At 34.7% G+C, this 57,671-nt stretch carries 38 protein-coding genes (1 of these 38 running past the window's edge); 32 read left to right on the forward strand and 6 right to left on the reverse strand.

The window, feature by feature from the left end; genetic code table 11:
* Positions 1 to 207: 207 nt before the first annotated feature.
* Complete coding sequence (locus ACFS3A_RS25500) at positions 208 to 1,224, reverse strand: proline-specific peptidase family protein (RefSeq protein ID WP_379828379.1); 1,017 nt, start codon at positions 1,222 to 1,224, stop codon at positions 208 to 210.
* Positions 1,225 to 1,414: 190 nt separating this feature from the next.
* Here ACFS3A_RS25500 and ACFS3A_RS25505 point away from each other — a divergent pair, with 190 nt between their 5' ends.
* From ACFS3A_RS25505 to ACFS3A_RS25610, 22 genes are all read left to right on the forward strand, one after another.
* Entirely contained in the window at positions 1,415 to 1,861 is a 447-nt protein-coding gene (locus ACFS3A_RS25505; RefSeq protein ID WP_379828380.1) for a PepSY-like domain-containing protein, read from the forward strand.
* A 144-nt stretch (positions 1,862 to 2,005) separates the two neighbouring features.
* The gene (locus ACFS3A_RS25510) at positions 2,006 to 3,034 is read left to right on the forward strand and encodes a LacI family DNA-binding transcriptional regulator (protein ID WP_379828381.1); all 1,029 of its coding nucleotides are present in this window, start codon (positions 2,006 to 2,008) and stop codon (positions 3,032 to 3,034) included.
* Between the two features lie 58 nt (positions 3,035 to 3,092).
* Complete coding sequence (locus tag ACFS3A_RS25515) at positions 3,093 to 3,929, forward strand: helix-turn-helix domain-containing protein (protein ID WP_379828382.1); 837 nt, start codon at positions 3,093 to 3,095, stop codon at positions 3,927 to 3,929.
* An 86-nt stretch (positions 3,930 to 4,015) separates the two neighbouring features.
* Positions 4,016 to 4,558: a YbhB/YbcL family Raf kinase inhibitor-like protein gene (locus ACFS3A_RS25520; protein ID WP_379828383.1), complete on the forward strand. Its 543-nt coding sequence runs from the start codon at positions 4,016 to 4,018 to the stop codon at positions 4,556 to 4,558.
* 274 nt (positions 4,559 to 4,832) lie between these two features.
* On the forward strand, positions 4,833 to 6,980 hold the full coding sequence (locus ACFS3A_RS25525; protein WP_379828385.1) for an alpha-glucuronidase family glycosyl hydrolase: 2,148 nt from the start codon (positions 4,833 to 4,835) through the stop codon (positions 6,978 to 6,980).
* Between the two features lie 159 nt (positions 6,981 to 7,139).
* Positions 7,140 to 7,877 (forward strand): SDR family NAD(P)-dependent oxidoreductase, encoded by a 738-nt coding sequence (locus ACFS3A_RS25530; RefSeq protein ID WP_379828387.1) that lies wholly within the window; start codon positions 7,140 to 7,142, stop codon positions 7,875 to 7,877.
* Between the two features lie 259 nt (positions 7,878 to 8,136).
* Positions 8,137 to 9,300 (forward strand): mannonate dehydratase, encoded by a 1,164-nt coding sequence (gene uxuA, locus ACFS3A_RS25535; protein WP_379828449.1) that lies wholly within the window; start codon positions 8,137 to 8,139, stop codon positions 9,298 to 9,300.
* Between the two features lie 208 nt (positions 9,301 to 9,508).
* Complete coding sequence (locus ACFS3A_RS25540) at positions 9,509 to 12,142, forward strand: glycosyl hydrolase 115 family protein (RefSeq protein WP_379828388.1); 2,634 nt, start codon at positions 9,509 to 9,511, stop codon at positions 12,140 to 12,142.
* Positions 12,143 to 12,297: 155 nt separating this feature from the next.
* Complete coding sequence (locus tag ACFS3A_RS25545) at positions 12,298 to 13,407, forward strand: endo-1,4-beta-xylanase (RefSeq protein ID WP_379828390.1); 1,110 nt, start codon at positions 12,298 to 12,300, stop codon at positions 13,405 to 13,407.
* 271 nt (positions 13,408 to 13,678) lie between these two features.
* Positions 13,679 to 15,112, forward strand: coding sequence for an MFS transporter (locus tag ACFS3A_RS25550; RefSeq protein ID WP_379828451.1), 1,434 nt, complete (start codon positions 13,679 to 13,681; stop codon positions 15,110 to 15,112).
* Positions 15,113 to 15,133: 21 nt separating this feature from the next.
* Positions 15,134 to 16,168, forward strand: coding sequence for a glycoside hydrolase family 43 protein (locus tag ACFS3A_RS25555; protein WP_379828392.1), 1,035 nt, complete (start codon positions 15,134 to 15,136; stop codon positions 16,166 to 16,168).
* A 3-nt stretch (positions 16,169 to 16,171) separates the two neighbouring features.
* Entirely contained in the window at positions 16,172 to 17,911 is a 1,740-nt protein-coding gene (locus ACFS3A_RS25560; protein ID WP_379828393.1) for a glycoside hydrolase family 43 protein, read from the forward strand.
* Positions 17,912 to 18,513: 602 nt separating this feature from the next.
* Complete coding sequence (locus ACFS3A_RS25565; protein ID WP_379828395.1) at positions 18,514 to 19,521, forward strand: GntR family transcriptional regulator; 1,008 nt, start codon at positions 18,514 to 18,516, stop codon at positions 19,519 to 19,521.
* A 2-nt stretch (positions 19,522 to 19,523) separates the two neighbouring features.
* Positions 19,524 to 21,005: a xylulokinase gene (locus ACFS3A_RS25570; RefSeq protein ID WP_379828397.1), complete on the forward strand. Its 1,482-nt coding sequence runs from the start codon at positions 19,524 to 19,526 to the stop codon at positions 21,003 to 21,005.
* A gap of 9 nt (positions 21,006 to 21,014) precedes the next feature.
* Positions 21,015 to 22,340, forward strand: a complete 1,326-nt coding sequence (gene xylA / locus ACFS3A_RS25575; RefSeq protein WP_129024207.1) for a xylose isomerase — start codon at positions 21,015 to 21,017, stop codon at positions 22,338 to 22,340.
* A 432-nt stretch (positions 22,341 to 22,772) separates the two neighbouring features.
* A complete protein-coding gene (gene fsa / locus ACFS3A_RS25580; protein WP_379828399.1) occupies positions 22,773 to 23,429 on the forward strand; it encodes a fructose-6-phosphate aldolase in 657 nt (218 codons plus the stop codon).
* Between the two features lie 576 nt (positions 23,430 to 24,005).
* Complete coding sequence (locus ACFS3A_RS25585; RefSeq protein ID WP_379828400.1) at positions 24,006 to 27,176, forward strand: SusC/RagA family TonB-linked outer membrane protein; 3,171 nt, start codon at positions 24,006 to 24,008, stop codon at positions 27,174 to 27,176.
* 13 nt (positions 27,177 to 27,189) lie between these two features.
* Positions 27,190 to 28,821 carry a RagB/SusD family nutrient uptake outer membrane protein gene (locus tag ACFS3A_RS25590; protein ID WP_379828402.1) on the forward strand — a complete coding sequence of 544 codons (1,632 nt, stop codon included), beginning with the start codon at positions 27,190 to 27,192 and terminating at the stop codon, positions 28,819 to 28,821.
* Positions 28,822 to 28,854: 33 nt separating this feature from the next.
* Complete coding sequence (locus tag ACFS3A_RS25595) at positions 28,855 to 30,219, forward strand: glycan-binding surface protein (RefSeq protein WP_379828404.1); 1,365 nt, start codon at positions 28,855 to 28,857, stop codon at positions 30,217 to 30,219.
* A gap of 13 nt (positions 30,220 to 30,232) precedes the next feature.
* Positions 30,233 to 32,443 carry an endo-1,4-beta-xylanase gene (locus tag ACFS3A_RS25600; RefSeq protein ID WP_379828405.1) on the forward strand — a complete coding sequence of 737 codons (2,211 nt, stop codon included), beginning with the start codon at positions 30,233 to 30,235 and terminating at the stop codon, positions 32,441 to 32,443.
* A gap of 114 nt (positions 32,444 to 32,557) precedes the next feature.
* Entirely contained in the window at positions 32,558 to 34,207 is a 1,650-nt protein-coding gene (locus ACFS3A_RS25605; protein WP_379828407.1) for a GH35 family beta-galactosidase, read from the forward strand.
* A gap of 228 nt (positions 34,208 to 34,435) precedes the next feature.
* Positions 34,436 to 36,346: a sialate O-acetylesterase gene (locus tag ACFS3A_RS25610; RefSeq protein WP_379828409.1), complete on the forward strand. Its 1,911-nt coding sequence runs from the start codon at positions 34,436 to 34,438 to the stop codon at positions 36,344 to 36,346.
* Positions 36,347 to 36,638: 292 nt separating this feature from the next.
* Here the strand turns inward: ACFS3A_RS25610 and ACFS3A_RS25615 are convergent, their stop codons facing one another.
* Positions 36,639 to 37,511: a LysR substrate-binding domain-containing protein gene (locus ACFS3A_RS25615; protein WP_379828411.1), complete on the reverse strand. Its 873-nt coding sequence runs from the start codon at positions 37,509 to 37,511 to the stop codon at positions 36,639 to 36,641.
* A gap of 103 nt (positions 37,512 to 37,614) precedes the next feature.
* Here ACFS3A_RS25615 and ACFS3A_RS25620 point away from each other — a divergent pair, with 103 nt between their 5' ends.
* Positions 37,615 to 38,364 carry an MBL fold metallo-hydrolase gene (locus ACFS3A_RS25620; protein WP_379828413.1) on the forward strand — a complete coding sequence of 250 codons (750 nt, stop codon included), beginning with the start codon at positions 37,615 to 37,617 and terminating at the stop codon, positions 38,362 to 38,364.
* Positions 38,365 to 38,715, forward strand: coding sequence for a gamma-glutamylcyclotransferase family protein (locus tag ACFS3A_RS25625; protein ID WP_379828414.1), 351 nt, complete (start codon positions 38,365 to 38,367; stop codon positions 38,713 to 38,715).
* 10 nt (positions 38,716 to 38,725) lie between these two features.
* On the opposite strand, the gene ACFS3A_RS25630 is transcribed toward ACFS3A_RS25625, so the two are convergent.
* Positions 38,726 to 39,337, reverse strand: coding sequence for an RNA polymerase sigma factor (locus ACFS3A_RS25630; RefSeq protein WP_379828415.1), 612 nt, complete (start codon positions 39,335 to 39,337; stop codon positions 38,726 to 38,728).
* A 279-nt stretch (positions 39,338 to 39,616) separates the two neighbouring features.
* Here ACFS3A_RS25630 and ACFS3A_RS25635 point away from each other — a divergent pair, with 279 nt between their 5' ends.
* The 8 genes from ACFS3A_RS25635 (at position 39,617) to ACFS3A_RS25670 (ending at position 55,056) form a co-directional block, all read left to right on the forward strand.
* Positions 39,617 to 40,768 (forward strand): FecR family protein, encoded by a 1,152-nt coding sequence (locus tag ACFS3A_RS25635; RefSeq protein ID WP_379828416.1) that lies wholly within the window; start codon positions 39,617 to 39,619, stop codon positions 40,766 to 40,768.
* Positions 40,769 to 40,967: 199 nt separating this feature from the next.
* Positions 40,968 to 44,534 (forward strand): SusC/RagA family TonB-linked outer membrane protein, encoded by a 3,567-nt coding sequence (locus tag ACFS3A_RS25640; RefSeq protein WP_379828418.1) that lies wholly within the window; start codon positions 40,968 to 40,970, stop codon positions 44,532 to 44,534.
* A 17-nt stretch (positions 44,535 to 44,551) separates the two neighbouring features.
* Entirely contained in the window at positions 44,552 to 45,955 is a 1,404-nt protein-coding gene (locus ACFS3A_RS25645) for a RagB/SusD family nutrient uptake outer membrane protein (protein WP_379828420.1), read from the forward strand.
* A 65-nt stretch (positions 45,956 to 46,020) separates the two neighbouring features.
* Positions 46,021 to 47,223 (forward strand): redoxin domain-containing protein, encoded by a 1,203-nt coding sequence (locus tag ACFS3A_RS25650; RefSeq protein WP_379828421.1) that lies wholly within the window; start codon positions 46,021 to 46,023, stop codon positions 47,221 to 47,223.
* Between the two features lie 93 nt (positions 47,224 to 47,316).
* The gene (locus tag ACFS3A_RS25655; RefSeq protein ID WP_379828423.1) at positions 47,317 to 48,456 is read left to right on the forward strand and encodes a redoxin domain-containing protein; all 1,140 of its coding nucleotides are present in this window, start codon (positions 47,317 to 47,319) and stop codon (positions 48,454 to 48,456) included.
* Positions 48,457 to 48,581: 125 nt separating this feature from the next.
* Complete coding sequence (locus ACFS3A_RS25660; RefSeq protein WP_379828424.1) at positions 48,582 to 51,374, forward strand: M16 family metallopeptidase; 2,793 nt, start codon at positions 48,582 to 48,584, stop codon at positions 51,372 to 51,374.
* Positions 51,375 to 51,527: 153 nt separating this feature from the next.
* On the forward strand, positions 51,528 to 53,537 hold the full coding sequence (locus ACFS3A_RS25665; RefSeq protein ID WP_379828426.1) for a protein-disulfide reductase DsbD family protein: 2,010 nt from the start codon (positions 51,528 to 51,530) through the stop codon (positions 53,535 to 53,537).
* 13 nt (positions 53,538 to 53,550) lie between these two features.
* The gene (locus tag ACFS3A_RS25670; protein ID WP_379828428.1) at positions 53,551 to 55,056 is read left to right on the forward strand and encodes an aminotransferase class V-fold PLP-dependent enzyme; all 1,506 of its coding nucleotides are present in this window, start codon (positions 53,551 to 53,553) and stop codon (positions 55,054 to 55,056) included.
* Between the two features lie 49 nt (positions 55,057 to 55,105).
* On the opposite strand, the gene ACFS3A_RS25675 is transcribed toward ACFS3A_RS25670, so the two are convergent.
* From ACFS3A_RS25675 to ACFS3A_RS25685, 3 genes are all read right to left on the reverse strand, one after another.
* A complete protein-coding gene (locus ACFS3A_RS25675; RefSeq protein ID WP_379828430.1) occupies positions 55,106 to 56,026 on the reverse strand; it encodes a bifunctional helix-turn-helix transcriptional regulator/GNAT family N-acetyltransferase in 921 nt (306 codons plus the stop codon).
* 160 nt (positions 56,027 to 56,186) lie between these two features.
* Positions 56,187 to 57,515 (reverse strand): BspA family leucine-rich repeat surface protein, encoded by a 1,329-nt coding sequence (locus ACFS3A_RS25680; protein ID WP_379828432.1) that lies wholly within the window; start codon positions 57,513 to 57,515, stop codon positions 56,187 to 56,189.
* 2 nt (positions 57,516 to 57,517) lie between these two features.
* Positions 57,518 to 57,671: the end of a Vgb family protein gene (locus tag ACFS3A_RS25685; RefSeq protein ID WP_379828434.1), read on the reverse strand. It continues 1,382 nt past the right edge of the window; 154 of the gene's 1,536 nt are visible here — the last part of the coding sequence; its start codon lies off the right edge, out of view; the stop codon is at positions 57,518 to 57,520.

The following is a 57,671-nucleotide window of genomic DNA, read 5'->3' on the forward strand; positions in this document are numbered from 1 at the left end:
TGTTTTAGAATTGTTTCTATTATTTTCTTTAAGCCCGAAAAACTGCTTTTAATCCCAATGCGTTAGCGATGGAAGCGGCATCCTTTTGTTTTTTTCTTTAAAAAACAAAAGATACAGCACACAGCCCGACCCGGAGGGAAACGCCCAAATTATTGTTATTTTGAAGTTTATTGCTTTGTAATCTAATGATTTGCGTTTTGTGTGTCTTTAGATTTTTTTGCTGTCAACATCATTAATAAATTCAATTACACCACTCATAAAGACTTTTTGATCGTCCCACATCGCTAAGTGGCTTCCGTTTGGGCAATATAAATAACGACCTTTTTTGACTAATTTACTTTGCTCTTCCATTGCTTTTGGATCCATCGTGTCATATTTTGCTCCGATCATTAAGGTTGGAACATTAATTTCATGAAGCCTGTTTTTGATATCCCATTTGGCTAAACGACCACTGATACCAAATTCACTCGGACCTTGCATTAGAGTGTATATTTCTCCATTTACATGTTTACTGGCGCGATTTAAACCATCTGGCCATTCCTCTAATCTGCATAAGTATTTTTTATAGAAATTTGGAATTAAAAGTTCCATATATCTTGGATTGTCAAAATCTTTTTTAGATTCTAAATCTCGTATTTCCTTGAGAATTTCTGGTTTCATTTGTTTAGCTAAAACCTCATCGGCGTATTTGCCATATTCTGGAGCACTTGCCATCATGTTTGAAACTAGTAACCCTTTTAGGTTTTGTTGATATTTTAAAGCATATTCCATGGCTAATATTCCTCCCCAAGAATTTCCTAAAACATAAAAATTTTCTTTATCAGCATTTATCGCTTTGCGTACTTGTTCGACTTCGTCAACAAATCTGTCTGTTGTCCATAAACTGCTGTCTTTGGGCTGATCGCTGTAATACGAGCCTAATTGATCATATTCATAGAATTCAAAACCTTCTCGCTGAAAAAACGTTTTAAAGCATTCCATATATTCATGAGTCATTGCTGGTCCTCCGTGTAATAATAGAATTTTTATTTTTGGATTGTTTCCAAATCGTTTTGTCCAAACTTTAAATTCGCCAATTGGTGTTTTTATTGGGATCATTCGTACTCCGGCCGTTTCAACTTTATCTTGATTATAAGTGAAATAATCAAATAATGTTTGACCTGATTTTTCGTTCTTGCATGATACGGTTACTAGAAGGATTAAGAAAAGAGAAATGTATCGCATGTTTTTATTATTTAATGGTTTCTACTAAATTACGAATTAAAGTAGTTGTTAATCGGGAACTAGTATAATGTTTTAAGTATTGATAATTAGTTTGTTATTATAGATTAAAAAACTAAAACTTTCTTAAAATCATTTGAATGCATTTCTTGAAGTGGTAAATTAGTAATAATAGACTTTAAAGAAATGAATTATGATAATGAGGATATTTTTAGCCATAGCATTGTTAATTGTAGCAATCTCGGCCAGTGCGCAAAAGAAAATTGAAGTAACCGAATTGCCAAAACCGGCACAAGAATTTTTAAAGAAGCATTTTAGCCATACTTCGGTAGAAAAAGCTCAAAAGGATCCCGAACATGGAGAAAAGGGATATGAAGTCAAACTCAAAGACGGGACAGAAGTAGAGTTCTGGAAAGACGGCTCATATCGAGAAGTGGATGGCGGAGACAATCCAATTCCAACTGCTTATATTCCAGATAATATAAAAACTTATGTAGCCAAAAATCACCCAAACGAAAAAATAACACACATCGACTATGGACACAAAGATCTTGATGTCGATTTGACCAATAAAATTGATTTAGAATTTACGAAAGATGGTAAAATTTTAAAAGACAAAAAAAACGATGTCAAAAAATAATAATGTATAACACAGATAAATTCCGATTTATAGCCTATTATTTAAATGCCAGGTGATAAAACGGAATTTTATTTTAACTCCAATTTTTATCGAAGAACATCTTGAGAGAAAATAGTTTATATTTACATTTCTATTTTTTATTTCATGGAAGAAAATAAACACGTAACGATTTATGATATTGCTGAGCGCTTAAATTTGGCAACATCAACCATTTCACGAGCTTTAAAAGACCATCATACCATCAGTGATAAGACAATTAAGAAAGTGAAAAAAACCGCTGAAGAAATGGGGTTTGTTCCTAATACTTTGGCAGCTGGTTTACGCGGAAACAAAACCCGAACTATTGGTGTTTTAATCCCAACCGTTACACAGCCCTTTTTATCTTCATTAATAAGTGGAATTGAAATTACTGCTCAAAAATCGGATTATACCGTAATCATTATGCAGTCGCATGACTCGTATGATGAGGAAGTAAATATGGCGAAATCTTTATACAGCAATCGTGTTAGTGGCGTAATTTGCTCTTTGGCAATGGAAACCAGAGATACCGCTCATTTTCATCAGTTTTCGAACAATAATATTCCGTTAGTTTTTGTTGACAGGGTTCCGAAAGATTATAATACTTTTAGAGTTGTTATTGATAATTATACAGCAGGTTACAAAGCGACCAAACATCTTATTGAGCAGGGCTGTATTCGTATTGCACATTTAACAGCCGGTTCAGAATTAGGTAATTTGTACAATGAAAGAAAAAGAGGTTATATTGAAGCCTTGAAAGATCATAATATTGAAGTAGAAGAAGAATTGATTATCAATTTAAATTCTGTTACTTACGAAGATGGCGTAAAAGCTAGTAACGCTCTATTTGATTTAAAACCAATTCCTGATGGATTGTTTGCTCCGGGAGATATTTTGGCTGTAAGTGCTGTGCAAACCGCAAAAAAACGTGGCATCAAAGTACCAGAAGAATTCAAAGTAATTGGTTTTAACAACGATCCGATTTCGCAGATTATCGATCCTAATTTATCGACTATTACACATCCAGCCGAAAAAATGGGAAAAGCAGCTGCTGAAATTATCATCAAGAATTTGAAATCGACTAAAAATGATGATGCTAAAGAAATTACCTTTTTAAATACAGAAGTACTCGCTAGAGAATCTACTCAGAAATAAAATCAAGAACATTCTAAATAGTAAGATTTATCATTTGTTTGATAAGTCATGAACTTTTATGAAAACAATTACACTTCCCGACGAAATGAATTTAGAAAAATCACAACACGTACATGTTGTCGATTACAGCAGTTCTAAAGACGTTTCGAAACAGCAAATTATTTTAAATCACAATATAATTAGTTTTTTGATTGAGGGAACGAAAGAAGTTATTTTTGATACTAAAGAATTGTCTATAACGCCTTCTAAGTTTCTTATAATGCGTTCTGGGAATTGTTTAATGACAGAAAAAAGAGTTTCTGAAACTTCCGGTTACAAAAGCATTCTTTTGTTCTTTTCTAATGAAATGGTTCATAATTTCATCAGAAAAATGGAATTGGAGAAATCGGAATCAATCGAACCAAAATCAGTTTATGCTTTTGATTATGATGATTTCCTGAAACGTTTTGTAGACAGTTTAACCGATATTTCTAAACTTTCAAAAGCTGTTCAGATAAAACTGTTAGAAGTAAAGTTTGAAGAGATAATGCTTTATTTAACGGCTCAGTGTGGAACCGATTTTCTGTATTCGCTAACGACAAACAGCAATGATATTTCTCAAAAATTTATTCGAACTATCGAAAATAGTCATTTAAGTAAACTGACTTTAAAAGAATTGGCTTTCTTGTGTAATATGAGTGTTTCGACTTTCAAAAGAGAATTCGAAAAATACTATTCAGAATCACCAATAAAGTGGTTTCAGAACAAAAGACTCGAACATGCACATTACTTGCTGAGTCAGGAAAAAAGCCCTTCCGAAGTTTACTTTGAGGCAGGTTATGAAAACCTTTCCAGTTTTAGTCAGGCGTATAAAACCAAATACGGCGTTACGCCCAAATACCATAAAACGATTTGAGCTTTTAGCAACAGTTTTTGACTTTTTAGCTAAAATTATTCAGCCGTTCCAAATCTAACTTTGCTTAAAATTTTAAAACAGATAAAATGAAAAAGCTAGGTTTAATTTTGGCGATGTCAGCCATTTTTTCAACATCGATTTTTGCACAAAAAACATTTACCTTGAGCAGTAAAGATTTAGGAGGAGAAACTACTAAAGTTCAGGAATTTAACGGATTTGGCTGTTCTGGAGAAAATCAGTCTCCACAGCTATCCTGGAAAAATGCTCCCGAAGGAACCAAAAGTTTTGCTGTAACCATGTACGATCCAAATGCCCCAACCGGAAGCGGATTCTGGCACTGGGTTGTTGTTGATATTCCGGCAAATGTAAGCGAATTAGTAACTAATGCCGGAACTAAAAATCTTGTTCCAAAAGGCGCTATCCAAAGTGTAACCGATTACGGAATCAAAGGATTTGGAGGTCCATGTCCGCCAGTTGGTCACGGATTTCATCAATACATTATTACCGTTTATGCTTTAAAAATCGATAAACTGGGAACAGACGATAATACAAATCCGGCTGTAGTGGGATTTAATCTTTGGAATCAGACTTTAGCGAAAGCCAGTATTGTAGCGTATTACAAGCGATAATAATTAAGGATTTAAACTCTAAATCCAACCCCGTTATAGCAGGATAGTTTTTATAATTATCCTGCTTTTATTTGTTATAGAAATTATTTTTTCGAAAAAAAGAGAGCTAAAATTTTTTTCTTAAACAACAATCCTATATTTTTACGCAACCGATTGCAATTGTTGTTTTATTTAGGATAATGTATTTTTTAAATTAAAATTTTGTCAAATACTTTTAAAAGGAAATAAAATAGTGATGCTGTAAAAATGAGATTGTAAAGAATAAATTATAACCATGACTTCATTAAGATTTGTTTTCCTGTTTCTTCTGATTTCTTTTTCGGCTTCGGCACAAAGGGATTATAAATTGTGGCTTCAGTATAATGTTGTCAGTAATTCAGCAATTGCTTCAGAATACAAAAACAATCTTAAAGGAATTGTTGTTTTAGGAAATTCTGAAACTCTTAAAATCGCTGAGAAAGAACTTAAAACAGGATTTTCGGATATGTTAAGAAATATTCCAGAAATCAAATCTGATATAAAAGGAGAGAACAATTTAATAATTGGTTCACAATCGAATTTGAATGCTGAAATCAAAAACGAATTGAAATCTGACTTTGACAAAATAAATAACGAAGGGTTTATCATTAAATCCATTAAAAACAAAAAACAAATTGTTATTACAGGAAAAAATGATGTGGCTGTTTTATACGGAGTTTTTAGTTTTCTGAGAATACTGCAGACTAATAAATCGGTTAAAAATTTAAGTATTTCTGATTCTCCGAAAACTAATATCAGAATCCTAAACCATTGGGATAATCTCGATAGAACTGTAGAACGTGGTTACGCGGGATTTTCACTTTGGAACTGGCAGAAATTGCCTGATTTTATTGATCAGCGTTACATTGATTATGCCAGAGCGAATGCTTCAATCGGAATTAACGGAACAGTTTTGACCAACGTAAATGCAAATGCTTTGATTTTGACACCACAATATTTAGAAAAAGTAGAAGCTCTAGCGAATGTTTTCAGATCTTACGGAATAAAAGTATATTTAACAGCAAGATTTTCGGCACCAATCGAAATAGGAAACTTAAAAACTGCCGATCCGAAAGATCCAGAAGTGATTAATTGGTGGAAAAATAAATCAGCTGAAATTTATAAACGAATCCCAGATTTTGGAGGATTCTTGGTGAAAGCCAATTCAGAAGGTCAGCCAGGGCCTCAAAATTATGGAAGAGATCATGTCGATGGTGCGAATATGTTGGCAGATGCCGTTGCTCCGTTTGGAGGCGTAATTATGTGGAGAGCTTTTGTATATTCAGAACATGATGCAAATGATCGTGCGAAACAAGCTTACGCTGAATTTCAGCCCTATGATGGAAAATTCAAAGAAAATGTAATCGTTCAGGTCAAAAACGGTGCAATTGATTTTCAGCCGAGAGAGCTATTTCATCCTTTGTTTGGAGCAATGCCGAAAACGCCTTTAATGATGGAGTTTCAAATCACGCAGGAATATTTAGGTTTCAGTACACATTTGGTTTTTCTTCCTAAATTATTTCAGGAAGTTTTGGAATCAGATACATATCAAAAAGGAAAAGGCTCAACCGTTGCTAAAGTGGTTGATGGCACTTTGTATCAAAATAAACTAACCGGAATTGCCGGAGTTGCGAATATCGGTAATGATTTAAACTGGACAGGACATCCTTTTGCACAGGCGAATTGGTATGGTTTCGGACGATTGGCTTGGAATCCATATTTAGACTCTGAAACGATTGCCGATGAATGGTTGAGAAGTACTTTTTCAAATGATGAGAATTTCATTAAGCCTGTAAAAAATATGATGATCGAATCGCGTGAAGCCGTTGTTAATTATATGACTCCACTTGGGCTTCATCATATTATGGACACAGGACATCATTACGGGCCAGGGCCTTGGGTTTCGAATTTGTCAAGACCGGAATGGAATCCGACTTATTATCATAAAGCAGATAAAAACGGAATTGGTTTTGATAGATCAAAATCGGGTACGAATGCTGTTTCGCAATATGCACCAGAAGTTGCCAATATTTTTGATAATTTAGAAACTTGTCCTGAAAAAGATCTTTTATGGTTTCATCATGTTTCATGGGATTATAAACTAAAAAACGGACAAACTCTTTGGAATGGACTTTCGCTTAAATATCAGGAAGGTGTAGATCAAGTAAAAGAAATGCAGAACGTCTGGGATCAAGCAGAAAAATATGTTGATAATGAACGTTTCAACGAAGTAAAAATGCTATTGGAAATTCAGTACAAAGAAGCAAAATGGTGGCGTGATGCCTGTTTGCTGTATTTTCAACAGTTTTCGGGTAAAGAACTTCCAAATGGAGTTGAAAAACCAACACAAACTTTAGAGTATTTTAAATCATTAAAATTCCCATTTGCACCGGGAAATGGATAAATAATTGTAACACGGATAAAACGGATTCGCTATCGCGAAGACACAGAAAAAAAAGTATTTTTTCAATAAAAATTAGAATGAAAAATCTGTGTAAATCAGCGTTTTCGCGATAGCGAATCCGTCTAATCAGTGTACTATAAATATATTTTATAAAAAATTATGAGCAAGAAAACGGCAATTGTAACCGGAGGAAATTCGGGTTTAGGATTTGCAACAGCAAAGAAATTATGTGACAACGGAATCACAACTTACATCATTGGTAGATCAAAAGAAAAAACAGAAGATGCCTGCAAAGAAATTGGAGAAAATGCCATTCCGGTAATCTTCGATTTAAATGATCTAAAAGGAATTCCTGCGATGATTGAAAGCATTACAAAAAATGGCTCAATTGATATTTTGGTAAACAACGCCGGAATCAATATGAAAAAGGAATTTGCAGATGTGACCGATGAAGAATTTTTATCAATCATTCACACCAATCTTTTGAGTGTTTTTGCTGTAAGCCGAGAAGTCGTAAAGAATATGAAAGAAAACGGAGGCGGAAGCATTATCAATATAAGTTCAATGGCATCCCAATACGGAATTCCAAAAGTAATTGCGTATTCGTCCAGCAAAGGCGCAATCGAAGCCATGACTCGTGCTATGGCGGTTGAATTGGCTCAGTTTGGTATTCGTGCGAACTGTATTGCACCAGGATTTATTAAAACCAAAATGTCATCGACAGCTTTGGATAACGATCCTGAAAGAAAAAACAAAGTGTTAGGAAGAACGCCAATGGGCTATTTGGGCGAACCATCAGATATTGCAGACGCCGTTTATTATTTCGCGTTAAGCGAGTCAAAATATACTACTGGTACAGTGTTGCCAGTTGATGGTGGAAACAGTATTGGGTTTTAATTGTGAAGATGCCACAAAGTCGCTAAGACGCAAAGTTTTTCTTTAAAGTTTTTCTACTATAAAGGTATTAAGAAAATTAAGGAAAACTTTGAACTCAATCTTTATAATAAAAAGGAAATTAAGGCGTGACTTTATGGACTTAAACCTAAAGAAAAAAGGATAATTAAAGAATTAGCTTTATGAACTTAATATCTTAATGATAGAAAAAAAACTTTGTGACTTAGCGCCTTCGTGGCATAAAAAAAGAAGTATGATAAAAATGCAACAAACCATGAGATGGTTCGGACCAACCGACAATGTCAAGCTAATTGACATTCGACAAGCTGGCGCAACTGGAATTGTAACTGCGTTGCATCAAATTCCGGTTGGAGATATCTGGACTATTGAAGCGATAAAAGAAAGACAGGAAATCATTCGCAATTATGGTTTAGAGTGGACTGTGGTTGAAAGTCTTCCTGTTCATGAAGAAATCAAAAGAGCTTCAGGAAATTATTTGCAATACATAGAAAATTATAAAATTAGTCTGCAAAATCTGGCGGAGTGTAGCATCAAAATTATAACCTATAATTTCATGCCGATTCTGGATTGGGTAAGAACTAATCATAATTTTATAAACGAAGACGGGAGTAAAGCTCTTTTATACAATCAGGATGCTTTTACTTATTTTGATGTTTATCTTTTAAAAAGACCAAATTCAGAAAATGAGTATTCAGATGTCGAAAAAGAAAGAGCTTTGCAATTTGGAAATCAATTATCTGAAGAAGAAAAAGCATTGTTGTTTAAAAACGTTTTGCTAGGACTTCCAGGAAGTACAGTTCATTTTACGGCAGAGCAGATTTTGTCTCTTTTAGAAAACTATGCTGAAATTGACAATCAAAAACTAAGAGAAAACCTGATTTATTTTCTATCAGAAGTAGCGCCAATTGCGGAGAAAAACGGGCAAAAATTAGCAATTCATCCGGATGATCCGCCGTTTTCGGTTTTAGGACTTCCAAGAATTGTTTCAACTGAAGCCGATTTAAAAGCTATTTTCAAAGCTGTTCCATCAAAAGCAAACGGATTGTGTTATTGCACAGGTTCTTTAAGCGCTGATCCCAATAACAATCTCGAAAAAATAATAGACGATTACGGAGACCGAATTCATTTTTTGCATCTTCGAAATACCATCCGCGAAAGCGAAACCACTTTTAGGGAATCAGAACATTTAAATGGCGATGTTAAAATGGAAGTTATCATTGAGAAATTATTGTTATTAATGAATAAAACCAAAGTAAGTCTGCCGATGCGTCCCGATCACGGTTTCCTGCATAGAGTGGATGAGGAAACAGAAACTTATCCAGGTTATTCTTTGACAGGAAGACTGAAAGGTTTGGCTGAATTAAGAGGTTTGGAAATGGGAATTGGGTATAAATTGAATTTGTAATATTCTTTCGCATTAGACCTGACAGGTTTTAAAAACCTGTCAGGTCTGCAATGAGGAAAGAAAAACGTACTGTTTGTCATTTCGAGGAACGAGAAATCACATTTGGGATTCGACAAAGATTGGCGAAATTCTATGTGGAATTTCTAGTGTGATTTGCTTCGCCAGTTCACTATCGCTCAGGTCTCCTTGCGTCGAAATGACAAAACTAATGCAAACAAAGAAAATCTATGATTCTATGTTTTTAAAAATTAAAACTTCATATCTAATTCTACTACTTTTTCTAATCGGATTAAGCACAAATTCGTATGCGATAAATCCAGAAAAATATGTAGTCAATCGGGCTTCTAATGAAAACTTCCCTTTGGTTTCAAAAGGGAAAATAGCTTCGATTTTTGTAGACGATAAAGATTATGCAGGAGTTTTAAAAGTAGCAGGGCATTTAGAAAACGATCTTTTTAAAGTTTCAGATTTGCATCCGAAAAGAATAAAAAAGATTTCAGAAGCAGAAGATTTTATTGTCATTATTGGGACATTAGGAAAAAGCAAATTTATCGATCAATTAGCAAAACAAGGAAAAATTGATGCCAAAGCACTTCAAGGAAAATGGGAAAAATTTACCACACAAATTGTCGAAAATCCGTTTAAAGGAATTAAAAAAGCATTGGTAATTGCAGGTTCAGATAAACGAGGAACGATTTACGGAATCTACGATTTATCGAATCAAATTGGCGTTTCTCCTTGGTATTATTGGGCAGATGTTCCCGTGAAAAAGCAATCAGAATTACATGTTTTACCCGGAATTCATTCTCAGGGAGAACCAAAAGTAAAATATAGAGGAATTTTTATAAACGACGAAGCTCCGGCTTTGTCTGGCTGGGCATTTGAGAAATTTGGCGGATTCAATTCGAAATTCTACGATAAAGTTTTTGAATTGATTCTGCGAATGAAAGGCAATTATTTATGGCCGGCGATGTGGGGCAGAATGTTTTATGTCGAAGATCCGCAGAATGCTGTTTTGGCCGATAAATACGGAATTGTCATGGGAACTTCGCATCACGAACCGTTAACAAGAGCCCATGCCGAATGGGGAAAAGCAAACGGGAAATGGGATTTTAACACCAATTCTGAAGCTTTGATTAATTTCTGGAAAGACGGAATTAAGCGAATGGGAAATAAAGAAACTATCGTTACAATCGGAATGCGTGGCGACGGCGATGAACCCATGACGGAAGGAACTGCAATTGAATTATTAGAAAATATTGTAAAAACCCAAAGAAATATTATTGCAGAAGTTACTAAAAAGCCTGCGCAAGAAACTCCGCAAATGTGGGCACTTTACAAAGAAGTTCAGGATTATTATGACAAAGGAATGACCGTTCCTGATGATGTTACGCTTTTGCTTTGCGATGACAATTGGGGAAATATCCGCAAACTTCCAGAACTGGATTCGAAACCCAGAAAAGGAGGTTATGGCATTTATTATCATTACGATTATGTGGGTGGCCCGAGAAATTACAAATGGATCAACACGAACCAAATTGAAAGGGTTTGGGAACAAATGGATTTAGCGTATCAATACGGTGTCGATAAAATCTGGATTGTAAATGTAGGAGACATCAAGCCAATGGAATTTCCGATTGAGTTTTTTTTGGACATGGCGTGGAATCCTGAAAAGTTTAATGCTGAAAATTTAGAGCAATATTATGTTAATTGGGCAAAAGAAAATTTTGACAATCAATTTACAGAAGAAATTGCCGAGATTTTAAAATTATATACGAAATACAATTCACGAAGAAAACCTGAATTATTGGATGCTAAAACTTATAGCATTGTAAATTTTAATGAAGCAGATCGAGTTGTATCACATTATCAAAAATTGGTTGAAAAAGCCAATTCGATAAACGAAAAGTTGAAACCAGAATACAAAGATGCTTTTTATCAGCTCGTTTTGTTTCCGGTTTTGGCAAGTGCCAATTTAAATGAAATGTATGTCGCAACGGCTAAAAATCATTTGTATGCAGAACAAGGAAATGTCATTGCAAATGAATATGCTGAAAAAGTAAAAAAGTTATTTGAAAAAGATGCTGAGCTCACAAATTACTATCACACTCAATTAGCAAATGGTAAGTGGAATCATATGATGTCACAAACACATATTGGTTATGATAATTGGCAACAGCCTGAAAAAAATGTGATGCCCAAAACAAAAACAATTGAAATTTCAAACAAAGTTCAAGCGGGAGTTTCTATAGAAGATTCATCAAAGGCTAGAACTTCGATTAATAAAAATAGGGATTTAGATCATTTTAGAGGTTTTGTTGAGGACAATGGATTTATTTCGATAGAAAGTAAAAATTATTCTAAAGCAATAAATTCAGATGCCGTAAAATGGACCATAATTCCAAATCTTGGTAAAACAGATTCAGGAATAACAATAAAACCTTCGAATATCAAATCAATTGAAATTTCAGAAAGATCTCCAAGATTAGAATACAATGTTCATTTTTTCAGTAAAGGAAAGATAAAAGTAAATGTCTATTTTTCGCCAACAATCAATTTTAAAATTGGTGACGGCTTAAAATACGGAATTGGTTTTGATGATGAAAAACCGCAAATCATGAACCTTAATGCAGATTCTTCAGAAAAAGCCTGGGCTGAATCGGTTGCCAATAATATTAAAATTATTACCTCAACGCATGAAATCGAAAATTCGGGAAATCATATTTTGAAAATTTATGCGATTGATTCGGCTTTGGTGCTTCAGAAAATTGCAATTGAAACTGAAGAGGGGAAAGTTTTGGAGTCGTATTTGGGGCCTCCGGAGAGTTTTATGAAGGAATAATACGCAAAGTTTGTCATTCCGAGGAACGAGGAATCACACTAGAAACTCCACACAGAATATCGCCAATCTTTATCGATTTCCGAGTGTGATTCCTCGTTCCTCGGAATGACAAAACGAAACGAATAAAAAACTATTAACTATTTAAACCAAAAGATATGAAATTTATTAAACCTTATCTAGTTGTCGTCACAACTTTGTTGGCTGTAAGCTGTACGTCACAGAAAGAAACCGCTTCATTAAAAGATGCTTATAAAAATGATTTCTACATCGGAACCGCTTTAAGTGCGGATCAAATTGAAGTCAAAAACGCTAAAGAAGATTCTCTGATTCGAAAAGAATTTAATGCGATTACAGCAGAAAATATCATGAAATCGATGTACACGCATCCGCAAAAAGACAAATATGATTTTGCTTTATCGGATAAATTTGTAGCGTATGGAGAGAAAAACAAAATGTTTATTCACGGTCATACTTTAATTTGGCACAGCCAATTAGCACCTTGGATGGAAAAGATTGCCGACAGTACAGAAATGAAAGCTTTTATGAAAGATCATATTACCACAATCGTTTCCAAATACAAAGGCAGAATCAATTCGTGGGACGTTGTTAACGAAGCGTTGAACGAAGATGGAACTTTAAGACAATCTGTTTTTTTGAAAACGCTAGGCGAAAAATATCTGATTGACGCTTTCAAACTGGCCGAAAAAGCCGATCCAAAAGCCGAGTTATATTACAACGATTATAATATCGAAGAATCAGCAAAAAGAGCCGGAGCAATTGCCTTAATCAAAAAAATAAAAGTAGAAGGCGGAAAAGTGGACGGAGTAGGAATTCAAGGGCATTGGAGATTAAATAGTCCGTCATTAGAAGAAATTGAAAAAAGTATTTTAGAGTATTCGGCATTAGGAATTAAAGTCGCTTTTACAGAATTGGATATTACCGTTTTACCAAATCCGTGGGATTTAAAAGGAGCAGAAATCAGTCAGAAATTTGAAGGAAGCGAGAAAATGAATCCATATCCAAAAGCATTGCCAGATTCTATCCAAAACAAACTCGCAGAACGTTACGAATCGATTTTTAAACTATTTTTAAAGCATAAAGATAAAATCAGCCGAGTGACTTTTTGGGGTGTTCATGATGGGCAATCTTGGCTGAACGACTGGCCGATAAAAGGAAGAACGAATTATCCTTTGCCATTTGATGCCACTTTAAGACATAAAAAAGCTTACGAAAGTATTTTAAAGCTGAAAGAAACTAAAGAATAAGCATCGAAAAAGAGTATGTTTTGAGAAATAATCAACAATCGGTTGTGAAATGAAAAATAACTTAAATAAAGTAAACTAAATTTGCATAATATGTTTTTTTGTCTAATTTTACACAACCGATTGTTTTAATTGTAATTCGCTTTCCTGCAAGGTTTCCAAAACCTTGTAGGTCTGATTTTAGGAGCTGTAAAAAACAATTGAAACCTACAAGGTTTGAAAAACCTTGCAGAAATAGAACTAACTAATCAAAAAAATGACCACAAACCCACGAATGACTAACATTTCACAAAAACTATCCATCAAAGAAAAAATTGGATACAGTTTAGGAGATCTTGCTGCAAATCTTGTTTTTCAGACTTTGATGACCTATCTGGCGTATTTTTACACCGATATTTACGGATTATCGCCAACCGATTCTTCGATCATCATGCTGATTGTTGGATTAATTGCCGCTTTTATTTTTAATCCGATCATTGGGGTTTTGGCAGACAGAACGAGTACCAAATGGGGAAAATTCAGACCCTGGATTTTAATAACCGCAATTCCGCTTGGAGTGGTGGCTTTATTAGCATTTTCAACTCCTGATTTTTCATACAAAGGAAAAGTAATTTATGCCGTTGTCACCTATAGTTTATTGCTGCTTTTTTACGCAGGAAACAATCTGCCATATTCTGCTTTAAGTGGCGTTATTACAGGCGATATGAAAGAAAGAAACAGCATGTCGTCCTATCGTTTTGTGGCGGTGATGTTTGCCCAGTTTTTTGTTCAGGTTTTTATGCTTGGCATTATCAAAAGTGCTGGAAACGGTGATAAAGCCATCGGAATCGAAAAAGTAATGACTGCTTTGGCGATTATTGGAACAATCATGCTTTTAATTACGTTCTTAACTACGAAAGAAAGAATCATTCCGAAACCAGAACAAAAGTCAAGTGTAAAAGAAGATTTAAGCGATTTAATCAAAAACAGACCTTGGATAATTATGCTTACGCTTACCACTTTGGTTTTTGTGACTTTGGCAATGAAGGGCGGTTCGTATGTGTATTATTTTGAAAATTATGTTGATAAAGATCAATTAGCGGTTTTTATTCAGCCTATTTTAGATACTTTGTCTACTATCGGATTGAATCATTTTGGGAATGATCCCGTTTCAGCAGGTTTTGGTTTATTCAATGCGGGTGGTATTATTTTTATGATTGTCGGCATTACTTTGTCAAAAAATCTGGCAGATAAATACGGAAAACGAAATGTATTCGGCGTGTTTTTATTCATCTCGACTTTGTTCATTATCGCTTTTTACTTTTTTCCGCCAGCGTCAATCGGATTGATGTTTTTCTCTCAGATTTTACACGGATTTTTCTACGGAATCACAATCCCGATCCTTTGGGCGATGATTGCCGATGTTGCCGATTATTCCGAATGGTTGAATAACCGTCGTGCAACAGCAATTATATTTTCGGCAATGATGGTTGGACTAAAAACAGGATTGAGCGTTGGAGGCGCTTTAACCACTTTATTTTTAGGCCATTTTCATTACGTACCAAATGCGCCAGAACAGTCTCAAACAGCCATAAACGGAATCAAATTACTAGTGAGTATTTTCCCTGCAATCCCTTTTTTAATTGGAGCCGGATTGCTTTTTTTCTATAAAATCAATAAAGAAATGGAAGTGCAGATCGAAACAGAATTAAAAGAAAGAAGAGCTTAATTATTTAAACAAAATATTACTATGCCTGAAGATAGCATTGAAAACATTAATTTTGAGGAAATTAATGACCTGGCGATTTCAAAGCCTTTAGTATCCCATATGTACACAGCCGATCCTTCGGCACATGTATTCAACGGAAAAATTTACATTTACCCTTCGCACGATATTGATGCCGGAATTCCGTTTAACGACAACGGCGATCATTTCGGGATGGAAGATTATCATGTTTTTTCTATGGAAGATATTTCATCAGAAGTAGTTGATAATGGTGTTGCATTGCATGTAGATGATGTGGCTTGGGCCGAAAAGCAAATGTGGGCGCCTGACGCCGCAAATAAAAAAGGAAAGTATTATTTGTATTTCCCTGCCAAACGTGCTAACGGAATTTTCCAAATTGGTGTTGCTGTTTCAGATTCGCCAGTTGGCCCTTTTGTTCCTGAAAAAGACGCCATAAAAGGAAGTTACAGTATCGATCCCGCTGTTTTTGAAGATCAAGACGGTAAACATTATATTTATTTTGGAGGCATCTGGGGCGGTCAGCTTCAGAAATACCGCAACAATATCTATGATGATAACAACGAAGAACCTTTAGCCAAAGAAAAAGCTTTAGGGCCAATTGTAGCTTTGTTAAGAGACGATATGCTTGAATTTGCCGAAGAACCAAAAGAGATTAAAATTTTGGATGAAAACGGAAATGAAATTCTGGCAGGCGATAACGACCGTCGTTTTTTTGAAGCTTCTTGGGTTCATAAATACAAGGAAAAATATTATTTCTCTTATTCAACAGGCGATACGCATTTTATTTGTTATGCGATTGGTGACAACCCATATGGGCCGTTTACGTATCAGGGCAGGATTTTGAATCCAGTTGTAGGCTGGACATCGCATCATTCAATTTGTGAAGTAGAAGGCGAGTGGTATTTGTTTTATCACGATTCGAGCTTATCGAAAGGGGTAACGCATTTGCGAAGCATGAAAGTAACCAAAATCGATTATTTAGAAGACGGTTCGATTATCACTATTGATCCGTACGGAATAAGAAGATTATTAGATTAAGAAATGAAGAGAAGAAAAACAGGTTTAAAAATTGTTACAGCAGTCATTTTGATGAGTGCGTTTTCTTCGTGTAAAAAAATTTCGCAAAAATCACAATCGGTTGTGTATTCTGATTATGCTTCTTTTGACTGGTTTGATTACCGAGGAAATGACGATGCTTATCAAAATCTAACAAAATCTGATGGCGATTATTTAAATCCTGTTTTGGCTGGTTTTTATCCAGATCCTACGATTTGTAGAGTTGAAGATAAGTTTTACCTCGTCAATTCTTCTTTCTGCTATTTTCCGGGATTGCCCATTTTTGAAAGTACCGATCTGGTACATTGGAAACAAATCGGTAATATCATCGATCGTCCTGAACAAGCCGATTTTGGAAATTCTCGTTTGTCGGGTGGTATGTACGCACCGACGATTCGCTATAACAAAGGAACATTTTATTTGATTTGTACCAATGTAAGCGGAGTCGGTAATTTTATTGTTACGGCTAAAAATCCAGCTGGGCCTTGGTCAAATCCTATTGCGCTTCCTGATGTTAACGGAATCGATCCAGATCTCTTTTTTGACGAAGACGGAAAAGTGTACATCACACATAACGGGCCTCCGCCTAATAATGTTTCGCTTCATGATGGCCATCGCGCCATTTATATGCTGGAATATGATTTGGAAAAACAAAAAACCACGACAAGTCCCAAATTGGTTATTAATGGCGGAACCGATATGTCTAAAAAGCCCGTTTGGATCGAAGGCCCACATGTGATTAAAAAGAACGGATTTTATTATCTGCTTTGTGCTCAAGGCGGAACAGGTTTCAATCATTCCGAAGTAGTTTTTAGAAGTAAAAACATTTATGGCCCTTATGAAAGTTATGCCAAAAATCCGATTTTAACGCAGTCCCATTTAGATCCGAATCGTAAAAATTTGGTTTCGACAACTGGCCATGCCGATTTTGTGGAATTGTCAAACGGCGATTGGTGGTCTGTATTTTTAGGATGCCGACCTTATGAAGGCGATTTATACAATACCGGAAGGGAAACTTTTATGATGCCTGTGGAATGGAAAAACGACTGGCCAGAAATTGTGGGAGGAAATGAACCAATTCCGATGATTCATAAACGACCAAATCTTCCACTTTCTAAAGAAAAAACAGAACCATTAAATGGAAATTTTGTTTCAAAAGATGATTTTGATTCGAATAAATTAGATTTTAAATGGAGTTTTATTAGAACGCCAAAAGAAAAATGGTATGAGCTGATTAACGGAAAATTGTTAATTAAACCAAGATCAGAATCAATTCACACCGAAACTAATTTTTCTTTTATTGGAAGAAGACAACAGCATTTAAAATTTGAAGCTTCGGCAAAGTTTGAATTCAATCCAAAAGATAATTTACAGGCGGCAGGTTTAACGGCTTTTCAAAACGAAAAGCATTATTTTTTAATTGGAAAACGCCTGAACGCCGATCATAAATTGGAAGTTTTTGTTGAAAGAACTGCAGATAAAATTAATAACGGGAAATCGGAAATTATTGCAAAGAAAGAACTTTTCGATTCTGATAAGTCATTGTTTGTGAAGATTGAAGGAAATGGAAGAATGTATAGTTTTTATTATAAATCGACAGAAAAACAAGATTGGGTTTTATTGATAAAAGATGTAGATGGTTCTATTTTGAGTACAAAAGAAGCGGGAGGATTTGTGGGAACGTATATTGGGATGTATACTTCGAGTGAGCATTTTGAGAAATAGTTTTTTCCGTCTAGTTTGTCATCCTGACGAAGGAAGGATCACACTCGGGAATCGACAAAGTGATTTAACCGCAAAGTTCGCAAGGGATTACGCAAAGAACGCAAAGAAATCCACAGAATCTTGTCATTTCGACGAAGGAGAAATCTCCACGAGTAGCTCGACAAAGATTGGCGATATGCATTGCGGGGTTACTTGCGAAGTCCCAAAGGGACGAAATATTTATAGAATTTTTATAACGTCTGATTGTAAAAGCCCCAGCGGGGCGATATATTATTTGCGGTAAATATGTCGCTCCGCTGGAGCTCATAAACTGTGAGCTATATATTTTTCTATAAATATTACGCTCTTCCAGAGCTAAGTAGAAATGACAAAGATCACGGAAATGTTCTTTTGAAACCGTATGCGTGAGGGATAGAAGTGGAAAGCCCACAGCCGTGAGGAACGAACAGGCGAGGACTTGCAACGGATAGCCCGACCCGGAGGGACACGCCCAAGTTATTAGAATAAAAAGTGCTTAAAAAAAATAACATAATTCATGTAAAAAATAATTTTTTATAAAAGTTTTTTAGTTACTTTAGCATAACAGAACGGAACAGAACGGTATGCTAAAAGAAGAAGAAAAATTTGAGTTTATAATGAATCACGAAAGTGATATTCCGAAGTACCAGCAGTTGGTTGACGGAATCACAAATTCGATTGCAGAGAATATTTTGCAAAAGGGAGATTTGCTTCCGTCTGTGAATGTGATCTGCAAAACGTATCAGCTTTCGAGAGATACGGTTTTTAAGGCGTATTCGATTTTAAAAGAACAGAAAGTGATTGATTCTGTACCGAATAAAGGCTATTATGTGGCGGGCGAAACCAGAAAAGTACTTTTAGTTTTAGATACGTTTAAGGCTTATAAAGAGGTTTTGTACCATTCGGTTGTGAATAATCTGCCGGATAATGTGATTATTGATGTACAGTTTCACCATTATAATATTGATGTTTTTAAAACGATCATTAATAACGGAATTGGGAAGTATTATAAATACGTGGTAATGAATTTTGATCATAAAGACATTGCTCTGGCATTGTCGGCAATTTCGAGTGATAAATTGCTTTTGATTGACTGGAATATTCAGGCAAAAAAAACGAACAATTATGTTTTTCAGGATTTTGGAAAAGCATTTTATGAGTCTTTGACAGAGGCGGTTGATTTGTTTAAAAAGTATAAAAAGATACAATTTGTATATCCCGATTTTACGAATCACCCGTGGGAAACAGTGGAGTTTTTCAAGAAATTCTGTGCTGATTTTGGTTTTGAATATGAGGTTATTACCGATCCAAAAAAGTTCAATATCGAAAAAGGAATTGCTTATATCAGCGTAAGCGACAGGATTTTAGGGCACTTTTTGGAACAATGCAAAGAGAAAGATTTTGAACCTGGGAAAGACGTTGGATTTTTATCGTACAACGAAACCCCGATGAAGAAATTTATATATAAAGGAATTTCGGTTGTATCAACTGATTTTAAAGAAATAGGAACCAAAGCAGCGGCATTTATTACGCATGACGAAGATACTCAGTGTTATGTGCCGACAAAATTAATAATAAGAGAATCATTGTAAGTATGTATTATATCGGATATGATATTGGAAGTTCTTCTGTCAAGGCAGCCTTGGTAGAAGCAGAAACGGGTAAAAAAGTTATCGTTTTGAATGAACCGCAAAACGAAATGGAAATCCTTTCAATTCACTCGGACTGGGCAGAACAGGATCCTGAAATGTGGTGGCAGTACATTTGTACAGCAACGAAAAGAGCCATTAAAGAAGCGAATATTGATGCGTCTAAAATTCAGGGAATTGGTATTTCGTACCAAATGCATGGATTAGTAATTGTTGACAAAGATAACGCTCCGTTACGAAATTCTATTATTTGGTGTGACAGCCGTGCGGTTGAAATTGGGAATACCGCTTTCGCCGAAAATGGAGAACAAAAATGTATGGAGCATTTATTGAATTCTCCAGGGAATTTCACGGCTTCAAAACTGAAATGGGTTAAAGAAAACGAACCAGCAGTTTACAATAAAATTGCGAAATACATGCTTCCGGGAGATTACATCGCTTTGAAATTGACAGGCGAAGTAACGACTACCAAAAATGGTTTGTCTGAAGGAATGCTTTGGGATTATAAAGAAAATAAAGTAGCCGACTGGCTTTTAGAATATTATGGAATTGATACAGCATTAACTCCAAAAATTGTAGAAAATTTTACGAATCAAGGTGTTGTTACTGAAAAAGCTGCTGCAGAATCAGGACTTCCAGCCGGAATTCCGATTGTGTATAGAGCAGGAGATCAGCCTAATAATGCTCTGTCATTAAATGTGCTTCGTCCGGGAGAAGTTGCAGCAACAGGTGGTACATCGGGCGTTTTCTATGCTGTGACAGAAACAAATTCAGGAAAAAGTACTCGTGTAAACAACTTCGTTCATGTAAATTATGCGGAGTCAAATCCGAGAGTTGGAAAATTGCTGAATATAAACGGAGCAGGAATCCAATACCGATGGATGCGAAACAATATCGGAAATGAATCCTACGAAGAAATGAATGAAAAAGCATCTCAGATAAATGTAGGTTCACAAGGATTGGTTGTCATTCCGTTTGGAAATGGCGCTGAAAGAATGTTCAATAATAAAAATATTGGATCTCATATTTTAAACCTGAATTTTAATATTCATACCAACGCACATTTATTCAGAGCATCTTTGGAAGCAATTGCATTTTCTTTTGTTTACGGAATGGAATGCTTGAAGGATGATAATGCAACGATTAATGTAATTAGAGCTGGAAATGATAATTTATTCCGTTCCGAAATTTTCTCTAATACAGTTGCAACATTAATTGGACATGAAATAGAAATTTACAATACAACCGGAGCAGTAGGAGCAGCAAGAGCAGTTGGCTTGACAGATGGCGATTTTGAAAAATTTGGTTCAGGAATTACAACGAACGATCACGTAATGACCTTTTTGCCTCTAAAAAATAAAGAGGAATACGAAACGGCATATAAAAAATGGAAACAAGAATTAGAATTAATATTAACAAATAAATAAAAAAATCAAATGATAGTTTTAGGAGATAAAGAATACTACAAAGGTATTGGCCAAATTAAATTTGAAGGAAAAGAATCAGACAATCCGTTGGCATTTAAATATTACAATCCAGACCAGGTTGTAGCTGGAAAAACAATGCGTGAGCACTTTAAATTTGCTATTGCTTACTGGCATACTTTCTGTGGACAAGGTAGCGATCCATTCGGACCGGGAACACAGCAATTTGCTTGGGATGCTTCATCAGATCCATATCAAGCTGCAAAAGATAAGGCAGACGCTGCTTTTGAATTCATAAGCAAAATGGGATTCGATTATTTCTGTTTCCACGATTACGATTTGATTGCTGAAGGAGCCACTTTCGCAGAATCAGAAAAACGTTTGGCTTTTATTACAGATTACTTAAAACAGAAAAAAGCAGACTCTGGAATTAAATTACTTTGGGGAACTTCTAACTGTTTCTCAAACCCAAGATTCATGAACGGAGCCGCTACAAATCCAGATTTTAATGTAGTAGCAAGAGCTGGAGGTCAAGTAAAATTGGCTTTGGACGCTACAATCGCTTTAGGTGGAGAAAACTATGTATTCTGGGGAGGTAGAGAAGGTTATATGTCTTTACTAAACACAGATATGGGAAGAGAATTAGATCACATGGCGCAATTCCTTGCAATGTCTAGAGACTACGCAAGAGCACAAGGTTTTAAAGGAACTTTCTTTATCGAGCCAAAACCAATGGAACCATCAAAACACCAATACGATTTTGACTCAGCTACAGCAATCGGATTCTTGAAAAATTATGGTTTAGACAAAGATTTCAAAATCAATATTGAGGTAAACCACGCTACATTGGCACAGCACACTTTCCAACACGAATTAGAAGTAGCTGCAAAAGCGGGAATGTTAGGAAGCATTGATGCCAACAGAGGAGATTACCAAAACGGATGGGATACAGACCAGTTCCCAAATAATATTCAAGAAACTACTGAAGCGATGTTGGTTTTCTTAAAAGCTGGCGGATTACAAGGCGGAGGAGTTAACTTTGATGCTAAAATCAGAAGAAATTCTACAGACTTAGAAGATGTTTTCTTAGCGCACATTGGCGGAGCTGATACTTTTGCAAGAGCTTTATTGACTGCAGATAAAATCATCACTTCTTCTCCTTACGAAAAATTAAGAACAGAAAGATACAGTTCATTCGATTCTGGAAAAGGAAAAGATTTTGCTGATGGAAAATTAAACCTTAAAGATCTTTACACTATCGCTCACGAAAATGGAGAACTAAATCTTCAAAGCGGTAAACAAGAATTGTTTGAAAACATCATCAATCAATATATTTAATTGATTTAGATTTTCATATCAAACCTAGCAGGTTTTGAAAACCTGTTAGGTTTCTACAAAATATTTAGTGAGACAGAAAATCTAAAAAGACTTTTAATTTTTAATACGATAGCTATAAAACGTTATTTTTTTTAAAACTATTCTTTTAGATAAATACTTCGAAAATGTGTATTAAGATTATGGCTTTTGAATTAAGATTTGAGAAAAACAGATTGAAGGTTTAGTTACTGTTTTTTGAAAATTAAAATGAATAAAAAGTCAGTTTGATAAAATAATAAGTGAGTATTTTTTATTAAAGGTTTTTTGAAGAGCAGAATCAATCGAAATGCACATTTTTCACTCACTACAAGATGCTGAGAACTTTGTCAAAGTTTAAAACTTTGACAAAGTTTTTTTTACGCAAAACCACTTTTAACTTAAACCAAAAAACTTATGAAATTTTTTATTGACACTGCTAATCTTCAAGATATTGAAGAAGCGCAGGCTTTAGGCGTTTTAGATGGCGTAACCACCAATCCCTCTTTAATGGCAAAAGAAGGCATTACAGGAAAATCAAACATCCTGAAACATTATTTAGCTATTTGTAATATCGTTGATGGCGATGTTTCGGCTGAGGTAATCTCAACCGACTTTGAAGGAATGGTAAGAGAAGGCGAGGAATTGGCAGTTTTACATCCTCAAATCGTAGTAAAACTACCAATGATTGGTGATGGAGTAAAAGCTTGTAAATATTTTTCTTCAAAAGGAATCAAAACCAATGTAACTCTAGTGTTTTCTGTTGGTCAGGCTTTGCTTGCTGCTAAAGCTGGAGCGACTTACGTTTCTCCATTTTTAGGACGTTTAGATGATGTTTCGACAGACGGAATGCATCTTATTGAAGAAATTAGAGAAATCTACGATAATTACAATTATCAAACCCAAATCCTTTCAGCTTCAGTGCGACATACGATGCATATTGTAAATTGTGCCAAAGTAGGATCAGATGTTATGACCGGGCCTCTTTCGGCAATAAAAGGTCTTTTAAAACATCCTTTAACTGATATCGGATTAAAGCAATTTGTTGAAGATGCTAAAAAGATGAATTTATAATGTTTAGATAATTCATTTTACCTCTCATTTTAGAATCCCCTCCATGTCACTTGGAGGGGATTTTTTTGGATTAAAAGCAACCGATTGTCTCTTTATTGGGTTTTGTAAGAAATATATTGTTTAGTGCTTAACTTCGTGATTGGTAGTTTGTAAACTGTCAAAAGCCTTATTTTATAAGGGATTGGTAAAGATTCTTTCTACAGCTCATTTTGGTATTAATACTACAACGTTTTAGTGATTTTTGAAAAAACTTGAAAATTTAACTTTTTATGTTTTTTTTAAGATTTTGAACTAAACAATTTATTATCTCTAACGTTTTCGCTGTATTGAAACCTGATTTTAAAGATTGTTTAATATTTTAATAGTATAAACAAAAAATATGCTTTTTTATAAAGGTATTTTTTTTAAAATGACAAAAAAAATTAACGCAACCGATTGTGTGTTGTTGTTTTTTGCATATATTTGTTTTGACTATAAGTTATTATTTGTTTCATTTTTTTAACAGAAAAGCAAATTATAGGTCAATAAAAAATAAACTAACTAAACCATACTATTAACTCATTAAACCAATTATTTATGACTAACTTTTTAATTACTAAAAGCAGATCTAAATACTTTAAGAATTTAGGATTCTTAATCCTGATGCTGGTATTTTCTGCTGCAGTAAATGCGCAAATTACTGTTTCGGGTACTGTATCTGATGGTAGTGGACCAATACCAGGTGTGAATATTATTGTGAAAGGAACCAAAACGACTACTGTGTCCAATTTTGATGGAACTTACTCCATAACCGGAGTTCCAGCTAATGCTACTTTATCTTTCAGTTTTATAGGTTATAAAACCAAAGAGATCGCTGTTGCCAATAAAAATAAAATTGATATTACACTGGAAGAAGATTTGAACAGCTTACAAGAAGTTGTGGTTATCGGTTACGGTACAGCAAAAAGAGGCGATTTAACAGGTGCAATTTCTTCTGTAAATAGCGTTGCAATAGCACAATCTGTACCAACGACTATTGATCAGGTACTACAAGGTCGTGTTGCGGGGGTTAATATTCAGGCAAATAATGGAGCTCCGGGTTCCAGCTCTTCTGTTCGTATTCGTGGTATTAGTTCTATATCTGGAGGTAATGAGCCAATTTATGTAATTGATGGAGTAGTAATTGATGGAAATACAGGTTCAAATAATTCTAACCCATTGGCAGGTATTAATCCTTCAGATGTCGCATCGGTAGATATTTTGAAAGATGCTTCAGCTACAGCTATTTACGGTTCCAGAGCTGGTAGTGGTGTTATTATCATTACCACAAAAACGGGTAGAAAAGGGGAACTTACTATGAATTTTGATAGTTATGTAGGATGGCAGGAAATACCAAAACAGCTTCAGGTACTAAATTTGAGAGAATATGGAACGCTGAAAAACACGCGTGCCGATTTAGGAATCGTACAAAGAGATCCTTATTTTATTCGTCCTGATTTATTAGGAGAAGGAACAAACTGGCAGGATGAGTTGTTTACAACCGCCATGATGCAGAGTTATAATTTATCAGGATCAGGAGGTTCTGATACAACTACTTATGCATTTGGAATGGGATATTTGGATCAGGAAGGGGTAGCGATTGGATCAGGATTTAATCGTTTGAATCTTAGAGGAGTAATTGATTCTCAGGTAAAAAGTTTTTTAAAAGTCGGAGTAAATCTGGCTGTCTACAAAACCAATCAGACCAATACTTTTTCCGATGGAGCCTTAATATTAACAGCTTTAAAGCAAACACCTAATGTAGCGGCACGTAATGCAGATGGAACTTTTGATGGTCCAGATACGACAGAATTTGTACAGAATAACCCATTGGGTCTTGCTTTAATGAGAGACAATTACAATAAAAATTATGGTATCAGAGGAAATGTTTACGCTGAAATCTCTTTTACTAAGGATTTAAAGCTTAAAACAAATTATTCAATAGACTATAATTTTGGAAATAACTACACTTTTAATCCTTCCTATACTTTTGGAGCACTCGTAAACGAAGTAAGAGAAGGAAGCAGAACAAAATCACTTAGTGAAAACTGGATCTGGACTAATACGTTAACTTATAATAAAACTTTTGGAAAACACGCTGTTACTGCTTTGGCAGCTCAGGAATATGTAGAAAGAAATAGCGATAATTTGTACGGATATCGTTCTGGTTACATTACAAATGGTGCTACAGATTTAAATGCTGGGGATTCTACTACAGCAAGAAATTCAAATGGAAGTTTTACCGGAGCTCTTAGTTCGTATTTTGGAAGATTATTTTATTCTTTTGATGATAAGTACTTGCTGACCGGAACTTTAAGATATGATGGTTCTTCTCAGTTTGCTGAGGAAAATCGTTGGGATTGGTTTCCATCAGCGGCCTTTGCCTGGAAAATTTCAAATGAAAGCTTTTTAAAAGAGAATAAGACGATCAACAATTTGAAATTAAGATTAGGATGGGGACTTGTTGGAAATCAGAATGTTCAATACGCTTATCCTTATACCTCAATTTATGGAACATCGGCAACCAATTGGGGAAGCGGACAAATTGCAACCAATACTGCTAATCCGGATCTGAGATGGGAAAAAACAAAATCGACCAATTTGGGATTTGATTTAGGTTTGTTTAATAACAGAATTGAGTTAATTGCTGATGTTTACTACAAGAAAACAGATGGATTACTACTTCCTTTATCACTCCCGGCTTATGCAGGGACAACAGGTCAGGGATCTACCACTCCGCCTATATTTAATATTGGTTCTATTGAAAACAAGGGACTTGAGTTAAGCCTGAATACAATAAATATGGAGAGACCTGATTTTGTTTGGAAATCAAATGTAACTTTCTCTCTTAACAGAAGTAAAGTTTTAGGACTTAATTCAGAGGCAGGAGTTTATGATCGGACAATTCAGCAGGGATCGGATGTTACTGTTGTTACCCGTACAGCTGTTGGACAACCAATAGGACAGTTTTATGGTTATAAAGTAATTGGACGTTTCGAGAAAGCTACCGATTTTTATTATAAAGATAAAGACGGTGTAGTAAAACCAACTGCTTTGCCTGAAGGTATGGCAATTGGAGAAAATGGAGTATGGATTGGGGACTATATGTTTGATGATAAAAATAAGGATGGGGTTATCAATGAAAAAGACATGGATTATATTGGAAACCCGGAACCAAAATTTGTATTTGGAGTAGGTAATACTTTTTCATTCAAAGGTTTTGATGTCAATATTTTTCTAACAGGATCTTACGGGAATGAAGTGCTAAACTATCAAAGAAGATGGTTGGAAAACCCTCGTGAAAATACCAATTTATTAAAATCAGCTTTAGGATACGCACAATTAGAATTAATTGATCCAACAGGACCAAATGATTATCGTAATGTTCAGATTGTTGGAGGAGATCCTTACATGCCTAGAATTGGAGCTTCATCTGCTTCGTCTGCTTCCAATTATCGTTTAAGTAATCGATTTGTAGAAGACGGATCTTATGTAAGAATAAAAAATATTTCTATTGGATACAACTTACCTAAAAACTTGTATTCGAAATACGGTATTTCTAATGTAAAGGTATACACGAATACACAAAATGTATTGACATTCACCAAATACAAAGGATATGATCCTGAAGTAGGTGCTTCAAATCAAGATAATCTTTTAAGAGGTGTTGATAACGGACGTTACCCGTCACCAATAATCACGACACTTGGATTAACCATTAATTTCTAAAATTTTCCAGACAATGAAAACAAGAAAAATATTTTATACGGCTCTAATCATTGCATTGCCATTTGTTTATACCAGTTGCAGCGATATTTTAGATGTTGAACCAAACGATAGAATTACCAAAGAAAATTTCTATAAAAGTGAATCTGATTTTCAGGCCGCAACAGGACCATTGTATAATGTGGTGTGGTTTGATTTTAATGATAAATTCTATTATGGATTAGGAGATGGACGTTCTGCCAATATGTATGCTCCTTTCTCAGATTATGTATATCCGTTTACCGATTTAACAGAAACGGGATTAACCGGGCCGTTGGTTTCTGCCTGGGGATCTTTGTATAATGTAGTACAACAATCGAATAACGTAATTATTGGAATCTCCGGAAGTCCGTTAAACGATGCTATTAAAAACAGATATATGGCAGAAGCTCGTTTTATGAGAGGAACGGCATACTGGTATCTGGCTTCATTATGGGGTGATGTTATTATTTCAACAGATCCAAGCGCATTAGTAAAAAATCCAATTGTCAACAAAAATCCATTAAAAGATGTTTATGAATTTGCAATTCGTGATTTAGAATTTGCAGCTAAATATCTTCCCGAAACGGCAGGACAGTCTGGCCGTTTAACAAGATACAGCGCATTTGGAATGCTTTCCCGAGTTTATTTATCATTTTCAGGAGTTAGCGATAATCCGAACAGTGGAACACGCAGTCAGGAATATCTTGATTTAGCAAAGAAAGCTGCTGAAAAAGTAATAAGTTCAGGTCCTTACAGCCTGATGGCAAATTATGAAGATTTATTCATGATTGAGAATAATAACAATTCAGAGTCTATGTTTGCTCTTCAATGGGTTCCAAACGGAGTTTATGGAGTAAATAATACACAGCAGGCCTATTTTGCCTTAGGTTCTGATATTACCGGAGACGATGCTGCCTGGGGTTACTGGACAAGAGCTTCGTATGATGTTTTAAAAGAATACGAATCAAAAGATCTTCGTCGCAGAGCAACCTGGATGGCTGATGATGATTTTTATCCGGAAATTAATAAATCAAACGGCGGTTATACAGTTGACCACAGTAAAGAGTTTGTAAACATAAAGAAAGGTGTTGTAGGATCAACTAAAGACAACTCAAAAATTTCCCGTATGAATTCTGCTTTAAATACCAATATGCTTCGTTTAGCCGAAGTGTATTTAAACTATGCAGAAGCCGCTTTAGGAAACAATACGTCTACTTCTGATGCGATGGCTTTAAGTGGCATAAACAAATTACGTACACGCGCTGGTCTTGCTCCAAAAACGTCTTTAACTTATGCCGATATTATTCATGAAAGAAGAGTAGAACTGGCTATGGAAGGACAATACTGGTATGATTTGGTAAGAAGAGCCTATTACAAACAACAAGAAGTAATTAACTACATAACAGGCCAGGACCGTGGTACAGTTCAGCCTATTCTTTATGATGCTGCTACTAATACCGTTTCAATAGATCCGGCAAGAAGCAGTAGTCCTCGCGCTATTGGTGTAATAGATGCAACAATTTTCACGCTTCCTTATCCGGAATCTGAGTTAGTTCAGAATCCATTGTTGAGAGAAAATCCTGTTCCGTATCAGTTTACAGAAGAGAAAATTAAAGACTTATTCTAGTATACAGAAATAAAAAACTAAAGAAATAGTAATATGAAATATATTTTAAATAAAAAGTATTGGGCACCTATCGCGCTTCTTGGAATGATGGTTTTCAGTATGTTGTTTACATCATGTGACAATAACGATTCTCAAGGCGGTTCGATGACAATCACGAGAGTGTTCTTAGAAGATATAAACTCATCTGTTCCGGACAGAGAAGTAAGTTTTGCCCGTTTAGGACAGCTTTTACGTATCGAAGGTTCTGGTTTTTCGGGTTTGAGAAAGGTTTATATTAATGGATATTCGACTTATTTTAATGTTGTTTTTGTATCAAATAATTCAATGTTGGTTAGTGTCTCAGCAGATACTCCGATTTCAGATGCAGATCCGTCAGTAAGAAATACAATTCGTTTTGTAAACGATTCTCATGAAGTGATATTTCCTTTTCAGATTCGTGCAGGAAAACCGGTTATTTCCAGTATTTCTAACACGATGCCAAATCCTGGTGAAACAATTAGTATATCTGGAGCCGGTTTGACAGAAGTAAGTAAAGTGGTTTTTCCAGGAAATGTTGAAGTGACTTCCGGAATTACTTCAGATGAAGACGGCGAGTTATTTACAGTGGTGGTGCCAGCAGGAATTTCAGATTTGGGAGGTTCTATTTATGCTGAAACATCAAACGGAGGAGTTTATTCTCCAGCTTATTTTAATTTCAAAAAAGGAATATTGCTAAATTTTGACGGACAAGGTTCACATGGATATTGGGGAACTTCAACAAGTATGATTCAGCCGGCAGATTTAGAATCAGCTGCTATTGGAACAGGAAATAGTTCTCAGGGAAAATATGTGCCTCATCGTCCTGCTCGTATTGCTTCTTTTGATGCTGCTAAAAACCGTTGTTCAGAAGTTTGGACAGCAGGAAACGGAGTAGACAATTGGAGAGCACAATTAACACCTTATATTCCGGCAACGACACCTTTGGACAAAGTAGCTTTTCAATTTGATATTTTAATCCCTGAAGTTTGGCAACAGTCAGGTTTCCTGAAAATTTGTATGATTAACAATTTTAATGGAGGCGAATGGGCTGGAGCTTGTTACAACTACGTTCCTTGGATTGTGGATGGAAAATCGGTTGGAGTAAAAACAGACAAATGGATCACAATTACAATTCCTTTAAACAAATTCTATGCTTGGTCTAAAGAAGCCTTTACTTTCGAAACAGTTTTAGCTTATCGAGAAGCAGCGACTTATCAAAACTTTGGAATTTACTTCGAAAATTCTGATGTAAAACTATCCAATGTTACCGGAAATGCAAGTGAAGTAGAATTTCCGTCTAAAGCAACTTCGGTAAAAGTCTATACAGATAACTGGAGAATTGTGCCATTAGATACACCAGTTTACAATGATTTTAACTAACAAAAACCACAAAATGAAATCTAAATATATCATACCAATAATCGCTTCATCGCTAATGATTTTATCATCATGTGATGATAATTTGATGGAGTGGGGAAAAGACCCGGAACACGGAGCAGTAACAGGAGCTGAACTTCCATTAGCTTTAGTAGAAAAAATCAGCCGTTATGAACCATTAAAAAACTATTCAGATTTTCCTTTAGGAAACGGAATCGGAATTAGTTTGTACATGAGCGATGCTGCCTACAGAAAAATTGTAAACGATAATTTTGATGAGGTAACACCAGGTTACGAAATGAAACATGGTGCGATGGTAAACTCAAAAGGAGAAATTAATTTTACCAATGTAGATGCTTTTATAGCGGCGACAAAAAGTGCCGGATTAAGTGTTTTTGGACATACTTTAATTTGGCATTCCAATCAAAATGCAAGTTATTTAAATGGTATTATTGCCCCAACAGTAATTCCGGGTTCTAGCGGAACAAATATTTTAGATCTTGCCCCTATCAAAAACGGAACCTTTACAGGCTGGGCTAGAAATAATCCAGGAAAAGGAATCACAACCGTAGCAAATGCAGGTTTAACAAGTACTTCGGCAGCTATTCAATTGGCATCAAGCGCAAGTTCTTCTGCAGCTTATAGTCTTCAATTGACATCTCCAAATGTACCAATTGTTACCGGACATAACTATGAGATTTCATTTTATATCAAATCTGATGTTGCAGGTAAAGGACGTATTTCATTTAATACTTCATTAACCAATCAATATCCGTACAAAGACTGGTTTGCAACAGGAGGAACCTGGACAGAAGCGTTTGCAACAACCTCGGCCTGGCAGCAAGTTAAAATTAAATTGGCTCCAGGTGATTTTAAAGCAGGAAGTACGACGTTTCAGTTCAATTTGGATTTAGGATATCTTCCAAATGTAACTTATTTGATTGATGCTAATACTCTTGCAGTTGTAGATCTTGATGCAGCAACAGGACCAGTTAACTTAGTTTCTAATGGAAATTTCAATTCAGGAATAACCGGATGGAGTAAAGCGAATGGTGCTGCGGATGCTTTAAGTGCCGCAACAGGAGCTTCAAATGTTTATGAAGGAAGCGGATCAATGAAAGTAGTAAATGCTACAAGCACTCCAACAGATCAATGGAGAACTCAAATTCAGACAACTTTTACCTCGACATTGGTAGCAGGAAAAAGTTACACAATTTCTTATATGATTCGTTCTGAAGCGAATGGTTCTGTAAGATGTTCCACTACGCCAGGCTCCGTAGCAAGTTATCAGGGAGACCAGACAACAACCACTTCATGGAAACAAATAGAATGGAAGATAACAGCAAAAGGAGGTGAAACCGGTTTTGGTTTTGATTTAGGAGGAGCTGCCGGAACGTATTATATTGATAATGTTTTAGTAACCGATGACGCATCATCTGGCGGAGGACCAACTGCGCCAATAACAATTGACAAAACAGATGCTGAGAAAACTAAAATTATTGGTGATGCCATGACCGATTGGATTTCTAAAATGATGACACACTACAAAACAAGTGTTTTTTCATGGGACGTAGTAAATGAACCAATGAAAGAAGACGGAACTCTTAGAAATGGAAGTGAAGGCGATACAGCAACAGATTATTTCTCATGGGTAAAATATCTTGGAAAAGATTATGCCGTAAAAGCGTTTAAACTGGCACGTCAATATGGAAATACAACAGACAAACTTTTCATTAACGATTACAATTTAGAATCGAGACTGGATAAATGTGACGGAATAATCGAATATGTAAAATATATCGAAAGTCAGGGAGCTCAGGTTGACGGAATTGGTACACAAATGCATATTGGCTTAACTACAGACAAAGATAAAATTGTCCAGATGTTCCAAAAATTAGCGGCTTCAGGAAAATTAATTAAAATTTCTGAGTTAGACGTAAGATTAGGAACGGCAACACCAACTGTAGCACAACAAGCTTCACAAGCAGAAATGTATCAGTATGTAATCGATATGTACAAAAAATATATTCCTGTAGCACAGCAATACGGAATCACAATTTGGGGTGTTTCTGATAATGCGAAAGAACATGAATACTGGCTTCCTAACGAATCTCCAAACCTTTGGGATGCTAATTATGTTCGTAAACATGCCTACAAAGGAGCAGCAGACGGACTTGCAGGAAAAGATGTAAGTTTAGGTTTCTCAGGAGAGTTAGTAAAACCTTAAATATTTAATTAGTAATTATCCATAGTGCAAATCTGTAAAAGGGTTTGTACTATGGATTATTTATTTTCTTAACTTTTAAGCTCAGGATTTTAATTGAGCAAAAACAAAAACAGAATGGCTTGTTATCTTAAACCAAATTCAATTAGATTTTTTCTAAAAAACAGACTGCTTCTGATGGCTTTATTTATGATGCAGTTTGGATTTTGCCAAAACATACCTCATCTTCAGAAAAAAGGAAACAAAACACAATTAATTGTAAACCAAATACCATTCCTGATACGTGGAGGAGAACTAGGAAATTCTTCCGCAACCAGTATGGAAAGTATGGAAACGATCTGGCCCAAATTGGCTGATATGAACCTCAACACTGTTTTGACTCCAATCTATTGGGAATTAATTGAACCTGAAGAAGGAAAGTTTGATTTCGCTTTAGTAGACGATTTAATTCTAAGAGCAAGAAAAGAAAAGCTGAAATTGGTTTTTCTGTGGTTTGGATCCTGGAAAAATAGTATGTCGAGCCATGCACCGGCCTGGGTCAAATTAAATCAGAAAAAATATCCAAGAGTTAAAGATGACCAAGACAAAAGTCATGAAATTTTAACGCCTTTCAGCGAAAATAATCTGCAGGCCGATTTGAATGCCTTCAAAAAACTAATGGCACATATTAAAGATTTCGATCAAAAAGAACAAACTGTAATCATGATTCAGGTGGAGAACGAAATCGGAATGCTGCCAACTGCAAGAGACTATCATCCATTAGCAAATGAAGCTTTTAAAAAAGAAGCTCCAAAAGAATTGTTGCAATATCTTCAAAAAAACAAAGAAAAACTCGTTCCGGAATTTCTGGAAATCTGGAAGAAAAACGGATTTAAAACTTCTGGAAGTTGGGAAGCTGTTTTTGGAAAAGGATTGCATACAGACGAAATTTTTATGGCTTGGTATTTCTCAAAATTCACCAATACAGTTGCCAAAGCAGGAAAAGACATTTATCCAATTCCGATGTTTGTCAATGCCGCTCTGAACGCACCTGAGAAAAAACCGGGACAATATCCAAGTGCCGGACCACTTCCGCACATAATGGACGTTTGGAAAGCAGCAGGAAATACAATCGATTTTTTAGCACCCGATTTTTATAATCCGTCTTTCAAACAATGGAACGATTTATTTACCAGACAAGGTGATCCGTTATTTATTCCGGAGCATCGTTTTGATGAAACCGCGCCTTTTAAAGGTTTGTATGCGATTGGACATTACGAAGCGATTGGTTTTTCGCCTTTCTCAATAGAATCAGTTACAGATGCCAAAAAAGAACCTCTAGGAAAAATCTATGATTTAATACAGCAATTAACTCCAACTATTGAAGCCAATAAAGGACAAGGAAAAATTGACGGTGTTTTGTTAGATAAAGAAAATAATACGCAGATTATCAAAATGGGGGATTACGAATTTACTTTTAAACATGATTATACTTTAAATTGGTCTGATGGAGCAAAAGCAGATTCCTGGCCAATGTCAAGCGCCATAATTATTGAGATTTCCAAAGACGAATTTTATATTTCAGGATCAGGAATTGTGGTTACTTTTAAATCCTTAAAAGAAAATTTAAAGGCCGGAATTCTAAAAACCGATCAAGGGAAATTCGAAAATGAAAAATGGAAAACCATAAGACATTTTAACGGAGATCAAACACATCAAGGCAGGCATTTAAGAATTTCAGTTGGTGATTACGAAATCCAAAAAATAAAATTATATACATATGAATAGTTTTTTTATTCGCCACGAATTACACGAATTGACACTAATTTTTATTGTTGTCTTCAATTTCACAAATCAAAAAAATCGTGCGATTGTATATTATAGACAAAGTATAGATTAGTGTCAATTTGTGTAATTCGTGGCAGAAAAAACCTTAGCCACAGATTAAAAGGATTAGAAGAATTTTTTAATAATAGGTGTTAATCTTTTAATTAGTGGCAAAAAAATAGATATCAAATGAAAAGCAAAATAACATTACTAGCTGTCTTTTTAAGCTTTGCAATTAATGCCCAAATAAAACTGCCGCGATTAATCAGCGACGGAATGATTTTACAACGTGATACTAAAGTCAATATCTGGGGCTGGGCATCAGCAAATGAAAATATAGAATTGGATTTTAAAGGGAAAAAGTATAAAACCACAACTTCAGAAGAAGGAAAATGGTTCATTCAGCTTCCGTCACAAAAAGCGGGCGGACCATTTGAAATGACTTTAAATGCAAGCAATACCATTGTCCTGAAAAATATTCTTTTCGGAGACGTTTGGTTGTGTTCAGGACAATCTAATATGGAACTTCCGCTGGACAGACTAAAGGATAAATACAAAGACGAAATTGCCCAATCTCAAAACTCAAATGTCAGACAGTTCTTAGTTCCAGACGAATATTATTTCGAAAAAGAAAGAACCGATTTTTCTTCCGGTTCCTGGGTTGAAGCAAATCCCGTAAACGTTTTACAATTTACAGGAGTTGGTTATTTTTTTGCGACCGAAATCTACGCAAAATATAAAGTCCCAATCGGATTAATAAATAGTGCTTTAGGCGGTTCTCCTGCTGAATCATGGATTAATGAGGAAGGAATTAAAAAGTTCCCGGAATATGATCAGGAATATTTAAAATTCAAAGATGGAAAACTCGAAAAAGAAATTGATGCAAACGACAGAAAAGTAAATTCAGACTGGTACAAATTATTAAACGAAACCGATCCCGGATTAAAAGAAAAATGGAAAAACTCAATTGTTTCTGATTGGAAAACAATGAACATTCCAGGTTATTGGGCTGATGGAGAATTGGGTAATATAAATGGTTCAGTTTGGTTTAAAAAACAATTCACTTTAGAAAAAATTAAAGAAAGTCAGGCAAAAATTATTTTAGGAAGAATAGTCGATGCCGATTCGGTTTTTGTAAATGGAAATTTTGTGGGAACTACTTCTTATCAATATCCACCAAGAATTTATTCTTTTAATGCCAATATTTTAAAAGAAGGAAAAAATGAAATTACCATTCGTGTAATTAATAATTCGGGAAGAGGCGGTTTTGTAACTGATAAACCTTACGAGTTAATTGTTGGCGATAAAACCATTGATTTAAAAGGAAGCTGGAGTTATAAATTAGGATCAAAAATGCTTCCGTTACCAGGGCAAACTTTCGTAAGATGGAAACCCGTCGGACTTTATAATGCCATGATCGCTCCGCTTAAGAATTATGCTTTAAAAGGTGTTTTATGGTATCAGGGCGAAGCCAATACCAAAAAGCCGGCTGAATATTTCCCGTTAATGGAAACTTTAATAAACAATTGGAGAACACTTTTTGATCAGGAAAAATTACCTTTTTTATTGGTACAGTTACCCAATTTTATGGAGCCAAAACCAGTACCTTCAGAAAGCAATTGGGCGGCATTAAGACAACAGCAAAGCAAGGTTTTAGAAATTCCAAATACAGGAATGGCAGTTGCCATAGACTTAGGAGAATGGAACGATATTCATCCTTTAAATAAATATGATGTTGGAAAACGATTAGCGTTACAAGCTAGAAAATTAGTTTATGGAGAAAAGAAATTAATCGCTTCAGGTCCGGTTTTTAAATCAATAGAAAAGAAAGAAGAGCAGCTTGTTTTGAGCTTTACCGATTTAGGATCTGGTTTAATGAGTAAAGGCGGTAATACTTTAAATGGTTTTGCAGTTGCAGGTCCAGACGGAAAGTTTGTTTGGGCAAAAGCAACTATAGAAGGCGATAAAGTTATCGTTTGGAATAATGATATTCGTAATCCAGTGAAAGTCCGTTACGCTTGGGGAGATAATCCGTTTAATGCGAATTTATACAATAAAGAAAATTTGCCGGCTTCGCCTTTTGAAGCAGATTTGAAATAGTTTTTTTAAATATATTTTAGAAAAGTTACAAAGATCTTCTGTAGAGACGCACTGCAGTGCGTCTACATCCGGCATTTTTTTTAAACACATAGAAACATAGATTTAATGAATATCAAAAAGAAAATAGAAAGAAACTAGTTTCTCACACATAGCTATGTGCATTTAAATAAGTGAAACGCCTTTAACCACAAAGAAAAACTATGTCTCTATGTGTTTAAATTATTAAGTCCAGTTTTGTCACAGAAATCGAAATGGCAAACTTTATAATCACGAAGGCTTTTAAGTTTTGTTTTTAATTAACAGCCATTAACGTTTTCAAAAACGCCACAACTGCTTTTTTCTCATAAACTTCTTTTAAAGAAATCAGCATTGCGGTTCGGGTCATATTTTCTCCTTTTATAGGAATGGCGTGTAAATCTTTTTCATTTTCAATGGTTGTTTTAGTTAAGATCGTGTGCCATTTTCCTGTTTTTATTAATTCTAATAAAGTTGGAATGTCATTGATTTCAATAGTAACTTTCGGATTAAGATTGTCTTTTTTGAAAGCTTTATTAATGAACTGTGTTGTACTAAATCCACTGGACGGAAGTGCAAGTGGCAAAGAACTAACCTCATCCAGGGAAATACTTTTTTTATTGGTGAATGAGTTTTCCGTTGAGGTTACTAAAGCCATTGGGGAAGTAAATAATTCCCTGTATTTAAAATGTGCTTCAGCAGCAATTTCTTCAAAAGTCAGAATTACATCCAATTCAAAATGGTTCAGTTTATGAATTAATTCCTGCGAAGTTCCAAATACAATTTCGAATTGAATTTTAGGAAATTCAGAACTAAAAATAATCAACGCTTTGGTAACCACATGACGTAAGGCGTATGTCACACCAATGGCAACTTTTCCCGTTTCCAGATTATTCAAATCTTTTAAAAGCTCAAAACCATCAGTTGCTTTGTTGACGGACTGCTGCGCATAAACCGAAAATAAATCTCCAGCTTCGGTTAACGTAATTCTTTTTCCAATTCTGTTAAAAAGCGGTACCTGCAATTCGTCTTCCAGTTGTTTAATTTGCTGTGATAAAGTGCTCTGACTGATGAAAAGCGCCGAAGCCGCTTCTGTAAAATTCAGCAATTCTTTGGCTTTTAGAAAATATTTTAGCTGTCGAAGTTCCATTTCTAAATCGGTTTTATCGATTGATTTTATCGAAAAATAAGGTTTTACAAATATAGAAATTCTTAAGAACTTTGTAGTGTCGCAAAATTAAAGCAGAACAAAAATGAAAATTATAGCTTTACAAGAAGGAAATTATATTGCCAATTCTAAAAAGGAATTTCAATTAATAACAGAAAATACTAACGAAACAGGACTTAAAATGGCAATTCAGCCTTTTGTTGTTATTACAGATACTGACGTCATATTATTAGATTTTGGTTTAGGATTTATGAATGATGGAATTCCGTTTATTCATGAAATGCTTCGAAAAAATAATATTCATCCAGAACAAATTACAAAAATTTTGGTTTCGCATCTGCACAAAGATCATATCGAAGGAATTGGTTATTTTGAAAATGGAAATTTGGTTCAAAATTTTCCTGATGCAACAATTTACATTCAGGAACGAGAAATAGATTTTGCTTTAGAACAAATCAATAATCCGTCGTATGTTTTTGAGATTTTAAATGAATTGAAAAAATTGCCTAATGTAGAGTTAATGCAGGATGATAAAGGTACTATTACAGATGAAATTTTCTACGAAGTTTCGGCTGGGCATACCAAATATCATCAGGTTTTCTGGATTAAAGCAGATGATGAAATTGTCTTTTACGGAGCAGACGATTTGCCTCAAAAAATATATTGGTCAATGCACGTAGCTTACAAAACGGACTTTGACGGAAAACGTGCTATGGAATCCCGCAAGAAATGGGAGCAACAAGCCAAAGACGAAAACTGGAAAGTGCTTTTTTACCACGATATGAAAATGCCGGTTTTAGAGATATTTGAACAAAAAATGGAAAATGTGTCTTAAATGAAAGATTTGCAATCTATACCAGCTTTAATTATTTACGGTTCGCTGGCGCCAGGACAATCCAATCATTCGGTTATGGATCCGATTAAAGGAGAATGGCAAAAAGCAACTATAAAAGGAAAACTGAAAGAAGGAGGCTGGGGTTCATCATTAGGATATAACGGTTTTATTCTAATGCCGGAAGATGAAGCCGAAATGATAAACTGTTATGTTCTTTTCTCAGAAGATTTGACTGCAAACTGGGATTATCTGGACGAATTTGAAGGCGACGGTTATATCCGAATTGAAACCGAATATGAACTCGAAACAGGAAAAAAGGGAAGAGGATTTATTTATGCTTTAAAACAATAAGTCAATAAATTCAGATTAATTTACTTAGTCTGAATTTTTTTTTAGCAGAAAACAAAAGAAACAAAACGCTTCTTACTTTTTCCTCCAATGAAGTTCTTAGGATAGAAAAAGCTTTAGTGATTTGAGCTTCAACAGTTTTTATGGAAACGTCCAAATGTTCAGCGATTTCAATATTCGTTAAACCTTCTTTTTTACTCAGAATAAAAACCTCTTTGCATTTTGGAGGCAGATTCTGAATTTCCTTGTTTACAGCATTTAAAACTCTCTGAAAAGCTTCAGAATCTTCTTCCTGAACAATTCCGTTCAAAGCATCATAATAGGATTTTTCCAATGAAAATAAAGATTGGTTTTTTCGATATAAATCAATAAATTCATTATAAGCTAATTTGTAAAGAAAACTTTTTAAGGAATGATCTGCTTTTAATCTTGTACGTTGTTCCCAAACCTTGATAAAAACGTTTTGAACAATGTCTTCGGCACTGTAAATATTCTTTACCAGACTGTTAGCATAAACACAAAGTTTATGATGATAGGTGTCGATTAAATAGGTATAAGCCATTTCATCTCCATTTTTTAGAGACTCAATTAATACAGTATTATCGTTGTAATCACCCGTTTTCATAAAAACAAATATATAAATTTATAATTTTCGCTGTTTAAATAAGGCCTTTATTTGCTAAAAATCTTCATTTTTGACAAATTCTATTTGAAATTTATTACAAATAAAAAACCGAAAAAACGCAAATATAAAAATATTTACTCTTTTATTTCTATCAAATTAGTAGAATTTATTGATGTTGAAAAATAGAGAAAAATAAAAAAATCATCAAAATGAAAAAAACTTTATCAAATTGTTAGGGTTTTGTTTTTTGGCTTCGTAATAATATTAAAAACAACTAAAATGACCGTGAAAAAATCAGAGCGTTTAATCGTTAAATTTATCACAAATCAGGCAAGTCAGGAAGAAATTGAGCAACTGACCGAATGGTTAAAAGAGGGTGAAAATCAAATTGTGTTTAAGGATTTTGTAAAAACCAATTACGCAATAGACACCGCTATGAATAATTTTGATTCTACTGAAGTGAGAAAACAGCTTTCTGAAAGAATCAGAAAAGAGAATAGTATTTTTTATAAAAGAAGATTTTCATCGTATTATAAATATGCAGCTATTTTAATTGTGGCTTTGGGAGGATTTTATTTTTATAAAAATTCAGATACTGTAACAAAGCCCAAACAAAATATAGTAATTCCAAGAGAAGATGAAATTGTGTTGCAGCTTGGAAACGAATCGCAGAATCTGAAGTTAAACGAAGACAGAAACATAGTCGATAAAGACGGAAAAGTAATTGGAAGACAGGAAAAAGACAGATTGGTTTACACAAAAGCTTATTCTGAAGGAGCACTGGTTTACAATACGATCAGGATTCCCTACGGAAAAAAGTTTGAGGTACAATTGTCAGATGGAACATTGGTACATTTAAATGCCGGAACATCATTACGTTATCCGGTGCAGTTTGTAAAAAATCAAAACCGCCAAGTTTATCTTTTGGGCGAAGCTTATTTTGAAGTAGAAAAAGACAAAGAACATCCATTCAACGTAAATACACAAAATATAAATATTGAAGTTCTGGGAACTAAGTTCGATGTAGATACTTACAGTGAAAATACAAGCACTGATGTGGTTTTGGTTGAAGGAAAAGTGTCTTTATATAAAGATCAGAAAGCAAAAGAAAACCAGGTATATCTGAAACCTGGGGAAAAAGGTTCAAACGAAAGCGGACAGTCAAAAATTACAAAAGAGCTGGTTAATACGGAGTATTATACGGCTTGGGTAAAAGGAAGTTTAGTATTTAAAAATGCGTCGTTTGAGAATATTATTAAAAAACTGGAACGTCGTTACAATGTGACTTTCATCAACAGAAATAAAATGCTTGGGAAAGAAATTTTTAATGCTCGTTTTGATAACGAACCAATCGAAGTGGTTTTGAAATATTTCAGCGACAGTTATGCTATTGATTACGATATAGACCGAGATAAGATTACTATTAAATAGAGAATAGAATATAGAAGTAAGATTGAAAAATCTAAGATATAAAATCAGAAATCTAAAATAAATTAAACGCCTATGTAACAAAAATCCAAAAATGAAATGGATCGTTATAAAAAAACCGGAAAATGCGCCAACATTTCCCGGTAGAGTAAATGCGATCAGTTAATTAACCAACCAACATTAAAAAAAACATTTTAAAAGTATGAAAAAACTATTGAACAAAATCAGGTTCGACGAGCCTTTTTTGAAATTCGATTTGAAAATGAAATTGACCACATTATTTATTTTAACCACTTTTACGGTTATGCAGGCGGGAGTAAGCTACTCGCAAAAGGCCAAAATGTCTTTTAATGCAAATAACATGACCGTTGCAAAAGTTATCGAAAAGCTTGAATACACTACGAATTATAGATTTGTTTACAATGTAAGATCTGTTGATTTAAACAGAACAATTAATGTTAATGAGAATAATGTTTCTATCGAAACAATCTTAAATACCATTTTTGGAAATACAGGTACAGACTATAAAGTTTCTGGAAACCACATTGTTTTGATGGCAAAAAAAGCGCCGGAAGAAAAAACAGTAAAAGCCGAAGCAGATTTTATCGTAAAAGGTAGGGTTACTGACGAAAAGGGAATGCCTTTAGTTGGTGCAGCTGTTGCTGATAATGGTTCAGGTAGAGGTGTAAATACTGATTTTAATGGTGAATACCAGATTATTGCCGTGAGTGGCGAAACTACTTTAGCGTTCTCTTATTTAGGATATGTTAGACAAGAAATAAAAGTGGAAGGTAGAAGCGTTATCAATGTTGTTTTAAAAGAAGATGTACAGGAATTGGAAGGACTTGTTTTAAAGACAGGGTATCAGGAAATTACTGCAGAAAAAGCAACAGGATCTTTTTCCAACTTAAAAGCAGCAGATTTTAAAGAACAACGTTTAAGCGGTTTAGATAAAATTTTAGAAGGACGTATTGTTGGATATCAGGACGGAAAAATCCGTGGAACGACTTCTATGGCAACTGGTTCAGCAGTACCTTTGTACGTTATTGATGGTTTTCCTGTTGAAAACACAAGATTAACGCCTTATAATACAATAGAAGAAAATCTTCCAGGCCTTAACTTAGAAGATATTGAGACGATTACAGTTTTAAAAGATGCGGCAGCTTCCTCTATTTATGGTGCACGTGCTGCTAATGGAGTTATAGTAATTACCACTAAAAAAGCAAAAGCAGGTAAAACCAATATTTCTTTTTCAAGTAACTTGACAGTTACTCCTTATAGAAATTATACAGGAAACCTTACTGATTCTGGAGATATTATTGATTTAGAAAGAGGATGGGCAGCTGGAAATCCTAATTTGAAAACGGCAAATTCAGCTACTTATGCGCAATCATTGCTAAATAATGCAGCATTTACAAGTTTAGGAATGCAGACTATTTTGAATGGTTATGCCGGAAAAACTTCAATGGCAGAAATGAACAGCCGTTTGGATGCACTTGGTGCTCAAGGTTACAAATACTATGATGATATTGCCAAATATGCAAAACGTGATCAATATTTTCTACAGCACAATCTAAGTTTAGGAAAAGCAACTGAAACGAATACTTTCAATGCTTCTTTAACTTACAAAAGCAATCAGCTTGAAGATATCAATACTGAAAATGAAACAATTGGTCTTAATTTGAAAAACTCAACACAAATTAACAGCTGGTTGTCTTTGGACTTAGGAAGTTACACTAGTTTTGGAAAAGGAGATACACAGAGTTATTTTGCTTCAAATCCGGGATTCAAATATCAGCCATACAATCAGTTGGTAAATAATGATGGAACTAATTTTGTTTCTACAGCTGCCTCTCGTTATAATAATTTTACACTTCAGTCGATGCAGACTTACGGTCTTTACAACATGGACATTACTCCAATGGATGAATTTGGAAGAAATGGTGTTGAAAACAAAAGTTTCCTGAACAGAACATACGCTAAGTTTAATGTGAAATTCAGTAAAGCATTTACATACAATGCCATGTTCCAATATGAATTTGCTTCAGATCGTGCAAGTCAGTTATTTGGAAGAGATTCTTACTATGTACGAAACAAGGTAAATGGTATGGTTACAATTGCGAATAATAAAGCAGTTTATAATTTGCCTTATGGCGATATTATGAAACAAACCAATCAGTTTTCTAATGCTTATAATTTCCGTCAGCAGTTAAACTTTAATCAGACTTTTGCTGAAAAGCACGATTTTTCTGCTATAGCCGGTATGGAGATTCGTCATTCAAAACAAGAGTATAATGATAACACTCGTTATGGTTATGATGCACAAGCTTTATCTTTTACAAATATTAATCAAGCCGATTTGTTAAAAGTATACGGATCTGTTTTCAGTGGTTATATGTCACAAAATGAATTTGCATTAGAAAAAGAATTGCAGAACCGCTATGTTTCAGTTTACTCAACAGGTGGATATACTTATGACAGAAGATATACGCTTTCCGGAAGTGTTCGTTGGGATCGTTCTAATCTTTGGGGAACAGACAGTAAATACCAAAACAAACCAATCTGGTCTGTTGGTGCGGGCTGGAATATTAACAATGAATCATTTTTTGATGTGGATTGGGTAGATGCACTTAAACTTCGTGGTTCTTATGGTATTGGAGGAAATATCGCAAAAGATACTGCGCCTTATTTAACCGCTTTTTACAGTGCTAATCCAAATGTTGGAGGAACTCAGGGAAGTGTTGGCAGACGACCAAATCCTGAATTGTCTTGGGAAAAAACAACTACAACAAACATTGGTTTAGACTTTTCATTCTTTAAAAGCAGATTAAGCGGAACTTTAGATTTATATAATAAAAAAGGTCAGGATTTATTAGCTAGCAGCCAGGGAATTCCAACTGAAGGATTTGGATATTCAACCTATACACTTAATAACGGAGAAATGACCAATAAAGGTATCGAAGTTAGTTTAAGAGGAACACTGGTAAAAACACCATCATTCTCTTGGGACGCTTCTGTTTTGTATGCCTATAATAAAAACGTAGTTGATTATGTAAATGTAAAAGCTCCGGTATATTATCTTCAATTAGATTATCCTTCTTCTTTTCCAAGAGTTGGAACAAGTTTTAACTCTATTTATGGATACAAATGGGCTGGTTTGAGTAATACGGGAGTTCCTCAGGTTTATGATGCTTCAGGAACAGCAGTAAAATACAATCCGGGACAGATAGATGCTATTAAAGATTTTGGATCTACAGTTCCTACACATAGCGGTTCTTTCCATACTTCTGCCAATTATAAAAACTTCTCACTTTCGGCTCTTTTCATTTATGAGTTAGGACATAAAGTAAGAAACACATTCCTGCCAATGTTGGCTAACAATTATAATGGAGCAATTGGAGGTTATGTAACAGATATTACAGTAGTAAACAATCATATTGCAGATCGTTGGAAACAGCCAGGAGACGAAGCTTTTACAAATGTTCCAAGAGTTGTATATGAGTATGAATCAGAATTTAATTCAGAATCTCGTACTATTTATTCTTATGCAGATATCAATATTTTGGATGCTTCAAATGTAAGATTAAGCAACATTTCATTGGCGTATCAAATGCCAAGTGCTATTATTAAGAAAGTAAAATTAGACGGAGTACGTTTCAATTTAAACGCAGAAAACGTATATACTTTTGCTAAAAGCAGAGACGCTAAGTATATGTTGGGCGGTTTTACCTCTCCAAGTTTTGTTTTTGGCGTAAATGTTAATTTCTAATTTATAAAGACTAGACGATGAAAAATATATATAAAAAAGTTGCGTGCTTATTAGCTTTAGGATTGACTTTTGCATCTTGCGACGATTATTTGAACGATGTTCCTAAAGGAGCAAAATCGCCAGAAACATTAGCAGATTATGAAGCCTTTTTGCGTGACGAATACAATACGAGATTAGATATTTTAGGAGCTTCACAATTGCTGAATGACCAATTTATAACTGCGGCTACTTTAACCAGCAATAGATTGTATAATGCCAACTATACGTGGGATGAAAATGCTGATCGTATCGCGTTAAAAGTGTCAGATGAAACGGCTTATTATGGAACTTATTCTGGAATTGCGGCTTTTAATTTAATTATAGAGAATGCACTAACGGCAACTAAAGCAACCGAGCAAGAACAGAGAATGGTTTGGGCACAAGCGAAAATAATGCGTGCCATGAACTTTTTTTATGTGACTAATTTTTATGCCGATACGTATGTTGCTTCAACAGCTGCAACAAAATTATCAGTGCCGTTAATTACAAGCGCCAACATTAATGCGCCAAGTAAACAAGTTACAATTCAGGAAATGTACGACTTTATCTTGAATGACATTAAAGAGGCTTTGCCATATTTACCAAAGGTTGCTCAAACAGCTCTACATCCAAATTTAGGCGCGGCTTATGCATTTTATTCAAGAGTTTATCTACAAATGAATAATTATACAGAGGCTTTAAAATATGCTGATTTAGCATTGGCAGAAAATAATCAATTGTATGACTGGGTTGCTTTTTATAATACAAATAAAGCCATTATAGATGTGCCTAATTCGTATACAACATCAGTATCGCCAATGGGCTATACGTATAATGAAAATTATTTTTTTAGACACGGTTCAAGCCGTTCTTTAGGCAGGGAAACAAGTATACCGGTAGAAAGAGCAGCACGTTTTGAAACTGGAGATTTGCGTTTGAAATCACGTTGGAAAATAAGAACAGTGGGGGCCGATACTTATTACTATTCCATATTATCAGGGATGTATAATTTTGCTGGAATCACAACTGTTGAGGTTTATTTAATCAAAGCAGAGTGTTTGGCGCGTGATAATAAAATCAGTGAGGCTTTGGCAATTTTAAATGCAGTTCGTAAAACTCGTATTCTTCCAGCTTCTTATCAGGATATTTCAACTACAGATAAAGCAACCGCTTTGAATGCTATTTTCAGAACAAAAAATAACGAGCTTCTTAACACATTAACTCCTTATGCAGATGCTCGTCGTTTAAATGCAGAGGGCATTTACAAATTTAGTTTAACAAAAGTAGCAAACGGAACTACTTACACGTTAAAATCAGATTCTCATTTATGGACTTCGCCTTTCCCACAAGGAGCAGTGCAAAATCCAGGAAATGGAACCATTACTCAAAATGTAGCTAAATAATAACTTTAAAAGCTTCCTGATTAGGAACTCCGAAAAGGAAGCTTTTTTTTAAATATCAATCAAAAATGAACACAATTAAATATAAAATATTAGGATTGTGCATCTGCTTGTTCACGATTTCAAACAGCAGTATCGCACAAAAGAAAAAAGCTGTAACTCCTGCAGCAACTTCATATACAGTGGAAGGAATTATTACGGGGCTAGCAGATGGGACGGCTGTAAAATTAGTTCCGGGAGCAACACATTCTTCTGAGCTTCCGGTTGCAGAAACTACACTAAAAGACGGCAAATTTGCTTTTACAGGAAAACTAAATGAACCACGTTTTTTCTATGTTGTTTTTGGTAAAAGCAAAGGATTTATTCCTGTTTTAGTAGAAAATTCTAAAATAAAAATAACTGCGGATGGAGAACTTTCAAAAAGAGAAGACGAGAGAATTATTTTTAAAAATGAGGTAGTTACTGGTTCTAAATCAAATGATTATTTTGTGAAAGAAACTGCTTTTAAAGCTGAATTAAACAAAGATTACGAAGATTATCATAAAGGGACTGAAGAACTAGGGAAATTGTATTCTAGCGCAAGAGTGGCAGGAAATAAAAAAGTAATGGACTCTATTGCAAATTCTCCAGAATGGAAAGCTTTTGAAGCAAAAGAAAAAGCATTTTTTGCAAAAGTAGAAAAAACAACTGCAGATGTTATCGCAAAGCATAAAGCAACTTGGTGGGGACCATTTTTTATGATCACACAATACAGTTATTTTACACCAGACCAAAAGCCAATTTATGAGCAGTTTTCTGAGGCAGCAAAGAAAAGTTATTACGGTCAAGTTGTAGATAAAGACTTAAATCCAAAATCTTTAATTGGGACAAGCATTGCTAATTTCAATTTGAAAGATAAAGACGGAAAAGCCTATAATGCAAAAGATATTGTAGCTGGAAAAAAATACATTTTAGTAGATTTTTGGGCTTCCTGGTGTGGACCATGTCGTAAAGAAATTCCAAATTTAAAAACAGCTTATGCAGAATACGGAGCAAAAGGATTTGAAATTTTAAGTATTTCAATCGATAAAGACGAAAAAGCTTGGCAAAAAGCTTTGGGACAGGAAAATATGCAATGGCATAATCTTTTAGACGATGATAAAGTAAGTAAATCATTTAATGTAAAAACAATTCCAGCAACTTATTTAGTGGATAGTAAAGGTGTAATTATCGGCGACAATTTAAGAGGTGCAGATCTGGAAGCGAAATTAAAAGAACTATTAAAATCGTAATTCAGTTTTCAGTTATGGTTTTTAGTTCATAGTCGAAAATTAAACTGAAAACCTAAGCTGAAACTAAAAAAATAACAAACAAAAAATATCAACATGAAAAGTACAATCTTAAAATCAGGTTTATCTGCTTTAGCGCTTATGACCGTACTTTCTTCTTGTTCAAAGAAAGAAGAAGGATTTACAATCAACGGTAAAATTGCCGGATTAGATAAAGGAACGGTTTATCTGGAAAACACAGATGAAAAAGGAAACAAAAAAATTGCAGATTCTGCACAAATACAAAAAGACGGAACTTTTACGCTTTCCGGAAAAGTTTCAGAACCTTTATTGCATACCATTAAATTAAAAGGAGAAGAATACGGTGCTTATTTTCTTTTATCTAATGAAGATATTAAAGTAGAAGCTAAAAAAGATTCTATTTATAAAGCTAAAGTTACGGGAGCAACTCAAAATGATATTTACAGATCATATTATGATAATGAGTTCAAAAAAATACAGAACATCGCAGGCCCTGTTTATAAATTATCTGATTCGTTAACGCAGAATGGAAAAGTAAAATTAACTGCAGACCAACAAGCTGCAATGGATAAAAAATGGAAAGATCTTCAAACTTTTGCTGATGATTTAACCGATAAATTTATCAGAAAAAATAAAGATAAAATCGCAGGAGCTTTGGTAATTAATGACAGAATTGTGTCTTATGGAACACCGGAACAAGTAAAAATGTATTATGGAGTTTTGACTCCTGAAGTGCAGAAATCAGTTTACGGAAAACAGTTGAAAGAAGCAATTGATCTAAATGATAAAACGGCTGTAGGTGTTGTTGCACCTGAGTTTTCTCAGACAGATGTAAATGGAAAAGTCGTTAAATTATCAGACTATAAAGGAAAATATGTTTTGGTAGATTTTTGGGCTTCCTGGTGTGGTCCATGCCGAAAAGAAAACCCAAATGTGGTTGTGGCTTACAAAACGTATCATGACAAAGGATTTGATGTTTTAGGAGTTTCTTTGGATGATAAAAAGAACCTTTGGGAAAAAGCAATAGAAAAAGACGGATTAACCTGGACGCACGTTTCAGATTTGAAAGGATGGAAGAATGAAGCAGCTGTTTTATATGGCGTAAAAATGGTTCCAACTAATTACTTAATTGGACCTGACGGAAAAATCGTTGCCAAAAACCTTAGAGAAGCTGAACTTCAATCTAAACTGAAAGAAATTTTCAGTAAATCGTAAATCATTTCACAGTCTTCAGTATTTAGTGTTCAGTTTCGCCTCGATCAAAGTTTTCAATTCGCGAGTTAGACTGAACACTAAATACTGAAAAACTGACCACTCTAATAATATCTCAATCACAAAAAATGAAGAAATACATCTTTCTGGGCTACTGCTCATTAGCTTTCTGTACCCTAATTTCAGCGCAGAATAAATCGGTTAATTTTAAGAAAATCAAAGAATTAGGCGGAATAGAAGAATATTTATACCAGCCAAATGGCATGAGTGTACTTCTTTTACAAGACAATGCTTCACCTGTTGCCACCGTGCAAATTGTATACCGTGTAGGTTCTAAACACGAAGTTTTAGGAAATACAGGATCCACTCACCTTTTGGAACATTTAATGTTTAAAGGAACACCAACTTTCAACAAAAAAAACGGAAATACTATTACTGATGTTTTGCAGAATACGGGAGCACAGCTAAATGCTACGACTTGGTATGATCGTACAAACTATTTTGAAACACTGCCAAGTGATAAAATAGAACTGGCACTTCAGATCGAAGCAGACAGAATGCGTAATTCTTTACTGTTAAAAGAAGATAAAGAAGCAGAAATGACGGTGGTACGCAACGAATTTGAAAGAGGAGAAAATAATCCGAACAGTTTGTTGGACAAAGAAATCTGGGCATCTGCTTATATTGCGCATCCATACCACCATTCCACAATCGGATGGAAATCAGATATTGAAAAAGCACCGATTGAAGTTTTAAAGAATTTCTATAATACCTACTACTGGCCGGATAATGCGACTTTAACCATTATTGGAGATTTCAGAAAAGAGAATGTTTTTGAATTAATCGAAAAGTATTTTGGGAAAATTACAAAAGCACCGCATGTAATGCCTCAGCCTTATACAGAAGAACCTCAGCAGTATGGTCCGCGTAAAATTGTGGTAAGAAAACCAGGTGAATTAGGCGTTGTCAACAAAGCGTACAAAATTCCGGGCGCTTTGCACGAAGACCTTCCTGCTTTAGGTATTTTGGCTCAGATTATTGGTAATGGACCATCGGCTATTTTAAATAAAACTTTTGTTGACACCCGAATGGGAATTTATTCTTATGCCAGCGCGACAGAGTTTAAAGAAGTAGGATTATTTACAATTGGAGTAGGATTTCCAACCACTTCAAAACACGAAGATATTGATGCTAAAATCAGCGAGGTTGTGGCTAAAATTCAGAAAGAAGGCGTAACTCAGGATGAAGTAAACCGTGTTGTAGCAAAAATCAGTGCTCAGACTGTTTTAGCTCGTGATGGTTCCGGAGTAATTGCATCAGCATTAAATGAAGCTATTGCAGCTGGTGACTGGACAGATTATGTAACAGGAGTAGATCGTTTAAAAAAAGTAACTCCTGCTGATGTACTTCGCGTTGCCAATAAATATTTGGTAGAAGACCAGAGTACAACAGGTTATTTTATTCCGAAGCAAGCCGGAGCTCAAAATACAGCTGCTGCCAAAGCAAATAACTTCGTAGAAGAAAACGGACCTTTCTATTACAGACATCCGGAAGATGGACATGTGCATGAAGAAAGATCAGGCTCGACTCTTTCGTTAGAACAAAAAAACAATTCGGAGATTACTTTTGATGAAACTGTAATCGAGAAAACAGCTTCAGCTTACAAAAGAGAAAAAGTTTCAGGAATCGATGTGGTTTCAGTAAAAACTTCCGCTAAAGATTTTGTGACTGTTGCAGCGAGCATTTCTTTAGGAAATTATGCAAGCGAAACAAAAAATGATATTATTCCGGCTTTGACAGCTTCGATGCTTTCAAAAGGAACTACATTGAATGATAAATTCAAATTCTCAGAAAAACTACAGAAACTGGGAGTGACTTTAAATGTAAATGCTTCGACTTTCAAAATCAACATTGGCTTTAAATGTTTGAAAAAAGATCTGGATCAGGTTGTTACTTTACTGGCTGAAGAATTAAGAAATCCTTTGTTTGATGCTAAAGAATTCGAAAATTTAAAACAGCAGTTTATCGGGAATACGCAACAGGATTTAAATGATCCGGGAGAGAGAGGAAGTATTGCTTTATCTCAGTCTATTTATCCAAAAAACAATCCGAATTACAGTTTAAGCGTTGAAGAAAATATCGAAAATATTAAAAAAGCAACTTTAGATGAAGTAAAAGCTTTTCACAAAAAATATTTTGGAACTGCATCAATGCGACTAGTAATTGTGGGAGATACAGATGGAGCGAATTTAAATAATTCCTTAAAAAAATCATTTAAAAACTGGAATGGCGGAGTTACAGAAAAACTAAAATTTGAAGAGGCTTCAAAAACTGCAGCAAAGACAGAAGTTGTTACAATTCAGGAGAAACCAAGTGCAGAATTATTCATAGGACAATTTACAGGTTTAAAAAGAGCCGATGCCGATTATATTCCGTTTTATATTGGAAATTATACTTTAGGAGCCGGATTTGCAGGACGTTTAATGCAGACCGTTCGTGACAACGATGGATTGACCTACAACATTTCATCCGGAATTGGAGGAAATATTGAAACTGGCGGTTACTGGTTTGTAAATGCTTCTTTTAACCCAAATTTATTCCAGAAAGGTCTTGACGCTACAATGGTTCAGGTAGATAAATGGGTAAAAGACGGAATTACAGCAGAAGAACTGGAGAACAAGAAAACCAATTTAATCGGAAGTTTTAAAGTCGGAATGTCAACTACAAACGGAATGGCAAGAACGATTTTAAGTTTTATTGAAAGAGGATTAGAACCAAACTATATTGACCAATATCCAAAAGACATCGAAAAAGCGACTTTGCAGCAGGTAAACGATGCAATCAAAAAGTATGTTAAACTGGATAAAATGATTATTATTAAATCGGGTTCTTTAGACAAAGATGGGAATCCTTTGAAATAAGTGATCAGTGGTCTTTAGTGTACACTGAACACTTAAAAAAAGTCTTTCAATACTTCATTTTAAAATCTGAATTAGTAAGCCAAATTTTATAAGAAAGACTTTCAAGAGCTGTCGGCAAGCAGCTCTTTTTTTTCAATCAAACTCAAAAAAACAATGAAAAATAGCATTATTATAGTACTGTTACTTCTTTCTGGGAGTATGTTTGCCCAAATGTACAATCCTGTAAAGTGGTCAACATCAGTAGAAAAAGTATCGGATAAAGAATATATTTTAAAAGCTAAAGCCGTAATACAATCCGGCTGGCATTTGTACGGACAATATATTGAGGAAGGCGGACCTTCACGAACTGCTTTTACTTTTAAAAATCCTTCTAAAAAATTTGAACTTATCGGAAAAACAACCGAAGAAAAAGGACATGAAGTTGTCGATAAAATCTTCGATATGAAAATTAAATATTTTGAAGATAAAGCACTTTTTACACAGAAAATAAAACTGATTTCAGAAGGTCTTTCGAACATTGAGGGTGAAGTTGAATTTATGGTCTGTGATGACAGTAATTGTTTACCGCCAACTTCAGAAGAATTAGTTTTTAAAATTCCGACTGAAAATAAAACTGCTGCTGCAGAAGCAACTCCGACGGCAGAAAAAGATTCAGTAATTACAGAGGAAGTAACTTTGGTAAAAGCTGTTGATAAAGCTGAAAAAACAGTTGCTGTTGATGCACCAAAGAAAAATGAAAAAAGAGGTTTGCTGAGTATCTTTATTATTGCTTTTTTATCAGGTTTTGCAGCATTGTTAACACCTTGTGTTTTCCCGATGATTCCAATGACAGTGAGTTATTTTACAAAACAAAGTAAGACCAAGGCGGCAGGAATCAGAAATGCGATGATTTACGGTTTTTCAATTGTGATAATTTACGTTTTATTAGGTTCTATTGTTACAGCCGTTTTTGGTGCCGATTCATTAAATGCACTTTCAACAAATGTTTGGTTCAATTTGATTTTCTTTATTTTATTGGTTGTTTTTGCTTGCTCTTTTTTAGGCGCTTTCGAAATTATGCTTCCAAATTCTTTGGCAAACAAAGTAGATTCACAGGCTGATAGAGGCGGATTAATTGGAATTTTCTTTATGGCTTTGGCTTTAGCCATTGTATCATTTTCTTGCACAGGACCAATTGTAGGAACTTTGTTGGTGGAAGCTGCATCAAAAGGTGGAATCGCTCCAATTGTGGGAATGTTGGGATTTTCAATTGCTATTGCTTTGCCTTTTTCATTATTTGCCGCTTTTCCGGGCTGGTTAAATGCATTACCAAAATCTGGCGGATGGCTGAATACCGTAAAAGTGGTTTTAGGATTTTTGGAATTGGCTTTGGCTTTCAAATTTTTATCGAACGCTGATTTAGTGTTGCAGTTACATTGGTTAGAAAGAGAAACTTTCTTAGCAATCTGGATTGCTGTTTTTGGAATGCTGGCGTTTTATTTATTCGGAAAAATTACTTTACCGCATGATTCTCCATTAAATCATATCTCTGTTGGAAGATTAGGCTTCGGATTGATTGTTTTAAGCTTTACCATTTATTTAATTCCGGGACTTTGGGGTGCTCCTTTAAAATTAATCAGCGGATTCCCGCCACCAATGCAGTACAGTGAATCTCCAAACGGATTGTGTGTTTCAGGCAATTCAGAGTTAAAAATTACGGGTTCATTACCGGAGGGAGCAGAGCATGGCCCACAAAATATCATCACTTTTCATGATTACGACAAAGGAATGGAATATGCTAAAAAACAAGGAAAACCGGTTTTATTAGATTTTACAGGATATGCCTGTGTAAACTGTCGTAAGATGGAAGAACTGGTTTGGTCAGATCCTAAAGTTTTAGGTGTTTTGAATAACGATGTGGTGTTGATTTCGCTTTATGTAGATGACAAAAAAGAACTTCCGGAAAGTGAGCAGTATACTTCTGAAACAACTGGAAAAAAGATCAAAACAATAGGAAATAAATGGAGCGATTTACAGATTAAAACCTATAAAGCCAATGCGCAGCCGTTTTATGTAATTGTGGATCATAACAGTAATTCTCTAACTGAAACCTCAGCTTATAATCCTGATATTACAGAGTATTACAACTGGCTTCAAAGCGGGATTAAAAATTTTAAAAAATAAACCATTTTAAGAAATGATAAACGAAATGGATACTATTTTGAAAACAAAACCAAGCGAACTCGAAAGTTATTTTTCTGAATTTAGAGAAAATACAATTGGAGTAAATCACAGATTTGAATCGATTTACGGACAGCAAAATTTGCTGTACTCCGATTGGATTGCCAGCGGAAGATTGTATTTTCCAATTGAAGATATCATGCTCCGCAAAATTGGACCAATGATTGCCAATACGCATTCATTTTCAAGTCAAACCGGAAAAGCTTCGACTTATGCATATCAATATGCAAGACAGCTGATTAAAAAACATGTCAATGCATCAGATTCAGATTGTTTGGTGGCAACTGGAACCGGAATGACGGCAGCTTTAAACAAACTACAGCGTATTATGGGATTACGTTCTGAAGATAATATCTACAGCGTAAAACTCAATTATGATGACGAAAGGCCAGTAGTTTTTATTACTCACATGGAACATCATTCCAATCAGGTTCCCTGGTACGAAACGATTGCTGATGTTGTCGTTTTACCTTGCGGAGAGAACAATTTAGTTGATCCAAAAATACTGTCAGAAGAACTACAAAAATTCAAAAATAGAAGACTTAAAATTGGTTCGTTTACAGCCTGTTCGAATGTAACCGGAATTATTACACCCTATCATGAACTGGCTAAAATAATGCATCAAAACGGAGGATACTGTTTTGTCGATTTTGCTGCTTCAGCACCTTATGTTCAGATAGATATGCATCCTGAAGATCCCGAAGAAAGACTGGACGCCATTTTCTTTTCGCCACATAAATTTCTGGGCGGTCCCGGAACTTGCGGAATTTTGGTTTTCAATGAAAAATTATATCAATCGAATTTTCCGGATAATCCGGGTGGAGGAAATGTAAAATGCACGAATCCGTGGGGAGAATATCATTACAGCGATGCCATTGAAGTGAAAGAAGACGGAGGAACTCCGGGATTTTTGCAGGTAATGCGAACGGCTTTATGTCTGGAATTGAAAGACAAGATGGGCGTTCAAAAAATGAAAGAAAGAGAGACAGAACTGCTTCAGCTTTGTTTTTCCGAATTACAGAAAATAAAAGGTTTAACCATTTTAGGAGATTTACAGACTGAAAGAATTGGCTGTGTTTCGTTTACTGTTGAGAATATTCATTACAATTTAATGGTAAGGCTTTTAAATGACCGTTTCGGAATTCAGGTTCGTGGAGGCTGGTCCTGTGCCAGTACTTATGCCCATTTTTTACTTGATATTGATGAAGAAAAATCAACCGCAATTACAAACGGGATACTTCAGAAAAACTTAACCGAAAAACCGGGCTGGGTAAGGGTTTCACTTCATCCGACGATGAAGAACGAGGAGCTTTTATTTATCTGCAATGCAGTTGATCAGATTGTTTTTAATATTGAAGAATGGGAGAAAGCTTATCAATACAATCCTGTAACCAATGAGTTTGATAATCTTTTGATAGAAGAGACAATTGATGAAGATGTGAAAGAATGGTTTTCTTTATAAAAACAAAAAAAGTAAACCTCCAAAGTCAGTTGATTTTGGAGGTTCTTTTTTATTGCAGTTTTAAATCGTACCGTTCTTCATTAAAAGTTTTTCCCCATTCCTTTATTTCTTCAGATGAAGTAAGTTCAAAACCTGCCAGTTTATACATTTCAAGTGCTTTATTCTGAAGATTGGTTGTAAGCAGGAATACATTTTTAAATTTTTTCTCTCTACAAAAAGCTACAGCATCGGTTAATAGTTTTTTTCCAATTCCTAATCCTCTAAAAGCAGGATCCAGTAAAAACCATCTCAGCTGTGCTTCATTTTCCGGCTGATGCTGAATGGCAATACAGCCTACGATCTTGTTATTATATTCTGCCATCCAGATGCGATCGTTTTCAGGAGAATAATTTTCCAGGAAATGGTAGAAAGTTTTGATTACATATTTCTCAAAATCAGTAGAAAAATTGGATTCATTACTGTAAATATAGCCATGAAGGTAAATGATATATCCAATATCGCCAGGATTAATATTGTGTCGATAGGAAATCTCATCACGTTCTATTTTATTTTCGGTCAGAAGATTTCTAACCTTTTGCATAGAACTGACTAACATTTCTTTTTCGGTAAAATTCAGTTTTTCAATTTTATTCTCGATCAGCTTTTCAGATTTATCGTTTAAAGCACTTAATAAATCATTCCCCGAATTGCTCAGTTTGATATTAAAAGCTCTTTTATCTATTTCCGAAGAAACTCTGATTATGAGATTTTCTTTTAAAAACCTTTTCAGGATTCTGCTTAAATAACCTTTATCCAGATTTAAAATCTCGGTTAGTTTTTGAGCGGTTATGATTTTGTTTTCGCTAATCTCGTATAAAATTCGAACTTCAGTCAAAGAATAATTACTATCCAGATAATGCTGATTTAAGATATCTAAATGAGCAGTATAAAAGCGATTGAAACTTCTGATTTTTGAGGTTGGGGTATTCATGGTTTTAAGAATTGTATTGTTGGGATACAAATGTATGGATTTTTTAGTTGCTTTTGTCAACTATTTTTTGAATTGTTTCAATAAAAAAACCTTCAACGGATGTTGAAGGTTTTTCAAAATTTATGAAGAATAGAAATATGGCTTCTATACTTCTAGAAAATTATATTCCGCCATCTGCGATAATCCAATTGTTTGGAGCAGAAGTTAATATTGATTTTCCTGCATCACTGGCAGAAGTTCTTTTGATACTTCCAAATGTTATATTTATTGGTGTTTTAACAGGTCGAGAACTCCATCCGTTGTATATAGCATCTAAATTTTCTGCCGAGAAAGTCTCTGGTGTTTTTGCTGTCATGAATGAATGAAATTGGGTTACATTACTAACATTCCATGAACCAATATTTTGATTAAATGCATCAGCATTCTGAAACAAATTATTCATAGAATTTACTTTACTAACATTCCATGAACCTATATTTTGATTAAATGCAGTAGCATACTGAAACATAGACCCCATATTTTGTACATTACTAACATTCCATAAACCTATGTTTTGATTAAACACATTATTAAAAGCAAACATTCCACCCATATTTTGTACATTACTAACATTCCATGAACCTATGTTTTGGTTGAAATTTGTAGCACTGCTAAACATAAAAACCATATCCGTTACTGCCGAAACATTCCATGAACCTATATTTTGGTTGAAATTTGTAGCATTTTGAAACATACTACCCATATTCGTTACTGCCGAAACATTCCATAAACCTATGTTTTGGTTAAAATTTTTAGCCATTCTAAACATAGAATTCATATTTACAGTTCCATTTGATTTAATTATCCAATTGTTTATTGTAGAACTACCATCATTGTTAAAATTTGTAGCACCATTAAACATAGATGACAAATCCGTTACTGCTGAAACTTTCCATGAACCTATGTTTTGGTTAAAATTTGTAGCACTTTTAAACATAGAATTCATATTAGTTACTGCCGAAACATTCCACTCATGCATACCACTTAAAGTTGTCAATGCAGTACAATTTGAAAAAAATGATGACATATTAGTAGTACCATTCAAATCCAAAATATCAGAAATTGTAGATAAAATAAGATTTGCACATCCCGAAAAATAACCTCCATTATTCCCTAAGTTTAAATTTCCCCAAGTTTCTACAGACAAGATTTTTAGTTTATCCATACTGTCATTAAATGCCCACCCTTTACACATACCTAAAATACTAATCTGATAAGTACCTATTGTTGAATATGTATGTGTTGTTTGTGTTTGATTCCAAGATGAAATAAAATTTGAAGTTCCGTCACCCCAAAAAACAGTAAAAGCGTAAGTTCCTGAATTTACTAATGGTAATTTTACTTGTTTGTTGGTACTTGAACCAGTAGATATATTATCTGTTTTCCAAGTTGAAATAAATGGTTTGTTTTTACTTCTCCCAAAAATTGTATTTTGTATTAAGTTTCCCATAGCTATACACCTAATAATAAAATACTATTTGTATTTCCACGTTTCGTAAAAGTGAAAATTTGTTTTTCAGTTGTGGCAGAAGGAGTTCCAAACAACCAGATGTGTGGTGCTGTGATTAACCAAATTACTGTTACACCAGGTAATGTGATACCATTA

Origin of the sequence: Flavobacterium notoginsengisoli (assembly GCF_042686225.1) — a bacterium.
Lineage (GTDB): Bacteria > Bacteroidota > Bacteroidia > Flavobacteriales > Flavobacteriaceae > Flavobacterium > Flavobacterium notoginsengisoli.

Excerpts from the sequence above, each read along its gene's own strand:
- ACFS3A_RS25500 (WP_379828379.1), bottom strand. The coding sequence starts at position 1,224 with ATGCGATACATTTCTCTTTTCTTAATCCTTCTAGTAACCGTATCATGC.
- ACFS3A_RS25505 (WP_379828380.1), top strand. The coding sequence starts at position 1,415 with ATGATAATGAGGATATTTTTAGCCATAGCATTGTTAATTGTAGCAATC.
- ACFS3A_RS25510 (WP_379828381.1), top strand. The coding sequence starts at position 2,006 with ATGGAAGAAAATAAACACGTAACGATTTATGATATTGCTGAGCGCTTA.
- ACFS3A_RS25515 (WP_379828382.1), top strand. The coding sequence starts at position 3,093 with ATGAAAACAATTACACTTCCCGACGAAATGAATTTAGAAAAATCACAA.
- ACFS3A_RS25520 (WP_379828383.1), top strand. The coding sequence starts at position 4,016 with ATGAAAAAGCTAGGTTTAATTTTGGCGATGTCAGCCATTTTTTCAACA.
- ACFS3A_RS25525 (WP_379828385.1), top strand. The coding sequence starts at position 4,833 with ATGACTTCATTAAGATTTGTTTTCCTGTTTCTTCTGATTTCTTTTTCG.
- ACFS3A_RS25530 (WP_379828387.1), top strand. The coding sequence starts at position 7,140 with ATGAGCAAGAAAACGGCAATTGTAACCGGAGGAAATTCGGGTTTAGGA.
- uxuA (WP_379828449.1), top strand. The coding sequence starts at position 8,137 with ATGCAACAAACCATGAGATGGTTCGGACCAACCGACAATGTCAAGCTA.
- ACFS3A_RS25540 (WP_379828388.1), top strand. The coding sequence starts at position 9,509 with ATGCAAACAAAGAAAATCTATGATTCTATGTTTTTAAAAATTAAAACT.
- ACFS3A_RS25545 (WP_379828390.1), top strand. The coding sequence starts at position 12,298 with ATGAAATTTATTAAACCTTATCTAGTTGTCGTCACAACTTTGTTGGCT.
- ACFS3A_RS25550 (WP_379828451.1), top strand. The coding sequence starts at position 13,679 with ATGACTAACATTTCACAAAAACTATCCATCAAAGAAAAAATTGGATAC.
- ACFS3A_RS25555 (WP_379828392.1), top strand. The coding sequence starts at position 15,134 with ATGCCTGAAGATAGCATTGAAAACATTAATTTTGAGGAAATTAATGAC.
- ACFS3A_RS25560 (WP_379828393.1), top strand. The coding sequence starts at position 16,172 with ATGAAGAGAAGAAAAACAGGTTTAAAAATTGTTACAGCAGTCATTTTG.
- ACFS3A_RS25565 (WP_379828395.1), top strand. The coding sequence starts at position 18,514 with ATGCTAAAAGAAGAAGAAAAATTTGAGTTTATAATGAATCACGAAAGT.
- ACFS3A_RS25570 (WP_379828397.1), top strand. The coding sequence starts at position 19,524 with ATGTATTATATCGGATATGATATTGGAAGTTCTTCTGTCAAGGCAGCC.
- xylA (WP_129024207.1), top strand. The coding sequence starts at position 21,015 with ATGATAGTTTTAGGAGATAAAGAATACTACAAAGGTATTGGCCAAATT.
- fsa (WP_379828399.1), top strand. The coding sequence starts at position 22,773 with ATGAAATTTTTTATTGACACTGCTAATCTTCAAGATATTGAAGAAGCG.
- ACFS3A_RS25585 (WP_379828400.1), top strand. The coding sequence starts at position 24,006 with ATGACTAACTTTTTAATTACTAAAAGCAGATCTAAATACTTTAAGAAT.
- ACFS3A_RS25590 (WP_379828402.1), top strand. The coding sequence starts at position 27,190 with ATGAAAACAAGAAAAATATTTTATACGGCTCTAATCATTGCATTGCCA.
- ACFS3A_RS25595 (WP_379828404.1), top strand. The coding sequence starts at position 28,855 with ATGAAATATATTTTAAATAAAAAGTATTGGGCACCTATCGCGCTTCTT.
- ACFS3A_RS25600 (WP_379828405.1), top strand. The coding sequence starts at position 30,233 with ATGAAATCTAAATATATCATACCAATAATCGCTTCATCGCTAATGATT.
- ACFS3A_RS25605 (WP_379828407.1), top strand. The coding sequence starts at position 32,558 with ATGGCTTGTTATCTTAAACCAAATTCAATTAGATTTTTTCTAAAAAAC.
- ACFS3A_RS25610 (WP_379828409.1), top strand. The coding sequence starts at position 34,436 with ATGAAAAGCAAAATAACATTACTAGCTGTCTTTTTAAGCTTTGCAATT.
- ACFS3A_RS25615 (WP_379828411.1), bottom strand. The coding sequence starts at position 37,511 with ATGGAACTTCGACAGCTAAAATATTTTCTAAAAGCCAAAGAATTGCTG.
- ACFS3A_RS25620 (WP_379828413.1), top strand. The coding sequence starts at position 37,615 with ATGAAAATTATAGCTTTACAAGAAGGAAATTATATTGCCAATTCTAAA.
- ACFS3A_RS25625 (WP_379828414.1), top strand. The coding sequence starts at position 38,365 with ATGAAAGATTTGCAATCTATACCAGCTTTAATTATTTACGGTTCGCTG.
- ACFS3A_RS25630 (WP_379828415.1), bottom strand. The coding sequence starts at position 39,337 with ATGAAAACGGGTGATTACAACGATAATACTGTATTAATTGAGTCTCTA.
- ACFS3A_RS25635 (WP_379828416.1), top strand. The coding sequence starts at position 39,617 with ATGACCGTGAAAAAATCAGAGCGTTTAATCGTTAAATTTATCACAAAT.
- ACFS3A_RS25640 (WP_379828418.1), top strand. The coding sequence starts at position 40,968 with ATGAAAAAACTATTGAACAAAATCAGGTTCGACGAGCCTTTTTTGAAA.
- ACFS3A_RS25645 (WP_379828420.1), top strand. The coding sequence starts at position 44,552 with ATGAAAAATATATATAAAAAAGTTGCGTGCTTATTAGCTTTAGGATTG.
- ACFS3A_RS25650 (WP_379828421.1), top strand. The coding sequence starts at position 46,021 with ATGAACACAATTAAATATAAAATATTAGGATTGTGCATCTGCTTGTTC.
- ACFS3A_RS25655 (WP_379828423.1), top strand. The coding sequence starts at position 47,317 with ATGAAAAGTACAATCTTAAAATCAGGTTTATCTGCTTTAGCGCTTATG.
- ACFS3A_RS25660 (WP_379828424.1), top strand. The coding sequence starts at position 48,582 with ATGAAGAAATACATCTTTCTGGGCTACTGCTCATTAGCTTTCTGTACC.
- ACFS3A_RS25665 (WP_379828426.1), top strand. The coding sequence starts at position 51,528 with ATGAAAAATAGCATTATTATAGTACTGTTACTTCTTTCTGGGAGTATG.
- ACFS3A_RS25670 (WP_379828428.1), top strand. The coding sequence starts at position 53,551 with ATGATAAACGAAATGGATACTATTTTGAAAACAAAACCAAGCGAACTC.
- ACFS3A_RS25675 (WP_379828430.1), bottom strand. The coding sequence starts at position 56,026 with ATGAATACCCCAACCTCAAAAATCAGAAGTTTCAATCGCTTTTATACT.
- ACFS3A_RS25680 (WP_379828432.1), bottom strand. The coding sequence starts at position 57,515 with ATGGGAAACTTAATACAAAATACAATTTTTGGGAGAAGTAAAAACAAA.